Source organism: Pseudomonas sp. GW821-FHT09C09, from assembly GCF_059418105.1.
Genome location: NZ_JBWKPF010000005.1, coordinates 476,851 through 533,482, shown reverse-complemented (window position 1 = coordinate 533,482; position 56,632 = coordinate 476,851). Strand labels below are relative to the sequence as shown.

Genomic DNA, 56,632 nt, shown 5'->3' with positions numbered 1-56,632 from the left:
TGCGCCGGTTGGCGACACCGGTCAGGGCATCGGTGGCGGCCAGTTGCGCCAGTTCATGTTCGGCGCGCTGGCGCAGACGCAGTTCCCGGGCCAGCAGCCAGGTCAGCCACAGAAGACCGAGGCAGAGCACGCCGGTGGCGCCGCTGATCAGAATCGCCGTGCGCTTCCACGCGCCGAACACCTCTTCACTTGATAGCGCGACGATCACTGTCAGTGGCAGGTTGCCGACTTGGGAGTAGGTATAAAGCCGCTGCTGGTGATCCATGCTCGAAATGCTGTTGAAACTGCCATTGCCGCTGCGGTCGCGCAGAATCCGCACCACATTGGGACGGGCGGCGAAGCTCTTGCCAATCGAATCGCTCTGCAGATAGGGCTTCTGGGCCAACAGGATGCCGTCGTTATTGATGATGTTCAGGGTGCTGTCGACGCCGATGTCGAGGCTGTTGAACAACTGATCGAAGTAATCGAGCTTCATTGACGCCACCGCTACGCCCAGGAATTCACCGGTGTCCGAAGAAATGCGTCGGCTGAAACTGATGCGCCACTGGTTGGCGTCGTCGCAGTCGCAACGGGGTTTGAACGGGCGGCTGATGAACATGCCGGCGTCGCGGTTGAAGGCGTGGGCGAGGAAGTAGTCGCGGTCGGCGAAATTGCCCGGCAGCGGTTCGACCCGCGAGGAGTCCGCGATGACCTCGCCATGCTTGTCGAGCAGCAGAATGTCACCCTTGAAACGGGCGGTGGTGGAGCGGTCGAACAGCGCCAGGTGACGGATCTGCGGCGACACGTTTTTCAGGTCGTCACGCTGGGAGGCGGCGATCAGGCCTTGCAGGGTCAGGTCGTACAGTTCGACGGTACGCAGCACGTCGGCGTCGATCAGTTGGGCGATCGTCGTAGCGCTGCGGGTGGCCGACTCCTGAGCATTGGCATGCTCACGAATCAGCAGAAAAGTGACAATGCACACAATCGCGATGACGCTCAGCAGACTGCCGAAGATCAGCAGCAGCTCGGGACGTCCGGTCTTGCCCGCAGCGGGTGGGGTACGGCTCGCGATCATGGTTGGGGTATCGGTTGAGAGTCTTATAAGCGTAGTTGTACAAACGTCGCTGCCGCACACGCAAGAAAAAGGCCAGCGCATAAGGCTGGCCTTTCAACTGTAGCGCCGATCTTAGAAGACGTTGATCGGGTAGTCGATGATCACGCGGTATTCATCGGTATCCGTGTCCAGTGCGCCGTAACCGTTGCCGCCACGGTTGGTCGCCCACTGCAAACGTACCGCCAGGTCTTTGGCCTGGCCGCTCTGCATCACGTACTTGAGGTCGATGTCGCGTTCCCAGTGCTTGGCGTTGCGGCCTTCGGCGCTGTACCACGAGGCGTAGCCCTTGCTGTCCGGGTCGACTTTGGTCAGGTCCAGCGTGCCGCGGGAGTAGGACACTGCCGAGGTCAGGCCGGGCAGACCGACGCCTGCGAAGTCATAGGCGTACTTGAGTTTCCACGAGCGCTCGTTCGGGCCGTTGAAGTCCGAGTATTGCTGGGAGTTGTCGAGGTAGATGCTGTCGCCCTGGCTGATGTAGTCGAACGGCGTGTTGCCGTTGACCCGCTGGTACGCGGCGGTGACGCTGTGGCTGCCGATGCCGACGGTGAAATGCAGGCTGTAGGTGTTGTTGTCGATGTTGCCCAGCAGCGCGTCGCCGGTGTCCTGGGTGTGATAGAAGTGCAGGCCCGGGTTGAGGGTCACCAGATCGTTCAGCGCCCAGGTGTAGTCGAGGTCGTAGTAGTACTGGTTCCAGATGTCCTTCAGTTCGGCGGCGTATAGATTGCTGGTCAGGCCTTCGATGCCGCTCCAGGACACGCCGGCCCAGTTCAGGTGCTGACTCTTGTCGCCGTCTGCGAGGGTGCCGTACGAGGTGCCGATACGTTTGTGGCCGCTCTGGTTGTACGGCTTGGTGAAGCTGGCCTGGCCGCCTTCGATCATCCAGCCGTCGAAGCTGTGGTTGGTCAGGCTGACGCCACGGAAGGTCTGCGGCAGCATGCGGCTTTCACCGCCAGCGATCACCGGATTGGTGAGGAACAGGTCACCGGCCTTCAGCTCGGTATCGAACGCGCGCATTTTCAGCGTACCGCCCGCCGTGGAGAACGAGCCCGGCGCTTTGCCGTTGCCATCGCTGACCGGCAGGATACTGGAGTTGTCCGTACCGCCACCGCCGTCGAGTTTCAGCCCGAGCATGGCGTGGGCATCGATGCCGAAACCGACCGTGCCTTCGGTGTAGCCCGACTGGAATTTGCCGAGGAAACCCTGGCCCCACTCGATGTTGTCGTCCGCTTTCTGCAAGCGGTTGCGATTCATGTAGTAGTTGCGGGCGTTGAGGTTGAGGCTCGAACCTTCGACGAAACCTTCTTTCTCGGGTTCGGCGGCGTGGGCGGTGGGGGCAATCGTTGCGGCGATTGCAATGAACAGCGGGGTAAAGCGGACTGGGTAACGCACTTGCGGTAAAGCTCCTTGGGTCTACTGACACTTCAATGTCTTGAGGTGCGGGATGTTTCTAATTGTAAGAGACGAACCGGACCGCTTTCACACCACAACGAAAAAAGGCCACTGAAAATCAGTGGCCTGGAAGGACGACGGTTGAACGGGAAGAGCCAAACAACCGCGTCGAGGGAAACGTTGCGTGGTGCGAGACTCAGCTGTCTTTCTCGGCTGCCTGAGCCTGGGAAGTTGCGGCCTGAGGGGCTTGCGTGGCGTCTTGAGCCTTGGCCATCACTTCTGCCTGATGCTGTTCGAATGCGTGAGCGCGAGCGGCATTCTGCGCTACGAACGACTGCGATTCTTCAGCCATCGCCATCGGCGACAGGATCAATGAGGACAAAACGAAAGCGCTGGCAATACCCATACTGTTGGACATCTTGAAAACCTTCTTGCTTGGCAAGTGCTGTTTGGTGCGGGCAAAGATAAGGTCGCCGGGCACCGGGAAACAGCGTGATTTTCATAAATGACTGTTGCGGGAATGGCAACGATCTCTGACTTCAGACCGGAAGGTGAATACCAAAAGTGTTCATCCCCCGGTCACTGCGCACGAACACATCGCCGCCATGCATCAGTGCAATCGCCTTGACGATCGCCAGCCCCAGGCCGTGGTTGTTGCCACTGTTACTGCGCGATGCATCGACCCTGTAGAAGCGCTCGAACAGCCGAGGCAAATGCTCGCCGGCAATCGGCGCACCGGGGTTGGCCACGCCGATGCTGACCTGATGCTCCTCGACCGTGATCTGCACTTCGATCACCTGTCCCGGCGCGGTGTGCTGCACCGCGTTGCTCAACAGATTGATCAATGCCCGGCGCAGATGGGCGATCTCGATCTGCACCTGGGCGTCGCCACTCACGTGGACCTGAACCTGTGCATCTTCGAGGATGAAATCGAGGTATTCGAGGGTGGTCGCTACTTCGTCGGCCAGCGACGTGGAGGTCAGTTTGGTGGCCTTGCTGCCCTGATCGGCGCTGGCCAGAAACAGCATGTCATTGATGATCGAGCGCAGGCGTTCCAGTTCTTCAAGGTTGGATTGCAGCACTTCGAAATAATGCTCGGCGGAGCGCCCGCGAGTGAGGGCGACCTGGGTCTGGCCGATCAGATTGGTCAGTGGCGAGCGCAGCTCATGAGCCACGTCGGCGTTGAACGATTCCAGCCGTGAATACGCCTGTTCGACCCGTTCCAGCGTCGAGTTGAACGAGTCGACAAACTGTTCCAGCTCCGGCGGCAGCGGCGACAGACGCAAGCGCCCGGCCCGCAGCGGCGGCGCCAGGCGTTGGGCTTCGTGGGACAGTTTGATCAGCGGCTTGAGGCCGATTCGCGCCACCCAGTAACCCAGCGCCGAGGCCAGCAGCACGCCGACAATTGCCAGGCCGATCAAGGCGATCAGTAGATTGTGTTGAGTCTGGTGAAAGGTCTCGGTATCGATGCCGATCATGAAGCGCAGAGGCGGGCGTTGATCCTTGGCCGGGAACTGGCTGACCAGCACTTTCAACGGGTAGGGCTGACCCGGCAATTGCAGGTCGCGCATGCCCAGCGGGCCATTGGCGAATGCGCGAATCTGCGGGGTGAAATCGCCGTACTCGTACTGCGGATCGCCGCTGCTGATCCAGAAACTGATGCGCTTGTCTTCTTCGCCGAGCAGCTTGAGTTTGCTGTTGATCTTGACCCAATGCTCGGGCGTGCCGTAACGGCCGACGGTGGATTCGAGCACGCTGTAGCGCGCATCCAGCTCGGCCTCCGGCAGCAGCCCCAGGCCCTTGTCCACTTGTTGATAAAGCGCGCCGCCAATCAACAAAAACACCAGTAACGCTACCAGCGTGAACATGCCGCTCAAGCGCAAAGCGATGGAGTTACTGGACACCACGGCTCTCCAGCACATAACCCATGCCACGGATGGTGTGCAGCAGTTTCTCGTCGAACGGCCCGTCGAGCTTGGCCCGCAGCCGCTTGATCGCGACTTCGACGACGTTGGCGTCGCTGTCGAAATTGATGTCCCAGACCATTTCCGCAATCGCGGTTTTCGACAGGATCTCGCCCTGACGCCGGGCCAGTACGCTGAGCAGCGAAAACTCTTTCGCCGTCAGATCCAGACGGGTGCCGGCGCGGGTGGCCTTGCGGCTGATCAGATCGATCCACAGGTCGGCGATGCTCACTTGCACCGGTTCATGGCCGCCACTGCGGCGGGTCAGCGCTTGCAGGCGCGCCACCAGTTCGAGAAAGGAAAACGGCTTGCCGAGGTAATCGTCGGCGCCGTCACGCAAACCCCGGATCCGGTCTTCGACCCGTTCGCGGGCGGTGAGCATGATCACCGGCGTCTGCTTGCGCGCACGCAAGGCGCGCAGTACGCCAAAGCCATCGAGGCCCGGCAGCATGACGTCGAGGACGATCACCGCGTAGTCGCTTTCCAGCGCCAGATGCAGGCCCTCGACGCCGTCGCGGGCCAGATCCACGGTGTAACCCTGTTCCGTCAGGCCGCGGTGCAGATAGTCCGCGGTTTTCTCTTCGTCTTCGATAATCAGGACGCGCATGACCCGCCTCAGTCTGTCGTTGCCAGCGCCGCAACGGGCGCCGGTTTGGGCTTGTGGAACAGCCGCTCAAGCCACAAGTATATGACCGGCGTGGTGAACAGCGTCAGCATCTGGCTTACCAGCAAGCCACCCACCACGGCGATCCCCAGCGGCTGGCGCAGTTCGGCGCCGGTACCGTAGCCGAGCATCAGCGGCAGGGCGCCGAGCAGGGCGGCGAGGGTGGTCATGATGATCGGCCGGAATCGCGTCAGGCAGGCTTCGAAAATCGCATCCTGGGGTGCCAGTCCACGATGACGCTGGGCTTCGAGGGCGAAGTCGATCATCAGGATGCCGTTCTTTTTCACGATACCGATCAACAACACCAGTCCGATCAACGCCATGATCGAAAAGTCCTGGCCGCAGATCCACAGCATGATCACCGCACCGAGACCCGCCGCCGGCAAGGTCGAGATGATCGTCAGCGGATGGACGAAGCTTTCATAAAGCACACCCAGAATGATGTACACCGCCACCAGCGCCGCGAGAATCAGCCACGGCTGGCTGGCCAGAGAGCTCTGGAATGCCTGGGCCGCACCCTGGAAGTTACCGCTGATCGCGGTCGGCATGCCGATCTCGGCCTTGGCCTGGTTGAGCAGGATGACCGCATCGCCCAACGCCACGCCGGGCGCCAGGTTGAACGACAGGTTGGCGGCCGGGAACATGCCGTCGTGGGCAATCGACAGCGGGCCGATGGTTGGTGCGTCGAATCGGGCCAGCGCCGACAGCGGCACCATTTCCCCGCTGAGCGGCGAGCGCAGGTAAAAGTAGTTGAGGCTTTCGGCCTTGCCGCGCTGTGCGGTGTCCAGTTCCAGAATCACGTTGTACTGGTTGACCTGGGTCTGGAACTCATTGATCTGCCGCTGACCAAAGGCGTCGTACAGCGCCTCGTCGACATCACTCGCCGTCAGGCCGAAACGTGCGGCGGCGCTGCGGTCGATGCTGATGTGGGTGATGCTGCCGCCCAGTTGCAGGTCGTTGGAAATGTCACGGAACGCCGGAATGCTGCGCAGTTTTTCCGTGAGCTTCTGGGTCCAGGTGGCGAGCGTCGGCCCGTCGTTGCTCTTGAGTACATATTGATACTGCGCACGGCTCGGGCCGGAGCTGAGGTTGATGTCCTGGCCGGCGCGCAGGTAAAGCACGATGCCGGGGACTTTCATCAGTTGCGGACGGATGCGGTCGATGAACTGGCTGGCCGAAACATCGCGATCACCGCGTTTTTTCAGGGCGATCCAGAAGCGGCCGTTGGCGATGGTCTGGTTGCTGCCGGACACGCCCACCGAATGGGAAAACGCCTGCACGGCGGGATCGGCGGCGACGATTTCCGCCATCGCCAGGTGCTTTTTCACCATGTCGCTGTAGGAGATGTCCGCAGCGGCTTCCGTCGTACCCAGGACGAAACCGGTGTCCTGCACCGGGAAGAAACCTTTGGGGATAAAGATGTAGCCGCCGATGGCCAGAGCAACCGAGACGCCGAACACGCCGATCATCAGTTTCTGATGGGCGAGGGCGCGACGCAGGCCTTTTTCGTACCAGCCGAGCAGGCGTTCACTGAAGCCCGGTTTGTCATGGGCGTGATGCACCGGTTTGCGCATGAACAGCGCGGCCAGCGTCGGCGCGAGTGTCAGCGACACCACCACGGAAATCATGATGGTCGAGGTGGCCGTCAGGGCGAACTCCTTGAACAAGCGCCCGACCACACCGCCCATGAACAGCAACGGAATGAACGCCGCAACCAGCGAGAAACTGATCGAGACCACGGTGAAACCGATCTCGCCGGCACCCTTGACCGCCGCTTCGCGCATGCTGTCGCCGGCTTCCAGATGGCGGTGAATGTTTTCCACCACCACGATCGCATCGTCGACCACGAAACCTACCGCCACGACGATGGCCACCAGTGTCAGGTTGTTCAGGCTGAAACCGAGCAGGTACATCAAGGCGAAACTGGCGGTCAGCGACACACCGAGCACCGCCGACACAATCATCGTCGCCGACAACTGACGCAGGAACAGCGCCATCACCGCCACCACCAGCAGGATCGCGATCAGCAGGGTGATTTCCACTTCATGCAGGGAGGCGCGAATGGTCTGGGTACGGTCGATCAGCACCTTGACCTGCACCGAGGCCGGTAACATGGCCTCGAGGCCGGGCAGGGCGGCCTGGATGCGGTCCACGGTCTCGACGATGTTGGCCCCCGGCTGGCGGGAGATCACCAGGTTCACCCCCGGTTGATCGCCGGCCCACGCTTGCACGTAGGCATCTTCCGAACCGTTGACGACTTTGGCGACATCCCTGAGATGAACCGGGGCGCCATCCTTGTAGGAAACGATGAGCTGGCTGTATTCCTCGGGGTGGAACAGCTGGTCGTTGGTCGACAGCGTGGAAATGCTCGACTCGCCGTATAACGCACCTTTGGCGAGGTTGAGGCTGGTCTGCTGGATCGCCAGACGAATGTCCGCAAGCGTCAGGCCGATGGCCGCCAGTTTGTCCGCCGAGGCCTGCACGCGAATGGCCGGACGTTGCTGACCGGTGATGTTGATCTGGCCTACACCGTCGATCTGACTGATCTGACGGGCCAGCAGGGTTTCCACCAGGTCACTGAGTTCGGTGCCGGGCATCTGCGTGGAACTGACGCTGAGGATCAGCACCGGGCTGTCGGCCGGGTTGACCTTCTTCCAGGTCGGCAGGGTCGGCATGTCTTTCGGCAGTTTGCCGGCGGCAGTGTTGATCGCGGCCTGCACTTCCTGGGCGGCGGTGTCGATGCTCTTGTCGAGGGTGAATTGCAGGGTCAGCAGGCTGGAGCCCAGTGCACTGCTGGAGGTCATCTGGGTCATGCCGGGAATGGCGCTGAATTGCACCTCCAGCGGCGTGGCCACGGAGGACGCCATGGTGTCCGGGCTGGCGCCGGGCAACTGCGCGGAGACTTGGATCGTAGGAAATTCCGCTTCCGGCAACGGCGCAATCGGCAGGCGCGGAAAGGCAATCACCCCGACCAGCACCAGCGCGATGGTCAGCAGAATCGTTGCCACCGGGTGATCGATGCACCAGGTCGAAACGCCTTTGTGCTGCTTCATGGCTTGGGCTCCGCTTGCACCACCTGCGGCGGCTCGCTCATGACCTGCACGGTGGAACCGGGCTTGAGCCGCGACTGGCCATCACTGACCAATACGTCGCCAGGGTTCACACCCTTGATGATGTCCTGACCGCTGCCCTGATAAACCATTTGCACTTGCACCGCTTCAACCTTGTCGCCGTTGACCCGGTACACGAAGTGTTGATCCAGCCCACGCTGTACGACAGTGGGCGGAACCACTAGCGCATCTTTATCCAGTGCCGTCTGAATCTTTACCGTCACCAGCAGGCCGGGCCAGAGCTTCTGGTTGGGGTTGTCGAATTCGGCCTTGGCGCGGATGGTGCCGGTGTTGGCGTTGATCTGGTTGTCGATCAGGGTCAGGTGACCTTCGCCGAGCAGGTTGCCGGTTTCGCCGTCGGTGTCGGCGCCGATGTAGGCCTTGACCTGGGCGCGCTGCGGATCGCTGATCAGCCCCTGCAGGGTCGGCAGCATTTGCTGGGGCAGGGAGAACTCGACGGCGATGGGGTCGATCTGGGTCACGGTGAACAGACCCTGGGTGTCGGTCATGCGCAGGAAGTTGCCTTCGTCGACCGTGCGAATGCCGACGCGACCGGTGACCGGGGAGCGAATCTGGGTGTAGGAAAGTTGTACCTGCGCCGCGTCAATCGAGGCCTGATTGCCCTGGGCGGTGGCCTTGAGCTGGTTGACCAGTGCCTGTTGCTGGTCGTAGGTCTGCTTGGAGACACCGTCGTCGACGCTGAGCAGTTTGTAGCGCTTGAGGTTGACCAGGGCGACTTGCAGTTGCGCCTGGCTTTCGCCCAGTTGCGCCCGGGCCTGATCGAGGCTGGCGCGGATCGAGCGGTCGTCGATGGTGGCGAGCAGGTCGCCCTGTTTCACCAATTGACCTTCTTTGACCAGCAGCTTGGTGAGGATGCCGTCGATCTGTGGACGTACCACCACGCTGTGCAACGAGAGCACCGAGCCGATGCCGCTGGTGTATCGCGGGACGTCTTTTTCGCTGACGGCGACGACCCTGACCGGGATCGCGGTCGGGGCGGCGAGTTTGGCCGGTGCGGGTTTTATCGCATACCACAGGCCGGCGGCTGCGAGGGCGATCAGCAGGGTGGCGAGCAGGGCCTTTTTCTTCTGGATTTGCATGCTTGTGGGGCGCCAGGGGGACGGGGTTTGGGCAGGTTGGTTCTTTATAAACTTGTTTGGGGGTCAGGAGGGTGACGGCTAACTGACGGCGCTGTCAGTTTCGGCTTTGGCTTGGCGGCCTTTGGGCCGACCATGCTCTTGGGGTTATGGGTGAATATCCGTTTCTTCGGGTGTTGCGGCTGGCGGTTCCGCTCTTACAGCGGGTCACTTTTTCAAACGCCAAAAAGTAACCAAAAGGCTTGGCCCCGGCGTTCGGCACCTCGCTTTGGCTCGGTGTTCCTTCGTTCCGGGATTCATCCGGGGGCATCGCCTACGGTTTGCTTCGCTGCACCTCCTCTCGATGCATGCGGCTGCGCCGCACGGTCGCTGCGCTCCCACCCCCGGATAAATCCCTCCACTCAGCCTGCCGAAAGGGCCACAAGATCAAAAGCTTTACTCGAGCTAACGCTCATCGTTTTGAGTGGTGAAGAGCGTAGTGCGGTGCTGCTCAAAACCGGAGTTTGATCGTTCCCACGCTCCGCGTTCCATTTTCGGATGTTTGGAAATGTGTTGGGTGTACCGTTTGTTTCTGCAGTGTTTTTGGGTTGATCGGGAGAAGTGATCCGTTAGTCGAGCAGTCCCAAAAAGGGACCGGTCGTACCCTTTTTGGGACTCTTTAAACTCCGCGCACGCAGGTATACTGCGCGCCTTCGCGGCTCATCCATCGGGCCGGACTTTTTGCTTTCCGGAGCTTTCATGACTTCCCCAATCGACAACGCTGTGAGCGATGTCCCGGCAGAGCTGGCCGAGGCCGGCGAATCCAAGCCGACCATTCCTGCATTCAAGTTTCCGTTCAAGCCAGGTGAACTGGCAGCCGCCAAAGCCGCCAAGCAGCCGCAGTTCAAGGGCAAGGATGGTGACCGTCACGCCAAGATCCCGGGCGCGGCGCCCTCGGGCACTCGTCGTTCGATGGGCAAGCGCTGATTCACTTCCCTCCTGCAGCCATCGTCTGTGATTTTCGGTCACAGTGATGGCTAAATGCTCAGTTCCTGAGCCAGATCAACGTTTAACCGATTAGTGCGCTTAGAGTCAGCAGCCCTGCCGACTCTTTCCAATAAAACGAGCGCGCTTTCCATGAAGATCAATCTCCCGGTGACCGGGCGCAATGTCGATGTTGCGCCGGATGCGAACATTCTCTCGACCACCGATCTGACCAGCGCGATCACCTACGCCAACGACGACTTCATCAGGATCAGCGGTTACAGCCGTGACGAGCTGCTGGGCACGCCGCATAACCTGTTGCGTCATCCGGACATGCCGGCGCAGGCGTTTGCCCATATGTGGCAGACGCTCAAGCGCGGGCGCTCGTGGATGGGGCTGGTGAAGAATCGTTGCAAGAACGGTGATCACTACTGGGTCAGTGCTTATGTCACGCCGGTCACGCAGAACGGTGCGGCGGTGGAGTTTCAGTCGGTGCGCACGCGGCCGGATGCGCGGCAGATTGCTGCGGCGGAACGGGCTTACGCGCAGTTGCGTGGCGAGCGGGTGTCGCGTTGGCAGCGGCTGCCGGTGTTGGACTTGCGGGCGCGGATTGTGGCGTTGACCAGTTCGGTGCTGGCAGCGGTGCTGGGGATTGAAGCCTGGCTGCGGCCGGAGTCCATGGGCATCGAGGCCGCTGCGCTGGTGGCCGGTTGTGGTGCGTCTGCCCTGGGCGTGAGCTGGTTGTTGCGACCGCTGGAGCGACTGACTGAGCGCGCGAAACAGATTGCCGACAACCCGTTGAGCCAAGGCATTTATACCGGGCGGCGGGATCAGTTCGGGCAGATCGAGTTCGCCTTGCAGATGCTCGAGGCCCAGGTCGGCGCGGTGGTCGGGCGGATCGGCGATGCGTCGCAACGGCTGGCCGGGCATGCGGCGCAGCTGGTGGATCATCTGCACAGCAGTCATACCAGCACATTGGCGCAGCAGGCGGAAACCGATCAGGTGGCGGCGGCGATTCATCAGATGGCGGCCAGTGTGGCCGAGGTGGCCAGCCATGCGCAGCAGGCGTCGGTGGCGGCGGATATGGCGGGGACGGAAACCCGTGAAGGTCATCTGCTGGTTGGCGAGAGTCGCAGTGCGGTGTTGCGGCTGGCTGAGGAGTTGGGCCGGGCGACCGAGGTGATTCATCAGCTCGAAGGTCACAGCAGCGAGATTTCCGGGGTGCTGGAAGTGATTCGCAGCATCGCCGAACAGACCAATCTGCTGGCGCTCAACGCCGCGATCGAAGCGGCCCGGGCCGGGGATGCCGGGCGTGGGTTTGCGGTGGTGGCCGATGAGGTGCGGGGTCTGGCCCAGCGCACCCAGCAGTCGACCAACGAGATTCAACGGATGATCAGCACCCTGCAGAACGGCGCGCGGGATGCGGTGCTGGTGATGCAGCAAAGCAGCGAGCATGTGGATAACAGCGTCGAACAGGCGCAACGCGCGGCCCGGGCACTGGATGGCATCAGTGGGCGAGTCGAGCAGATCACCGAGATGAGCCTGCAGATTGCCGCAGCGGTCGAGGAGCAGAGCGCGGTGAGCGAGGACATCAATCGCAACATTGTCAGTATTCGCACGGCGTGCGAGCTGACGGTGGATGAGGGGCGCCAGAGCCAGCTCAACTCACAGGACGTGGCGGGGCTGGCGGGGGATTTGCGTTCGCTGGCGCGGGAGTTCTGGGGGCGGCGGCAGGGATCCTAGGCCGCGCGCAGGGAAATGAACGCGTAGGTCTGCGGCGGTTCGGTGACCACTTGAGCGCCTGCCGCCCTTATTTGCCCGGCGATGTCATCGCCGGATACATGGAACAGCCATTCGCTGTCTCCGGCAGCCAGTGGTTGCGCCGTGACCTGATCGATCACCGAAGCAAACACGCCCATATCCGGCAGATACGCGGTAAACCCGTCGCCCTTGAGTGCCGTGGTACGGATCCCCAGTTGCCCGCAGATCGCATCCTTGATCCGGATGTCATCGCGATCAGCCTGACGCGAGCGCTGGATCAGCGTCACCAGTTCCTGATCCACCAGTTCGCCACCGACGATCAGCTCCGGCCCCTGTTCCCACGATTCCGGCGGGCAGTCCTTGGCGGCAGGGTTAAGCGCGATGTGCGGATTGATTTCGGCGGGATAGATGCGGCACACCAGCGGCCGGCGCTCGTAGATGCGGCACAGCTTGTCTTCGTCAAGATTCCGGCAGGGACCGACGTTGTAGGCGGCGAAGGTGATCGCCACGTGGGCGTCGGACGTGCCGCTGCGCACTACCGCCGAACGACGTTGCGCGTGCTCACGCTGTTGCGCCGGCAAACCCAGGCCGTTGGCGAGAAACGCCTCCACCAGCACGATCACCTGACCGCCGTCGGCCGCCCACATGCGGGCTTCGGCCAGGGTCAGGGGCACATGGTGATCGGTGCAGCATTTGCCGCAACCTACGCAGGAAAAGGTCGTATTCATTGAGCGGGCAATCTTCAATCAAGGTGTGAATCGGCGACATAAAGCCGCCGTACAGGCCCGGAGTGAAGCAAGTTGTGCGCCATTCGCTCAGGGTTTGGCGGTCGGGCGGATCGAGTCCCATTCGGTGACGAACGCGGTTTTCGACTTTTTGTTGTACAGGCACAGCTCGGTGCCTTGCTGGCCCTTCATGTGTTTTTGCGGGTACTGGCCTTGCAGCAACAGCGCGGTGTAGCCCACGCGGTCATCGAATTGCGCCGGGGTGCCAACCGGTTTGGCGTCTTTCAGGCCACTGGCCTTGGTGCAACTGGCGAGTACGGCTTTGTCGTACGCCGCCCAGGCGTCGGGGCTGGAGGCGTGGGCAAGCGGGGCGATGAAACAAAGTACGGAGAGGACGAGGCGTTTCATGGTTCGGGCATCCTTGGAGGTTGATCGCCAGGGTTTGAGTATGCCGCAGGATTTTAGTTTGTCAGTCCGGCACCAATTCTCGGCGGACCACATACATTCCAGACTTTTCATACAGCTGTCGCGCCCGCAGGTTGTCTTCCAGCACCTTCAGATCGACAAAGCCCTCGCGCCGATCCTGAAACGCCTTGAACGCATGCAGCAGCAACGCCCGACCCAATCCTCGTCCCTGGGCGCGAGGGTGCACCACCAGATTCTTGATGTAGGAACTGGTCCAGCATTGCGCCACACCGATGACGCCGTCGGCATCGCTGGCGATGAAACACAGCGCCGGATCGTATTCGGCGTCCGTTTCATATTGTTGCTGCCAGACGTCCAGCGCGGGCACACGACCACCGCCTTCGCGGTAACCGATCTGCATCAGTTCATGCACGGCGGCCGCTCGTTCAACGCTGTAGGCGGTGAGTTCGATGCCGTTCGGCCACTCGATGGCCGGCACGTCCTGGCCCAGGTCGCGCCGCATCAGAAAGCAGAAGGTCTCGCTCAAGGTTCAGTAACCCTGGGCGGCGACGTGTTTGGCCGCTTCGATCAGGCAGTGGGTCAGCTCCGGCGAGGAGAACTTGGTCAGCACGCCGTTGGCGCCGGCGAGCCGTGCCTTTTCGCTGTTCATCGCGCTGTCCAGCGAGGTGTGCAGCAGCACGTAGAGGTGGGCGAAGTCCGGGGTTTCGCGCAGGGTCCGGGTAAAGGCGTAGCCGTCCATCTCGGACATTTCGATGTCGGAGACGATCAAATTGATCTGCTGCGCCGTGCCCTGCAGGTCCAGCAGGCAGTCGATGGCTTCCTTGGCGCTGCGGGCGGTGTGGCATTGCAGGCCGAGGTTGCGCAGGGTGTGCACCGATTGCTGCAGCGCCACCTGACTGTCGTCGACCACCAGGATCCGCGCGTTGCCCAGCACTTCGGCGTCTTCCATGCTCAGCTCGGTCGGGGCCATGTCGATCTGCGCCGGGGCGATGCCGTGGATGACCTTTTCGATGTCCAGCACTTGTACCAGCGTGCCGTCCACCGAGGTCACGCCGGTGATGTAGGCGCGGGAGCCGCCGGAGCCGAACGGCGGCGGTTTGATGTCGGTGGTCAGGCAATGCACGATTTTGCTCACTGCCTGCACGTGCAGACCCTGTTTCGAACGGCTGACGTCGGTGACGATCAGGCAGCCGCCGTTCGGGTCTTCCAGCGGACGCTCGCCGATGGCGCGGCTCAGGTCGATCACCGACAACGAAGCGCCGCGCAGGGTGGCGATGCCTTTGACGTGGGGGTGCGACTCCGGCAGCTTGGTCAGCGGCGGGCAGGGGATGATTTCACTGACTTTCAGCAGGTTGATCGCCATCAGCTTGCCGCTGCGCAAGGTAAACAGCAGAAGCGAAAGTGAATCTGCGCGGGCTTTGTTGGAAGACATAAAAACCTTCTGTGGAAAAAGGTGGTGGGCGAGGGTGGAAATCGCCAGAAACTATTGATGCCGGGTTATCGGCGTCAAAAGGTTGGGCTTTAGGTTAGTTGTCGGGTGGTGTTCCGATGCCGGATCTTTCAGCTTTTCAGGCCAAGCCGCTTGGCCAGTCGCCCCAGGTTCGCCCGGTCCAGCCCCAGTTCGCGGGCGGCGCTGGCCCAGTTGTCCTGATTGCGCCCGAGTGCGGCACTGATCAACTGCCGCTGATATTGCTCGGTGGCGGTGCGCAGATCCCCGGAAATCAAAGGCAGTGAAGCGACGGCACTGGCCGGCTCCGGCGAGTTATCCACAACCTCGCGCGGCAGATCGAGATCCATTGCGCTCAGGCTGAGAATCTTCGGCCGCACCTTGCAGTTACCCAGCGCCTTCAGTGCGCTGCGCCCGATCAGGTGTTCCAGTTCCCGCACATTGCCCGGCCAGGTGTAGGCCAGCAGCGCTTCCTGGGCATCGCTGTTCAGACGCAGGCTGTTGAGGCCCATGCGAGAGCGGTTCTGTTCCAGGAAAAAACCGCTGAGCAGCAACACATCGCGACCTCGTTCACGCAGTGCCGGTACTCGCAACGGGTAGACGCTGAGGCGATGGTAGAAGTCGGCGCGGTAGCGGCCGCTGCGCACTTCTTCGGCCAGGTCGCGGTTGGTCGCAGCGATCAGGCGCACATCGACCTGATGCTCCTTGTCCGACCCCAGACGCTGCAACTGGCCGCTCTGCAACACGCGTAAAAGTTTGGCCTGAACCGTCAGCGACAACTCGCCGACTTCATCCAGAAACAGCGTGCCGCCATTGGCCAGTTCGAACTTGCCGCGCCGGTCGCTGGTGGCGCCGGTGAAAGCGCCGCGTACGTGGCCGAACAGTTCGCTTTCCACCAGCGTGTCCGGCAGGGCTGCGCAGTTGAGGCTGATGATCGGTTTGTCGGCGCGCTGGGAGGCGGCGTGGATCGCCTGGGCCACCAGTTCCTTGCCGACCCCGGTTTCCCCGGTGATCAGCACGGTCAGGTCGCTGCCGCCGACCAGATTGATTTCCTCCACCAGCCGTTTGTGGGCCTTGCTCTGGCCGATCATTTCGCGGTTCTGCTGGCCGCTGGCCTGGCGATAGACCTCGGCGCGCTGGTGTTCGTCTTCCGCGCGAGTCGCCAGACGCTCGATGCGTTCAGCGGCGTTGACAGTGGCCGAGGCGAGGCTGGCGAAGGCTTGCAGCGCGTCGAGTTCGATGGGTTCGAAACGCTCGGGATCGAGGGCGTCCAGGGTAATCAGGCCCCAGAGTTTTTCATCGACGAACAGCGGGCAGCCGAGGCAGTCGTGGACTTCGAGGTGATCGTCGAGGCCATCGACCAGTCCGTCATACGGATCGGGCAAATCACTGTCGGCAGCGAAACGGGTCGGCCCTTCGCCGGCCAGCAGCACTTCAAAGCGCGGGTGTTCGCTGACCTTGAAGCGCCGACCCAGGGTGTCGGTGCTCAGCCCATCCACCGCCAGCGGCACCAGCCATTCACCGTCGAGACGCAACAGTGCCGCAGCGTCGCACGGCAGCAAGGCGCGCATGGCTTCGAGCAGCCGCCGGTAGCGCTCGCCTTCGGGCAATTCACGGGACAGGTCGGAAACCAGCGGGAGCAGGGCGGTAAGCAGTGATTTGGCGGACATAGGCTTGTAGTCAAAGAGACGCGTTGTAGTCGAAGCGACTATAAAGGTGCTTGTGTCGATCTGACTACATAAATTTCAAATCATTGATTTATATAGAAAAAATAGTTGGCACGATTACTGGAATACATAAGGCACTTTTAGAGAAAGCTCAGGAGTCACCCTTATGCTTAGCGTCCAGGATCGTGCCATCGTCAAATCCACTGTGCCTCTGCTGGAAAGCGGTGGTGAAGCGCTGATCACCCACTTCTACCGCATGATGCTCTCCGAGTACCCGGAAGTCCGCCCGTTGTTCAACCAGGCACACCAGGCCAGCGGTGACCAACCTCGCGCCCTGGCCAACGGTGTGTTGATGTACGCTCGCCACATCGATCAACTCGACCAGTTGGGCGATCTGGTGGCGAAGATCATCAACAAGCACGTGGCGTTGCAGATTCTGCCGGAGCACTACCCGATCGTCGGCACCTGCCTGCTGCGCGCCATCTCCGAAGTGCTGGGCGATGAAATTGCCACGCCTGAAGTGATGAGTGCGTGGGGCGCGGCCTACGGTCAGTTGGCCGAAATCCTGATCGGTGCCGAAACCGCCATCTATGACCAGAAAGAACAGGCTGTCGGCGGCTGGCGCGGAGCGCGGGAGTTCATCGTCGCGGCCAAGGTCGAGGAGAGCGCGGAAATCATTTCGTTCTACTTTGAGCCGGCGGACAAAGGCCCGATTCTCGCAGCCGAGCCAGGCCAGTACATCGGCATGAAGCTGATCCTCGACGGCGAAGAAATCCGCCGCAATTACTCGCTGTCGGCCTTGGCTAACAAAGGCCAGTACCGCATCAGCGTCAAGCGTGAACCGGGAGGCCGCGCCTCCAATCACCTGCACGATCAACTGCATGTCGGTGCGAGCATCCAGCTGTTCCCGCCATCGGGCGAGTTCACTCTGACTGCCAGCGACAAACCTCTGGTGCTGATCAGCGGCGGCGTTGGCATCACGCCAACCCTGGCGATGCTGGAAGCGGCGCTGGAAACCGAGCGTCCGGTGCACTTCATTCACTGTGCGCGCAATGGCAGCGTGCATGCGTTCCGTGACTGGATCGACGGTCTGGCCGAGCGCCATCCGCAGCTCAAGCGTTTCTATTGCTACGCCGAAGATGACGGCGTGAGCCCGGCGGCGGACAAGGTCGGGTTGCTGAGCCAGGAACAACTGGGCGAGTGGCTGCCGCAACAGCGTGATGTGGACGCCTACTTCCTCGGGCCGAAAGGCTTCATGGGGGCGATCAAGCGTCATCTGAAGGCGCTGGGTGTACCGGAGAAGCAGAGCCGGTATGAGTTCTTCGGGCCGGCGGCGGCACTGGAATAACCCTTAAGACCGAGTCGTCTGTATCGTCGGATCGCCGCCCGGACCAAGCCCGCTCCCACAGAATTCATGTCGTACACAATATCTGTGAACGACGCCGAACCTGTGGGAGCGGGCTTGCCCGCGATGGGGGCGCCGCTAACTTGATTCTTAAATTCTGTTTAAAGGTTAATCGTTTCTTAACCGGTTTATCGTTTATTCCCCGATGCTGATGATAGGCGCTCGTTCGTTTACATGATCAGGATCGCCCCCATGTCGCACATCGCCTCTTCCCGTCGTTTCAGCCTGGCCACTTTGGGCCTGTCGGTTGCCTTGCTGGCCAGTCCGTTTGCCTTTGCCGAATCCGCGTTGATCCAGCCGCAGACCCTGATCGTCGATCAGAGCCTGCCCAAGGCCCAGCGTGATGCAATGGAACTGGCGGCGCGGCGTTACGGCAGTTTCTGGAACACGGGCGAAGAGGCGTTGGCCACTGCAGCCCTGTCGCCGCGGTTTGTCGACAAGACCCCGCCGGAAGGCCGGGTGCAAGGGCCGACCGGACCGCTGCTGGCGTCGAAGTTCTTTCGCACGGCGGTGCCGGACCTGAGCTGCGAGATCGAACAAATGATCGTCGCCGGTGATCGCGTGGTGGTGCATCTGCACTTTCGCGGGCATTTCACCGGTACGTTCAAGGCTCTCAAAGGGCAGGGCCAGCGTGTAGACTTCCGGGCAACCGATATCTATCAGATCGACAACGGTCGCATCGCGGCCAATTGGCATATCGAAGACAACATCAGCCTGATGGCGCAACTGCAAGCGCAGCCGCCGGCCAGCTGAACCATGGACATGAAAGGGAAACGCGATGAGCGAGGAAACGATTCGATTGGGACGTGAACGGCGCTATCTGGTGTTGCTGGGCGTCATCTGCCTGGCGCTGATCGGTGGCGCGCTGTACATGCAGATCGTGCTGGGCGAGGCGCCATGCCCGCTGTGCATCCTGCAGCGTTATGCATTGCTGCTGATCGCGCTGTTCGCGTTCATCGGCGCGGCCATGCGCACCCGCCGCAGCATTACCGTGTTCGAGGTGCTGGTGGTGATTTGCGCGATTGCCGGAGCCGGTGTCGCCGGCCATCACGTGTACACCCAGTTCTACCCGGCGGTGAGTTGCGGCATCGATGTGCTGCAACCGATCGTCGATGACCTGCCGCTGGCGAAGATCTTCCCGCTGGGCTTCCAGGTCGATGGTTTCTGCTCGACGCCGTACCCGCCGATCCTCGGTCTGTCGCTGGCGCAATGGGCCTTGGTGGCCTTCGTGCTGGTGGTGATCCTGGTGCCGCTGCTGACCTCGCGCAACCGAAAGGCATTGCGCTGAATCAACTTTTCGGCCCCTGCGCCGATAACACAAACGCCTCGATTTGCAGTGACGCAAATCGAGGCGTTTTGCATTTCAGGGTCTTTGTGAAAACGTCGTGACGAACGGCAAGGGACGGTGCGACAGGTGTGCGACATGTTGTCACACACACCGTGTCGCAGTGTCTTGCGCAGGCCCGGATTGGAGTGTTGTTACAAAAAAGGATTGGTCTGTTTCAGGGTTTTTCGGCTTTGGGACGCTGGTGCCGGAACAGGCAGTTTTAACAACCTGTGGCAATTGGCCAAAGCCCTTGGGTTATCGGGGTTTAAGCGCTTCACGGTGTCGGAAAAAGTCTTCGGAACTGTCTGATCCGAGCCAGGTACACCTACATTTTTTGGTGTTTTTGTTGAGAATCGATTTCGATAACATGCGGAACTTTTGCAAAAACGGTGATGGATTGTTGCTCTGAGCGATAAAAATTATTTCGGGATAAGACATGGTGTATAGGGCGCTACCTATCTACAATCGCCCGCACTGAATTCCCGGCACTGTTCAACCTTTATAAGGAACTGAGCAGGAAGTCGGGTGTCGAGGGGCCGAAAGGCTTGCGAGACACCCAGGTGTCGGTGCCTTCCAACTTTCCGCACCAAATGGAATTGGTCTGTAACAAGGCCTTTGACCACGAATTCGAATAAGAACTGACCGCTGTCCCAGGATTTGTCGAGCGTCTGACGCGCGACGGGCGGCCCTTATTCAATCCAAAGAAAATGCCAACCCTTGGCAGGGTGAAGTGTTGGCGATCAAAACCCAACTGCATTGCGCAAGCTGCTTTAGAGGTCGTGAGATGAGTAAAAACAGGTACCCCAGATTACTAGGCCTAGTGCCGCTGCTCGGCACGTTGTTGCTGGGAGGCTGCAACATGACCTTGCTCAATCCAACGGGCCAGGTCGGCCTGGAACAGCGCAACCTGATCATCACCGCTACGCTGCTGATGCTGTTGGTTGTTGTGCCGGTCATCGTCATGACCTTCCTGTTCGCCTGGAAGTACCGCGCCTCCAACAAGAACGCCGTCTACACCCCGAAATGGTCGCACTCGACCAAGATCGAAGTGGCAGTCTGGACCATTCCGGTCCTGATCATCATTGCCCTGGGTTACATCACCTACAAGTCGACCCACTCGCTGGATCCGTATCGTCCGATCGAATCCGACGTCAAGCCTGTGACCATCGAAGTGGTCGCGCTGGACTGGAAGTGGCTGTTCATCTACCCGGAACAAGGCATCGCCACGGTCAACAAGATCGTGTTCCCGGCGCACACGCCAGTCAACTTCCGGATCACTTCGGACGCGGTGATGAACTCGTTCTTCATCCCGGGCCTGGGCGGCCAGATCTACGCGATGGCGGGCATGACCACCAAGCTGCACCTGATCGCTGACCGCAACGCTGAAATGGACGGTATCTCCGCCAACTACAGCGGCGCTGGTTTCACCGGTATGAAATTCAAAGCGATCGCAACTTCTCAGGAAGATTTCGACGCCTGGGTAAGTGAAGTCAAAAAGGCACCTAAACAGCTTGAACAAGCTGAATACGCAGCCCTTGCCAAGCCAAGCCAGAACAATCCAGTCGAGCTCTACTCCTCGGTCACGCCGAACCTGTTCCAGACCATCGTCGACAAGTACGAAGGCATGAAACCGGGCAAGCCGCTGAAGCACGAGAAGAAAGAGAAAGAAGTGGCGGCAACGGATATGGACTCGAATTCGCATTCAGCTGCCGGGGCAGAGGAGTAAACGATGTTTGGTAAATTAAGTTGGGAAGCGATCCCTTTCCACGAGCCGATCGTGATGGTCACCATCTCGATGATCGCGCTCGGTGGTCTGGCGTTGTTCGCTGCAATCACCTACTTCAAGAAGTGGACTTACTTGTGGACCGAGTGGCTGACGTCGGTCGACCACAAGAAAATCGGCGTGATGTACATCATCGTTGCCATGGTCATGCTGCTGCGTGGCTTTGCCGACGCCATCATGATGCGTACCCAGCTGGCCATGGCCACCGAGGGTTCGCCTGGCTACCTGCCACCTGAACACTATGACCAGATCTTCACCGCTCACGGTGTGATCATGATCATCTTCATGGCGATGCCATTCTTCACCGGCCTGATGAACCTTGCAGTGCCGCTGCAGATCGGCGCCCGTGACGTTGCGTTCCCGTTCCTGAACTCCCTGAGCTTCTGGCTGCTGGTGTCCGGCGTCGTGCTGATCAACCTGTCCCTGGGCGTCGGCGAATTCGCCAAGACCGGCTGGGTTGCCTATCCACCGCTGTCGGGTCTGCAATACAGTCCTGGCGTGGGGATGGACTACTACATCTGGGCGCTACAGCTATCGGGTCTGGGTACAACGTTAACCGGGGTTAACTTCCTCGCGACCGTGCTGAAAATGCGTACCCCTGGCATGAAGCTGATGGACATGCCGATCTTCACCTGGACCTGCACCTGGGCAAACGTTCTGATCGTGGCTTCGTTCCCGATCCTGACCGCTACCCTGGCACTGCTGACCCTTGACCGTTACATGGATTTCCACATTTTCACCAATGAACTTGGTGGCAATCCAATGATGTACGTCAACCTGTTCTGGGCATGGGGCCACCCTGAGGTTTACATCCTGATCCTGCCGGCCTTCGGCATCTTCTCGGAAGTGATCTCGGCCTTCACCGGCAAGAAACTGTTCGGCCACCACTCGATGATCTACGCTTCGGGCGCGATCTCGGTACTGGGCTTCATGGTTTGGCTGCACCACTTCTTCACCATGGGTTCGGGTGCAAGCGTCAACGCCTTCTTCGGTCTGGCGACGATGCTGATTTCCATCCCGACGGGTGTGAAACTGTTCAACTGGCTGTTCACCATCTACCAGGGCCGTCTGCGCTTCACCAGCCAGGTTCTGTGGACCCTGGGCTTCATGGTGACCTTCGCCATCGGCGGCATGACCGGCGTACTGCTGGCCATCCCGGGTGCTGACTTCGTTCTGCACAACAGCCTGTTCGTGATCGCGCACTTCCACAACGTGATCATCGGCGGCGCGGTATTCGGCTACATCGCAGGTTTCGGCTTCTACTTCCCGAAAGCGTTCGGCTTCAAGCTGCACGAAGGCTGGGGTAAAGCAGCGTTCTGGTTCTGGATCTCGGGCTTCTTCGTCGCGTTCATGCCGCTCTACGCTCTGGGCTTCATGGGCATGACCCGTCGTCTGAACGCCACCACCAACCCTGAGTGGGTACCGTACCTGTACGTTGCCATGTTCGGTGCGGTGATGATCGCTGTCGGTATCGCTTGCCAGCTGATCCAGCTGTACGTATCGGTACGTGACCGCAACAAGCCGGAAAACATGTGCGAACACGGTGACCCGTGGAATGCCCATACCCTGGAATGGTCGACTTCGTCGCCACCTCCGTTCTACAACTTCGCTGTGCTGCCTAAGGCTGACTGCATCGACCCGTTCACCGAAGCCAAGGAAAACGGTACCGCGTACCAGACTCCGGCCAAGTACGAGCCGATCCACATGCCGAACAACACCGCCACTGGCGTGGTGATGGGCGCACTGCTGACCGTATTCGGTTTCGCGATGATCTGGCACATCTGGTGGTTGGCGATCGCCAGCCTGGCCGGCACTGTCATCTACTTCGTGATCCACGCTGCACGTGACGACCAGGGCTACATGGTTCCGGTTGAAACGATCGAGCGCATCGAAGCCGAGCAGCACAAGCGTCTGGTAGCGGCCGGGAAGATCCCTGCTTCCGCGACCCGTGTTGAAACCAAGTTGGAACAGGCTTAAACAATGTCGAACTTAGTGACCAATGCTGGACACGCCCATGGCCATGACCATGGGCACGATGACCATCACCACGACTCGGGCGAGATGACCGTATACGGTTTCTGGCTCTACCTGATGACCGACTGCATTCTGTTTGCGTCGATCTTCGCGGTATACGCGGTACTGGTAAACAACGTTGCCGGTGGCCCGTCGGGCCACGACATCTTCGAACTGCCATACGTGCTGGGCGAAACCGCTCTGCTGTTGTTCAGTTCGATCACCTACGGCTTCGCCATGCTGGCGTTGTACAAAGGTAAAAAGCAGCAGGTTCTGGGCTGGTTGTTCATGACCTTCCTGCTCGGCGCAGGCTTCATCGCCATGGAGATCAACGAGTTCCACCTGCTGATCTCCGAGGGCTTCGGTCCTAGCCGTTCGGGCTTCCTGTCGGCGTTCTTCACCCTGGTCGGTACCCACGGTCTGCACGTATCCGCGGGTCTGATCTGGATGGGCATCATGATGTACCAGGTCAACAAGCACGGCCTGACGGCGACCAACAAGACCCGTCTGAGCTGCCTGAGCCTGTTCTGGCACTTCCTGGACGTGGTGTGGATCTGCGTATTCACCGTTGTTTACCTGATGGGGACCCTGTAATGGCTAATGCACACTCCCATGACAGCCATGATGCTGGCCACGGCAGCGTAAAGTCGTACGCCATCGGCTTCATCCTGTCGGTGATCCTGACCGTCATCCCGTTCGGCCTGGTGATGTTCCCGACCCTGCCGAAATCCACCACGCTGGCAATCGTCCTGCTGTTCGCGGTAATCCAGGTGATCGTTCACCTGTATTACTTCCTGCACCTGGACCGCTCCGTTGCCCAACGTAACAACGTGATTGCGTTCGTCTTTACGGCCATCGTGATCCTGCTGCTGGTCGGCCTGTCGCTGTGGATCATGTTCAGCATCCACACGTTCATGATGGCGAAGTGAGGTAGACCCGATGTCGCTCAAGCACTTTATCCAAATCACCAAACCGGGGATCATTTTCGGTAACGTGCTTTCTGTGGCAGGCGGGTTCTTCCTGGCCTCGAAAGGGCATGTAGATCTGGCGGTGTTCCTGGCCGCCATGATCGGCACTTCCCTGGTCGTGGCCTCCGGTTGCGTGTTCAACAACTGCATCGACCGCGACATCGACCTGAAGATGGAACGCACCAAGAACCGGGTGCTGGTCCAGGGCCTTATCTCCCTGAAACTGGCCCTGGTCTATGCGACCGTCCTGGGTGTCGCCGGCGTTGCGTTGCTGTACAAGGTGGCCAACCCGTTGGCTGCCCTGTTCGCCGTGATCGGCTTCATCATCTACGTCGGCTTCTACAGCCTGTACCTCAAGCGCAAGTCGGTTCACGGCACGCTGGTGGGCAGTCTGTCGGGCGCCATGCCACCGGTGATCGGTTACGTGGCCGTGACCAACAGCTTCGACATGGCCGCGTTGACCCTGCTGGTGATGTTCAGCTTGTGGCAGATGCCGCATTCCTACGCCATCGCGATCTTCCGCTTCAACGATTACCTGGCCGCATCGATTCCGGTGCTGCCAGTGAAGCGAGGGATCCAGGTGGCCAAGAAGCACATCCTGTTCTACATCCTGGCGTTCCTCGTGGCGACCCTGATGCTGACCTTCAGCGGCTACGCCGGCATGAGCTACCTCGCCGTCGCCGCGGCCATGGGCATGTACTGGTTGTACATGGCCTGGACCGGCTACAAGGCGGTGGATGACACGGTCTGGGCACGCAAGCTGTTCGTGTTCTCGATCTTCACCATCACCGCGTTGAGCGTCATGATGTCCCTGGACTTCAAGGTGCCGACCGAGCTGCTGCTGACGTACGCGCCGTAAGGTTCGAACGTTGTACGAGAAACCCCGTTCATCGAGAGATGAGCGGGGTTTTTTGTTGGATCGAATTCAAGGGCGCCTAAATTATCGGAGTATCGTTAAAGGCACTTTAATTAACACGGTTTGAGGGTAGGTGTTTTGCAACCTGCGCCCTTCAATCCGTCACTCAGTAGATTTTTGGGGTTGCAATGTATTCCTGGCTTGTAATTGCTTTGAATGTAGTTGAGGAAGCGTTCAGCCCTATCAGGTTGCGTCCGATATCCGTGATTTGCTTGGCCTTTAGGTACCTTGGGCCGACACGAGGACGGAATGGTCAACGGAGAAGCGCCGAAGTAAAAAAAGATATCTGCGACTAACACGAACTGCCCAGAAATGTCTTCTCTCAGATGATCCAGATCGGGACCACATACTCCCCAATGACTAATATTTTTTAGTTGTTCAAAGTGGAAGGACTCTGTTGCGCCGGGTACGAGTGGGCGATAAATATTATCTCCAGCTTTCAAAACGGGGTCGCTCAGGTGAGGTAATGGAATCTTGTTTTGAAAGCGCGGATCGCTGAAGTAATCACGTAAATGACATTTCTCTCCAATGCGCATCAAAAACACCAACCGTTCTTCACCAACAGGATCATGGTTCAGCGTGTATGACGTGAATCCTGCTACCCAATCGCCTACCTTCTTTTTTTCACGAATGGCTGGTTTACACGTAGCGAGGGTGAGCGTGTGTCCAAAGGGGTTAGGAGCAAAACCTGTGTCATGAGTCATCTTGTAGCTGAATAAAGTCATCAGTGCCTCCTGCCCGATTCGAATATTCAGGTTATTACTTCATCTGGGAAAGAGCTGTCTAGAAATAGAGATGGCTCCTACTGCGCGCATGCTTTTTCGTCTTTATGCTCGGTTCAATTGTTGTAAAACCGTTCAGGATTGCTGAGGTAGCTGGATGAACAAGCGCAATCTGTTCGAGGAGTTGATGCAAGGCATAGATGAGATGGCTGTTAGTCGCGGCACGGCTGCTCAGGCGCCCGTGGAGGCTGGTTGCTATCAGTTGGCAAAAGACCTAGATTTGGATCCACTCAGATCGACGGTGCTACTTAATACCATTGTCAGCGAACCTCGGTCTCAATCTGCGTTTCTTCATGCACTGATCAAAAGGCTGGGCGAAATGACTGAGAGGATGACCTGCGACGAACGCTTCATTGCCCTGGCAAAAGAGCTGAATTACGACATCAATGGCGAGAACACGGTGGGCGGCAATTACGCGCCGCTGGTGCGTCATCACGATGAGCTGTACATCAGTGGCATGGTGCCGCGCACCGAGGGCAAGATTCAGTATCCGGGCCGGGTCGGGCTGGAGCTGACGCTCAAGGACGCGCAAGCCGCCGCGAGCATCAGCGCCATGCGTTGCCTGGCGTTCATCGTCGATGCGGTCGGTTCGCTGGACAAGGTCAGGGCGTTGTTGCGGGTCACGGTCTATGTGAAGTCGACCCCGGACTTCGTCGACCTCAGCGAAGTGGCCAACGGCGCATCCGACGTTTTCAGTTATGTGCTGGGCGATGCGGGTCGGCATACACGCACCACCGTCGGCGTCTATCAGTTGCCGAAAAACGCGGCCATCGAAGTCGACATGATCGCAGCGGTACATCCGTCGGCGTAATCGCTGAAAGCCGCGCAACAAAAAGCCCCGCCTGAGATTCAGAGCGGGGCTTTTTCGTCAGCGCTGCGCTTACTGGGCGGCGATGCTGTAACCGTCGAATGCGGTCTGCTGTTGCAGGGCAGTGATGATGTTCTTGCGGTTGATCGCGTGTTCGGTGCCAGTGTTGTCGACGAAGGTCTCGCCTTCGATTTCTGCTTCTTCGCCTTCACCGACGAAGGTGAAACCGAGGAATTCCAGCGCCTCACGATCCACACTCAGGCGCGAACGCGGCGTGCGCATTGGCAGGGTCACGCTGATGCCGTCCTTGCTGATGCTGAACACTTCGACGTCTTTCTTGGCGCGTGCGGCTTTGCTCTTGCCGCCGCTCGGGTTGCTGATTGCCTGATGGGTCTGGTTCAGCACCTTGAGGGCCAGGCCGTAGACGATTTCCTGGAATGCCGGATCGTCCTTGAAGCTGGACAGGATGCGGCTTATCGGGAACTTGCTGCTCAGGTCTTCGAGGGCTGCGATGTCGGCCGCCTCGGCGTCCTTCAGGCGCTTGAGCTGGCCCATCAGCTCGTAGGCCTGATCGTCATCGAAGCGATCGTGAGCCTGGCGGATCGCGGTGCGCAGTTCACGGATCTGCTCGCTCTCGCGGGTCGACTGGAACGCGTCGAGCACCATCTCGCTGATGATCTTCGCTTGTGGAATGTGTTGTGAAAGATTGATGGAGTTTTCGTATTCCGCTTTGGACGACAGGGTGACTACGGATTCAGCGGTGTTGAAATCGGACATTGAAATTTCACTACTTTTTTAACTTGGGATAAGACGAGAAAGCATGGGGGGCTTTTTCAGGCCGACTAATTTAGGGGAGCGGGGCGGTGTTGTCACGGAGCAACGGCTCGATGGAGTTGATTATTTGCCCGGCGTATTCAGGTTCATCGAACGTACGATCCACTGTTCGGCATTCTGTTGATCCACCGGCAGGGAGAAGCGAAAGGTCGCGCCCCGTCCTGCGACATCGAGCAACTGGATTTCGCGCCCGTGCAGTTGCAGGATCCGGTGCACGATCCGCAGGCCCAGTCCGCCGTCGCGTCGCGCGCCGCCGATATTGAACGGACGCAGGAACAAACCTTCACGCAGCTCGGCGGCGATGCCGGGGCCAGTGTCGCTGACGGTGATTTCAACCAGTGCACCCTGGGGTTTCAGGCCGAGTTCGATTTCGCCCCCCGGTGGCGTATGGCGCAAGGCGTTATCGAACAGGTTGGTCAGCACCCGTTCGATCAGCCCGAGGTCAGCGCAGACGGTCGGCAGGTTGGCGCTGAAACTGGCCTTGAGTTCGACATTCCGGGCTTCGGCGCCCAGTTCGAATTTCTGGAAGATGTCCTGCACCAGATCGGTCAGGGAAAACTGCTCCAGTACCGGCTGCACAAAACCATGTTCAAGGCGCACCAGTTCCAGCAGCGATTGCGCGAGTCCGCCGACCTTGCGGCTCTGATCCAGGGCGATCCCCAGATAGCGGCGGCGTTCTTCCGGAGACAGGGTGGCGTCCTTGAGCGACAGCGTTTCCAGGTAACCATGCAGCGAAGCCAATGGCGTGCGCAAATCATGGGAAATATTCGCCACCAGTTCCCGGCGCTCCTGATCCTGACGGGTCAAAGAGCGCCACTGTTCGCCGAGGCGGTTTTGCATTTGCCGGAACGCCACGTCGAGCACGGCGATTTCGTCCGGGTCGGCAGACTTGTCCACAGGCGTCGGCGCGATTGGCAGCGATTGCGGTGCGCCGTCGATGTCGAACTGGCTCACGGTTTCGGTCAACCGACGCAATGGCCGGGTGATCAGGTTGAATGCCGTCAGACCGGCAATCAGACACAGGAACGCCACGAGACCGATGGACAGCAGCGCCGTATTCAACGCCGCACTGGTGGCGCCGCGCTCGGCGAAACGGTCGTGCGCTTCGCTGAGCAGGACCACGTAAAGGTAACCGGCTGCCTTGCCGTTGACCTGAAGCGGCGCGGCGCTGAAGACCTTGCGCCCGTCGACGCTGCGCGGGTCGTCGCCGAGGATCGGCAGCGGTTGATCATTGAGCAGTCGTCGGATCGGTTGCAGGTCGACAGTCTGCCGACGCAGGCGTCCTTCCGGCGCCGCGTTGCCGACGATCCGGCCGTCGGTGTCGAGCAGGTACACCTCGACACTCGGGTTGACCAGCATCAACTGGCTGAACAGTTCGCGCACCGCGCCGGGCATCAGGCCGTTGCTGTCCATCAGTACTGTGTCATGGGCGATGTGTTGCGCCAGATCCCGGGACAGACCCTGCACCACCTCCAGCTCATGCATCTGGCTGGAGCGCACCTGCAACCACGCCGACGTGCCGCAGCACGCCAGCAGCAAAACGGCGAATACCAGGGACAGGCGCTGCGTCAGGGTCAGTTTCATGGTTGTTCTGTACTCGTGCCGAATTTGTAGCCACGGCCCCACACCGTGAGGATGCGCACCGGTTGTGCCGGATCGGCCTCGATCTTCGCCCGCAGGCGATTGATGTGGGTGTTGACCGTGTGTTCGTAGCCTTCGTGGCTGTAGCCCCACACCGCGTTGAGCAGGTCCATGCGCGAGAACACCTTGCCCGGTTGGCGGGCGAAGAAGTACAGCAAGTCGAATTCCCGCGGGGTGAGGTCCAGGCGCTGGCCGTTGAGGGCGACGTCACGGGTGATCGGGTCGATGGTCAGGCCGTCGAGGCTCAGGCTGCCGGCGTCCATCTTCAGGTTGCGGGCCATGGCGTCTACCCGGCGCAGCAGGGCTTTGACCCGGGCCACCAGCTCCAGCATCGAGAATGGTTTGGCGAGATAGTCGTCGGCACCCAGTTCCAGGCCAAGGATGCGGTGCAGTTCGCTGGAGCGGGCGCTGGTGATGATGATCGGTGTGTAGCGCGCCATGGCCCGGGCGCGGCGGCAGATTTCCAGGCCGTCGACACCCGGCAACATGAGGTCGAGGATCAGTGCATCCCAGTGACCTTGCTGCAGCAGGCGCATGCCTTCGTCGCCGTCGGCGCTGTGGACCACCTCGAATTGTTCGTCCCGCAGATGCAGGCAAATGAGGTCGGCGATGTGCAGGTCGTCCTCGACCACCAGGACGCGTTTGGTCTGTTCCATGAAGCTCAATCCTTCGGCGCGATGTGCGCATTGTGCGGGTTTTCCTCCGGGCGAGTTATCACGAATTGTTTAACTTCCCGTGAGGATTTGGCGATCAACCCAAGCCTAGGCTGTGTTCCACGACAGGCATCTGGAATTTTGGGAGACGGCCATGTTTTCACGGCGACAGATTCTGGCAACGGGCGGCGGGCTGGGGCTTGCAGCGTTACTGGCAGGTGTATTGCCAAAGTTATCCGGGGGCTCGGCGCTGGTCGGTGAGGCACTCGCCGACGAGGCTTTCGAAGTGACCCACAGCGATAGCGAATGGCATGCGCTGCTCACCGACGAGCAATTCGACGTGCTGCGCAAGGAAGGCACGGAGCGGGCCTACAGCAGTCCCCTGAACAACGAGCATCGGGCCGGCACCTTTGCCTGTGCCGGCTGCGATCTGGCGCTGTTTTCGTCGGACACCAAGTTCGACAGCCGCACCGGCTGGCCGAGTTTCTGGGCGCCGCTGGAACACGCCGTGGCTACTCGCCAGGACCGCTCCTTCGGCATGACCCGGGAGGAAGTTCACTGCCGGCGTTGCGGCGGTCACCTCGGCCATGTGTTCGACGACGGGCCCAAACCCACCGGTCTGCGCTACTGCATGAATGGCCTGGCCATGACCTTCAAACCCGTGGCGGCTTGAGTCGTGGCCCGCCTGCAACCTTCACTCACTACAGGACGACACCATGTGGCTCTTGGTTCTCGCTTATCTCGGCGGTGTGCTGACGATCGTCAGCCCGTGCATCCTGCCGGTTCTGCCTTTTGTCTTCGCTCGCACCGGGCAGCCGTTTATCAAGAGTGGCTTGCCGCTGTTGGCCGGGATGGCACTGACCTTCGCCCTCGTCGCGACACTGGCGGCAGTGGGCGGCGGTTGGGTGGTGCAAGTCAATCAGTACGGTCGCTGGCTCGCGTTGCTGTTCGTTGCACTGTTCGGGCTGACGCTGCTGCTGCCGCATCTGGCCGAACGGCTGACCCGGCCGCTGGTGTCCGCCGGCAGTCGCCTGTCGGAGGCCGCCGGCCAAGACAATCGTCCGCGTCCCGGCGCGTCGTTTCTGATCGGTGTCGCCACCGGGCTGCTCTGGGCACCGTGCGCCGGGCCAATCCTCGGCTTGATTCTGACCGGTGCCGCGCTGCAAGGGGCAAGCATCGCCACCACGCTGTTGTTGCTCGCTTATGCGGCAGGCGCGGCTACGTCGCTGGCTGCGGCGCTGCTGCTGGGCGGTAAGGTTTTCGCGCTGATGAAGCGCTCGATCGGCACCGGCGAGTGGATCCGCCGCGGACTCGGCGCTGCGATGCTGGCCGGTGTGGCCGCCATCGCGCTGGGCCTCGACACCGGGATTCTGGCGCGGGTGTCGACGGCTTCCACCGGAGGTCTGGAGCAGGCACTGGTCGGCAAACTGTCGGGCAAATCCCCTCAGGGCAACGGCACGATGATGGCGCAGATTCCTGCAACGGATGACGCGGCGAACGGCAGCATGATGGCGGCCGGGGGCGCGATGAAAATGGCCGCCAAGGCACCGGTTTCGCTGCCGGTCGAAGGTCAGTTGCCGCCGCTCGATGGCGCGGTGCAATGGCTCAACTCCGCGCCGCTTGATGCACAGGCATTGAAGGGCAAAGTGGTGCTGGTGGATTTTTGGACTTACTCCTGCATCAACTGCCTGCGCACCTTGCCTTACGTCAAAGCCTGGGCCGAGAAGTACAAGGATCAGGGCCTGGTGGTGATCGGCGTGCATGCCCCGGAATTCGCTTTCGAGCGTGATGTAGGCAACGTCACCAAAGCCATGAAGGAACTGGGCATCAACTACCCGGTGGCCATCGATAACGACTACAAGATCTGGCGCGCTTTCAACAATGAATACTGGCCGGCGCATTACTTTGCCGACGCCCAGGGGCGCATTCGTTACCACCATTTTGGCGAAGGGGGCTACGCCGAATCGGAACGGGTCATCCAGCAATTGCTGCATGAGGCCGGTGCGAAAACTGTCGCCGACGGTCTGATCAATGCCGATGCCCAAGGCGTGCAGCTGGCGCCGGACATGAATCAGGTGCTGTCGCCGGAAACCTACGTCGGCTACCAGCGTGCGGAACATTTCGTACCGGAAACCAGCCTCGTGCCTGACAAGGTGGCGGCTTACACGACGCCGATCAACCTGGCTCTGAATGACTGGAGTCTGGGTGGCCAATGGGCAGTCGGTGCCGAGCGTGCCACCGCCAGCGCGCCGGCCAGCCGTATCGTTTACCGCTTCCATGCCCGCGATCTGCATCTTGTGCTGGGGCCGGGAACGGACGGTAAACCGGTGCGCTTCAAAGTGACCATCGACGGTCAGGCGCCGGGCGATGCCCACGGTGTCGACGTGGCGCCCGACGGCAGTGGTCGGGTCACCGAACAGCGTTTGTATCAATTGGTGCGGCAAACCGATGGGGTGAAGGACCGAACCTTCAGCATCGAGTTTCTCGATCCGGGCGTGTCGGCCTACGCCTTTACTTTCGGCTGATCAGGAGTGCGTGACATGAAAACTCGAATTATCTGGCGTCGTCTGTTGTTGGGCGTCGCAGCGGCCGGGGTGATCGGACAGTGCTCGGTGTTTTCCTTCGGTGCCGAGGAAGGCGTGGTCATTCCACCGCCAGCTCTTGATGAGAACACCCAGGCACACAGCGAGACGGCAGTGTTCGCTGGCGGTTGTTTCTGGGGTGTGCAGGGTGTTTTCCAGCATGTCAAAGGTGTGCAGAAAGCCGTCTCCGGATACGCCGGCGGCGCGGCCAATACAGCGGAATATGAACGGGTCAGCGAGGGCGATACGGGCCATGCCGAGTCGGTGCAGGTCACCTTCGATCCGACCCAGGTCAGCTACGGCAGCCTGTTGCAGATCTACTTCTCGGTGGCCCACAACCCGACCGAGCTTAACCGTCAAGGCCCGGACAGCGGCACCCAATATCGCTCGGCGCTGTTCCCGGTCAATGCCGATCAGCAACGCGTTGCACAGGCCTATATCGCCCAGCTCGATGCGGCGCATGCCTACAGCAAACCCATCGTGACCCGACTGGAAAAATACAACGGCTTCTATCCGGCGGAGGACTATCACCAGGACTTCCTCACCGAACACCCGACCTATCCGTACATCGTGATCAACGATCTGCCGAAAGTGGCGCAGTTGAAGCAGTTGTTCGCCGAGCGTTATCAGGAGAAACCGGTGCTGGTGAAAAGCGGGTCGTGATCACCGGTTATGCAATGGTTATTGTGCGGTCACTGGCGACTGTCGGGCGGCGAGGGTTCGCAGTGCCCAGTAGAGCTTCAGCGAGCGGGTACTGATCAGGCCGCACATGAAACCCGATACTGTGGACTTGAGCAGCAGCATGTCGGGGGAAGCGGCCAGCTGCGGATTTACCGCATCCTGATAGCCGAAGTAATAGTTCGCGAAAAAGAACATCAGGAACATGATCAGGATTTTCACGGTGCCCGGCATGATCAACCCCGTCGCGGTATCGTCGAGTGCCACGCCCTTGCGGGAAAAAACCAGCCAGGCCGAGAGGCTGCCCAGCAACAGCGCGCCGAACCAACTGCCAAGGAACAAGGCCGGGTCGATCGTCAAGTTCACGGAGTACAACGACCACGCCAGAAACGCCGGCGGTGTGATGAGCATCGAGAGACGGCTTTCACGGCGGGGAGAAAAAGCCTTGATGCCGAAATAAACCACCAGCAGAAAAAACACATAGGCCCGAATCGGGGTGTTTTGCAGAATCGTGAGCATCGCGCAGCATCCGTGCTGAAAAAGAGGAAGGTGGATAATAGTCGGCGTCGCTGTAACCGTCGGCTTTTTGTTGAACCCAGGCTGATCAGCTTTTCCCCCATGTCTTCATCGCAAACTCGACGAAGCGCCGAAGCTTCGGCAGCCGATAACGATCCTGTGCATAAAGCAGATGCAAAGGACGGCTCGGTGGCTGGTAGTCGGGCATCACCGCCACCAGTCTGCCGTCGCGCAAATCCTGCTCCACCAGTGCATCGGGCAGCATCACGATGCCCATGCCGGTACGCGCCGCCTGATGCAAACCGGCTGAGGTGTTCATCAGCATCGGCCCGCTGACATCGACCATGATTTCACCGTCCGGACCGCTCAGGCGCCAGCGCTTTTCCACCGATTGCCAGTCATCGCCGGCGGGGTAGGCGAACGACAGGCAATCGTGCTGTTGCAGGTCTTCAGGCGTCAGGGGCATCCCCCGCCGGGCCACGTAATCCGGAGACGCGCACACGGTCAGGGTGTAGTCGATCAGGGGGCGGGCGATCAGGTTCGATTGCTCGAAATGGCCGAGGCGGAACGCCACATCGAGACCACTCTCCAGCAGATCCGGACGGCTGTTGGTCAGTACGACATCCATTCTGACCTGCGGGTACTGCAGGGAAAACTCGCTGAGCGCCGGAGCCAGGCGTTCGACGCCAAAGGTCAGTGGCGCAGTGATGCGCAGCAAGCCGCGAGGCTCATCCAGGGTTTGCTCGGCGAGCCGTTCGGAGTCTTGCACCAGCCCCAGCACCTCCAGACAGCGCTGGTAATAGACCGTGCCGAATTCGGTCAGCCGCTGGCGGCGGGTGGTGCGTTGCAGCAGTTGTACGCCGAGGCGCTGCTCCAGTGCCCGCAGGTGATTGCCGACCATGGTCGTGGACATTTCGCACTGCAAGGCGGCGGCCGTCATGCTGCCGGTTTCCACGACCTTGACGTAGACGCTCATCGCCTGGAACAGATCCATTATCAAGCCCTGCTTATAAATGATTGAAGTTTTGCCGAGTTTATCCAGCTCTGGTGGCTAACCATACTGCAAACACACCGACCTTCACTGGAGTTTGAAGTCATGACCGCCGCCCTGATGAACACGTACCAACCGTTGGCCCTGAGTTTCACCAAAGGTCTGGGCACCCGTCTATGGGATCAGGCCGGTCGCGAGTACCTCGATGCCGTCGCGGGTGTGGCGGTGACCAATGTCGGCCACTCGCATCCGCGAATAGTTTCGGCTATCAGCGAGCAGGCGGGATTGCTGTTGCACACCTCCAACCTCTACAGCATCGACTGGCAGCAGCAGTTGGCGCTCAAACTGACGCAGTTGTCGGGAATGGAGCGGGCGTTCTTCAATAACTCGGGCGCCGAGGCCAATGAAACCGCACTGAAACTGGCGCGGCTGCGCGGGTGGCGCAGGGGGATTGAGCAACCGCTGGTGGTGGTCATGGCCAACGCGTTTCATGGCCGGACTCTGGGCACCTTGTCCGCCAGCGATGGCCCGGCGGTGCGCCTGGGATTCAACGAGTTGCCGGGGGATTTCGTCAAAGTGCCATTTGGTGATCTTGAAGTGCTTAATCAGATGCAACAAAAACACGGCGAGCGAATCGTGGCCATTCTGGTGGAGCCGATCCAGGGCGAAAGCGGCGTACAAATCGCGCCGCCGGGTTACCTGAAAGCCTTGCGCGAGCAGTGCAATCGCCACGGGTGGCTACTGATGCTCGACGAGATCCAGACTGGTATCGGCCGTACCGGGCAGTGGTTTGCGTTTCAGCACGAAGGCATCGTCCCCGACGTCATGACCCTCGCCAAAGGCCTGGGTAACGGCGTGCCGATTGGTGCCTGTCTGGCGCGGGGCAGGGCGGCGGAACTGTTTACGCCGGGCAGCCATGGCAGCACCTTCGGCGGCAATCCGCTGGCCTGTCGGGTGGGTTGCACCGTGCTGGACATCATCGAAGAACAGGGCTTGCTGGAAAATGCCCGGGTACAAGGCGAGCGTTTGCTCAGCCGCCTGCGGGCGGATCTGGCGGACAACCCGAATGTGCTGGCGGTTCGTGGGCTGGGGTTGATGATCGGTATCGAACTGAAACAGCCGATCCGCGACCTGACCCTGATTGCCGCGCGGGATCACGGGTTGCTGATCAACGTCACTCGCGGCAAGACGATACGGCTGCTGCCGCCGCTGACGATTGATGAGCGGGAGGTGGGGATGATTGTGAGGGGAGTGGGGTTGATGCTTGAGGCAAACTGACCATCTCGATATGGCTGCCGATTTTTTCGGCAGCCATTTTTTCATCCGGGTAAATCTACCGCTGGATATTGCCGCAATCCTAATCAGGATAATCCGTCAGATCCGGCGCCAGCATCCGGGTCTTCGGCGCGCCGTTCGAGTTGTGCTGAATGATGTCCCGGGGCTGCCCTTGCTCATTGAAAAAAACCTGGCCGATCCCCGCCGAATTCCATAGCCGTTCACCTGCTTCAGCATGCTCGGGAACGTACGGCACGATGCGCATGCGTCGGCGTTTGGTCAGCCAGTTCAGTGGCGAGCGGGGTGAATAGAGCCAGCGATTCAGGCGGTCGAACCATTCGAGCAGGGTGGGCGGGAATTCGTTCTTGATGCCGCTGCTGGTGATCTGCCAGATGCGTGGGCCGGCCTTGCGGTGTCGGATAAGCACTTCGTAGACGAAGGAATAATGCACATCCCCTGAAAGCACCACGTAGCTGCCTGGTGTACGGGTGTGTCGGAAAATATTCAGGATCACCTGGGCCGCGCCGCGATGAGCCATCCAGTTTTCCGCGTCCACCAACAGGGGATAACCGCACCAGCTGAAGACCTTCTGCACGGTTTCGATCAGCTTCACACCGAAGATCGGTGCCGGCGAGACGATGATCGCCGACGGATGATCGAGCAATTCCTGTTGCAGTTCGCAAAGGGCTTCCCAGTCCAGCAGGCCGGAAGGTTGCTTGAGCGCCATCTCGCTGCGCCAGCGCCGGGTGCGGGTGTCGAGGACCACCAAGGCCGGGCTGGTCGGCAGCACGAAATGCCAGTGCTGAAAGCGCAGCAACTCATCGATCAGTTCGTCCTGTACCGGGGAGTCGAGATAACGATCATTACCGCTGGCGCTCAGGTGTCGGGTTTTCTCCAATAAACCGCTGAATGCATCCGGGTTGTTGCCCCAGCCCTGGCACAACAGATAGGCGATCAGCGCATTGCCGATGATGCGTCTGGAGAACGGATGACCATAGGCGGTTTCTTCCCACTGTGCGGACAGGTTCCAGTCATCGGTGATGTCGTGATCGTCGAAGATCATCAGGCTCGGCAAGTGCGCCAGCGCCCGGGCGACATTGCCCAGACCTGCCTTGAAGCTATCGATCCGGGTCTGTTCCAGGGCATAGCGCTGGCGACGTTCGGATATAAGCGTCGGCATTTGCGGATCGATCAATGTCCATGGCGTCGGCGACCATACCAACAGGTACATGGCCATGACTTCGGCGAACGTCACCAGATGATTGTCGGCGCTGCTGCTGGTGAAAATCGGCTTGCGCGCACCGCCGAAAAATCGCTCGCGCAAAGTCTCGTTGCTCTCAAGTGCCGGTAACAAATCTGCACGGTGGTAATAACTGGCCGGGTGTTCGTAGAGTCGGGCGCTGTCGCTGACCACCGCGCCTTCGAGTTGCTCACCAAACAGGCCGAGTCGCTCGATCAAGGCATGAATCGCCCGCAACATCGGACCGGCAACGTCATCGGCGTAGATCTGATCGCCGCTCATCATCAGCAGGGCAGGGCGCTGTTGCGGCTCGGTTTCAGAGGCCAGCAATTGATCGACACAGAGCAAACCGTCAGCCGCCGGGTGATGCGGTTTGCGGCAGGAACCGTGGAGCAGTTGATCGATCCGTGATCGCACCACAAGGTTCGGGCACGTGACTTTGCCGTACAGCAGATGCGGCGCCCAGTCGGTGACGGAATGTTGGCCATCGATCAGCAAGTCGTAATCGACTTGTGTGTCTAAAGGCAGGGGGCTGTCGAGCGTGACGTCTATCAGGTGAATGAATGCATGAATGCCTACAGGAATGACCGTGCATTTCCCGGCATCCAGTGGAATGTCTCCTACACCTTGCAGGCGTAAGGTCAGCGCCAGCTCGCGACTGCCGACCAACCAAAGCACTACGCGTGTCGGTTCCAGCCGTCGCAATAGCGGGCCGGCCAATACAGGAGGCAGCGGAGGCAGGTCAGCAGACATTCGAGACATCGGAGGGCAAAACTCAGGTCGCACAGGCTGGCGATGATAGCTCAGCCCGTGCTTTCAACCCTTAAGTGAGGCTTAAGAGTCCGACTTTTGCAGCTTCAGCGCCAAGAGACGCCATTCGGCAGGCGTCGCGTCGACTCTTGGCTGTTCCTGCACGGAGCAGTCGAAACGGTAAGAGACGTCGTCGCCGTTCATGTTTCGCGCGGTGACGGTATTGCTGAAGGTGTAGACCTGATCCTTGAAGCGTTGCGGTGCGATGCTTTTGCTATCGGCAAACCGCGCGGAAGCGGGAAAGCGCAAGGTACTGGTCACGAACGGGCTGCACATGACATACGCGAGCATCGACTTGTCACCCTGCGCGTCGCTGCGCAGCTTTTTGCTCAGGGCTGTCAGGGCTTTGCGCCCCTGGTCGTCACTCTGGTCAATCACGGTTTGCACCGACAGGGTCTTCGGCGCCCGACTGGCGTAGTTCGGCAGCAAGGCTGAGTCCGGCGGCGAAGGTTTGTCGTCTGGCTCGATAGCGGCAAACACTGGCGCGGCTTGCAGCGCATCGGGGCTTGCAGCCGACTCGGCTTCCGGCAGCAACGAGGTTGGCTCTGCTTCCCGTGTCACAACGTTTTCTGTCTGCTCGGCTTCGTAGCGATGGGCTGACGGGAACAGTGAAAGCGTGATCGACAGCACCACCATCGCCACAATGAAACCGCCCGCCGCACCGACCAGATTGCCGTAAAACAGATGCCAGCTGCCGCGGTTTTTCACCACCCAGCGCCACATGAAACCCCAGGCCGCGACAAATGCCAGAAAACGCAGAAACTCCATTCGATCCTTTCCTTAAACCTGCAAAAACCGGAAATCAGCGTCGCCCCGACGATGAGCGCTGAAGATGGACGGCAAGATATCAAAATAGAAGCGTGATACCAGTGACGAAAACATTGTTCAGCGAAAGTTGAGGACGAAAAACATCAGCGTGGTGATACCGGCAGTCATTCCGCACAGGCCAGCGAGCAGGTGGCGGGCCAGCGGTTGTTCGGGTTGGGGGCGGCGGAGCATCCACATCCAGACCCCCGCGAGCACCCCGACGGTTGTCATCACCTCCAGCAGGTCGCGGAGTAGATTTGCAGAGGACGGCGGGACGGCTGAGGGGAAAAGGCCGGAACATACAATCGAGATGGCCAGCGCCACCAGGAAACCGCTGGCGGCGCCTGCCAGATTGGCCAAAAGCAGATTCCAGTTGCCGCGCGTCTTCACGACCCAAACCCACATGGCGGCCCAGGCGAAGAAGTAAAACAAGGCATACATGCGGTTCGTTCCTTGAATGCGATTTTTGGAGTGAGGTGCTGTTGATGCGCTTGTCAGCAGTGGACGGGAAGATATCAAAATAGTAGCGTCGCGCCACTTCTCTCCTGTAATGGATTACCTATGTTTGCCGCCTTCAATGCCTCGCGTCTGTTCGGCGCGATCACACTCGTTTTCGCGGTAATTCCGGCGTTCGCAGCCTGGACAGAAGCTCCGCAGGCCAGTTGGCAGTACTACAGCGCCAACTGTCAGCGGATGCAGGAAAAAATGGCTGACGTCCAGAGTGGTCGCACCACGGCCTTCGAGATTATGTTTGGCCTGGAGGATAACCTGCGAGTCCTCGATGAGCGCCGCCCGAACCTGACGCCCGAATATCTCTATTCCCGCGAGTACGCTCAGTGCGACAGCACCATCGCGCAAGCTGAATCGATGATCGCCCAAGGCAAGGCCGATTATGCAGCCAGCACTCAGCGTGCCGTTCAGGAAGGCCGGATCGCTCACGAGAACTCCCCCGAGTACCAGCGCGCCCGCTCCCTGGGATTCAGCGATGTGGGTGAGCTCTCATTCCTGAAACTGCATGAAGACATGGATGGCGAAGCTCGCCTCAAGACCATGATGATCACCGTCGATGCAGTCTGTGGCCGACATTTTCGCGCCACGCAGTATGTGAAACCGTATGTGATCTATACCGTCAGGCCATCGGATGGCGGGTGCGGTGAGGAAAAACGCGTGGCGGTGCTGGGAGGCCGATCCGTGGAGAAGAGCGATTACATCGATGAACGGGGGACGTTCCAGTACGTGGGATGGAAGAAGCTGGTTGGCGCGGATGGCTTTCCCATGGATATCCGTGTCGTGAAAGCGTTGCGCTGATGACGAATTACAGGATGTCCTTCAGGTAGCTTTTAAGGGCGAGGAGTGGTGCATCCATCTGCGCCACCGATCGTGCCTGGCCGAAGTCAACCGACAACCTGTTCAACTCACGCCCCAACGGTTTTTCGATACCGCCCAGGGCATCCATCGCCAGGCCCAGGCATTCGTTCATCTTGAACTGAATGGTTTCGACATCCTCCCGGCGTACCAGCAGCTCGAACACGTCTTTCTGATAGTCGCCCATGACCAGATCATCCCGCAAAATCGGGCTCAGGCCTTCTTCCTCGTAGGCGAGTTTCAGGGAGAAAAGGGCGACTGTTTCCAGTGACGATTCCATGCTGTGAACCTGTGTGATATCTCGCCGGACAGCCAGCGGCACTTTCCGGCAGACAAAAAAAAAGGCCTTGCAAAGCAAGACCTTTTCTAATTTTGGTGCCCGAGGGAGACCAGAAAGAACTAGGTTTTGCGTGGCTTGCAAGCGCTTTTTTGAGTCGGGGATACAAGTGGGGATACACATTTCTCCGCGTTGGCAGCATTTTACCAACACCGTTTGCCGAATCGAGAAAAATAGAGCTATTTCGCTTAACTCAGCCTTGTGACCTTCTTGGAAGCCACAAGGTTGAGCGCCTACAGGTAGCCTCAATGAATATCTGGCCACTCTCCAACAGCCCAGTCGGCAAACTTTTTTGCCCTCCGCTGAATTTGCCGTTTATCCCACGTCCTGGCTGACGCTGCTTCCTGAGTGATTTTCCAGTTTGACCCTTTAATCACGACCCTCTTTTCAGCCCAGCTGAGGTCCTTAATACGCCCATTTTGACCTTTTGTAAGAGGAACCAGATTTCCAATTGTATGAAGAAGTGCTTTGTGGTCTTCTCTGTTAAACCAATCAAGCCAGTCTCCCGTCAGACTCTGTGGTAAAACGTGTTCTACGGTAAAGTCATCTGTAGCGTTGTCATAGCCATGCGTACTGTTGTGTTGAAGTTCTCTCTGGATCAGAAGATATTTCGTGATCTTTCTAGAGTACATGTCTTCATTGCTTAAAGTTTCTCTAATGCTGTTGTCATTTGGGCATCTAATTGTACCCGTTATGATTCGCTCCTTAAGAGTTTTTGGATCGGCACCAGCCTTTCCCCACAGACCTTTGAATACAGCATGTAATCCTGTTGGTTCTAATCCAACTATTGCACGTCGCACTAAAAAAGACTCGACGATGGCAAGGCATTGTACAGTTTGCCTTTTGGAAGCCGTTCCTTCTCGGTGTGCGTTCAAAAGTTCCAAAATGTAGGGCCAGGTAACAGTTGTTTTTGGCATTAAGCTAAATCGATGCACTCGTTCACCCACCTGGTCGCTGATACCATCTATCGGGTTATAATCAACCAGTGCACAATACAAGTCCGCGTAAGTACTCATTTCCGCTACGATGGAGTCGGGAGTTGAACTAGTCCATTTTTTTTGTAGTTCTGGAAAGGCACGGGATTTTGAGATTAAGCCATTGAACTTGATAAAAGAGTAAATAGTGATGTATTGATCAAATGAGTTCCGAGGAAAAGATTTTTCAAACGGCTTCCAGGTCGAGTCATAGAATTTGTCGAGTGCATCTCTGCAGTTGTTCGGGACTCTAGAGATTACGTCGTTTCTGACTAGGTCGGATAGCGAAAGTTTTACACCTTCATAGTTTAGCTTAGAGAACACAGTGTTAGCGTCGTCGGTGGCCTCTAAGGTGATCTGGATAAATACAATCTTATTCAAGAGTCTTTCTTGGAAAGACTCGATTTTGTCTGTAAGAAACTTACCATCTTCATCAAAAAAGATTTCACTGAATTGCCATTTAATGTTTTCCCACTGAGAGGATATACCATGGCGATTGGAGTGTTCGTCAATTGTTTCTTCTTTGAAGTTCCATTCAATGCAAGTGATGTCATAGCTCAATAAGTCGAAGAGTTGCCTACGGTCTTGCACTGTAGGTAGTAGCTTAGGCATGCCTTTGTACTTGCCTGCGGTAAAGGCTAAGTACATTTGTGCAAGAGTAAGTGCGTCTTCTTCTTTTCCGCCTTTTATATATGCCCAAGCCAGTCCACATATGAGCAAGTAAATAGTTGTAAGGCGTTGCTGGCCATCAATCATGAGGTATTCATTTGGTGATTGAGTGCCGCCCTTTTTACCGAAGTCTTGGACGACTGTGGCGCCTATGAATTGCTCGAGATCTTCTACGCCTGAGTTGTCAATATCCTCAAGAAGTGCCTGCAGAGGTTCGTCCCCCCAAACATAATATCGCTGATATACAGGTGCCGAGTACCTCACCGATCCGTCGAACGTTCCATCAACGTTGGTTTTTTCAGGGGTTTTCATGTCTCTTATTTTACTCCGAGTAATTGGGCTCTACATCGTGTCGGCGGATTTATGGCATACAGGTTTTAGGTAAGTTTTTTATTCGCACGTGGTCGACCGGCTAATGCGGGGTCGTGGTTTGTCGCGTGGGGAAAAGACAGGGGGACATTCAAGCTGCAGGTCCTTTTGCGTGCTTTATACGGAATCGTCCGAGCGTAGCGCGGTGTACGAAAGGAAGGCAACCTAGACCTATGCTTAACGTCGCCACTGGCAGTGATTCTTGCCTGTCACTCGGGTGTGGAGATAAGCACATCCAACGAAGCAGCGAACGGGTCGGGGACCCTGGAGAAATACCTGCTTCACGGGGTCGGAAACCCGCGGGATTTTGTTAGCGGCACGACTTCGAGCTTATTGAATTTCAATCATTGAAATCGAAAGGATTCCGTTGAAAAAAGGCCATCGTTACAGGGGAGGTAACGATGGCCTATTGTGTTGATGATTCCGCACGTCTTCGGTCGTCAACCGTTTCAACCTGTCAACCAATGTAAAAAAATCAGCCGGTCTCAAGATCAAGCGGGTTTTGTGCCCCGTGCCATTCAGAAATACTCAGGGTCCCCGGCGACCTCTCAACACCTTGTGCAATCGCACTGGTGAACTGTGTGTTCACCCGGTTCACCCGGTTCACTAAGCTGCGCACCTGTCCGCTAACAAAGTCCGGCGGGTTTCCGACCCCGTGTCTTGAAGAAAACCTCAGGGGCCCCGGCACACTGCGGCAGATACACCTGACGTTCGCTGGTGGGAATGATGCTTACGGGGTGTGGGGGTATGTCCCCCTCAAAAATGCGGTGTAACTCGTGTAACTGGTGTAACGATGGTTAGTAAGTAACTGTATTTATTGAATATTTATGATGTTACATCGGCTGCGTACACAAACATTTAGGCGTATAACTCTGGCATCTGGTGTAACACTCCGATGCTTGAAAGAGGGACGGAGGAGGTCATGTCCATGCGCAGGAGACCAGGTACTTCCCCACTCCCAGTCCGCCCAATAGACGCGATTAACGGGCTGTAATCATCAGTTTGGCCGCTCTGCCAGCGATCAGTCAGAAGTAGTAACGGGCCGCTTTCGGCCAAAAGCAGCCCTTCGGAGGCTCAAGTCGCACTTACTTCGAAAGCCCGTTTGCGCCGTCGTCGATCTCACACAAAATCCGCTCGAGCTCAGGTCGCGACCATTTCTCCCAAGGAAATACATCCCGGTCATCACCGGTGTGCCAATACTCGCCTGCATCAAATGCCTGATAGATAGAGAATGCCGGTTGGGGCATATCCGCGTGCATGGACAAGTCGATGATATCGCTGATGACAGTATTCATCACCTCATCACAGTAATGAAAATCGCGAGTGCCTGTAATAAACAATCTTGCAACTGAGATCGCCAACTGATTCAAAAGATCGCTACTGTCGATCTGTAGGTGCTCACACATCACACTCAATTCCGTATTTGGGGCCTTTTCAATGACCGTAAGTACGTAATCAAGGTTGTAATCACTTAGACCTTTGTTCATGGGGTAACAGCACTCGTCAATTCAGTTTTGCCATGGATTCAGGACAGGCTTGTCAGAAAGGCATATTGCCAGATTTGCTGCCGAAGGTCCGCTTAGGGTCGAAAGCTGCTGCAGGCTCCGATGATGCGTATCCAAACCATTCTCCTGCCGACGCATGAGCTAGGCTTTGCAAACCCCTCATTTCCAGGATGAACAGCATGCCAAGTAACTCGGCTTCCAATATCGCCACTGCGGACGCCCTGACATTGCTCCTGCACAACCAGCATGCACTGGCGGCGGCAATCGAGGAGGTCGCCGTTTGGCTTGCAGCCAATGGAGTGGCAGTGGTTGCAGATAACGCTGTGATGGCTATGGAGACCTTAGATACAAATGCAAAAGCGATCACAGATGCGATTATGCGACTACGGCAGTCGTAAGGAGTCGCTCCATTAGGCACCAAGAAGGGTTGGCAGAACATGGAAGGCTATATTCGGTTCGATCGTTTTATTGATCTGGAAACATCGCTCGAGCAACTTCTTGCTCAAATTCAAGGGGCGCCAATGACTGCGACCTGTTGGAAGTGGTCGCTCATCGCCGCTCATTCTGCCCTGCAGGGAGCTGTATGCATTGCGCTTCGAGGTAGCGCAGGTTTTGATACATGGAAGCCAAGTCACCTCAAGAAGTGGTTAGCGGCGTATGAAAATAATGAGGATTTACCTGATCCTCAACTCGACTTCTTTATGGAGCTATTCGACAAGCTATTCGGTAAAGAGTCCGGAATAAACCGAGACTTGATAAGCTGGCTGAATGGGTCCAGAAACACATTTATTCACTTCAACACAGATCACCTCTCCATAGACCGCAAGTCTATTGTTAGTGCAATTGAAGAGTCAGTAACCGCGATCATTGAGGCACCGACACGTAGCCAGGGAAATTTTTTCTATGAGGAGCAGCAACTCCAGCGCTTCGAAGTGCTCTGTCAGAGCATACGGGCGAGACTTAAGATATTAGCGGTTACCTAGCGCTGGGGCTCAGCCGACGGCATCTACTCCGACCATAGTTCTTGAGGCGAATAAGATCGGCTTTTGGTCGATAGCCGTCCTCGGCGTCAGATGCGTCGAATTCCGGCCTATGTTCAATTGGCTCCCACACCTGGGCCGGTGTGGGGGCCTTTTCTTGCGCGCTTGGCAATCACGGCGGCCGGTGCGTTTACCATCTACCTGCCCTCTGGAGTCACGGCAGCCATCCATTACCCCAAGAGCGACCGCATTCGGCCAGAAGCGGACATTGGCAAACGACCGCCTTCGGCCATCCATAAAAAGACATTAATTTTGCGTCGGGATGCCCCTAGTCGAAGCGATCAGTTGTTTGATCGATTTGAGCTGCCACCCAAACTGGCAAAAATATTAAATCAAACATCTCTAATGATGTATGCCCCATGTAGTTCTTTTATTTCATCTCCATGCTCTAAATACAGACTCCCCACGGCGCTGAATCTTTCCGGCGCGACTCCAAAGGCATCGATAATTTTATTGCTCGCCCGAGAACGATCTTTAATCCATGCCTCGTACATCGCCTTGTATTCTTCAGAGTATGTTAGCTCACCGCTCAAACTTTGAGTAAAACAAGCATTGATAATGGGACCGTCACCGGATGCGAATTTCACAAAAAGCTCTTGCGAAACGGGAATAAATTGTGCTGAGTTGGTTATGCGCTCTAAATGGATTTTGTCTAGCTGAGGATTAAAACGAAGGTAATTATGAGTGCGCATCAAAGCGATGGAGAATTCAGAAGGTGAAAATCCGAGATCGACATGTGCCCAATAGGTCATCAACAGTGCGATCTTCTCAACAATAAAATGAATTTCTTGGTACGAGGTATCAGCTAAGTCTGGCGTGTCCCCATGCGCAACTTTATCTCTAATCCTTTTTATTAATGAAAAGTCGTCATCTGTCAAATTTATAACTTTTAGAATATCCTTGTCTGTTAATCCTATCGTGTAGTCGTATTTCTCTCTGAATGACAAACCACGCGACGTCAAAAAAACTGTTCCGACGAGAGATTCTACATCTTTAAATTGCGCATCATTTAAAGGGTGCTTTATTAACTTTAACTGCTCTGCAAATTTAGTTACCCGCTTGCTTTCAGCTTTGGTAGCTTTCTGATTAGCCATTGCTGTATAGGAGCTAACGTACTCGTCAAGCAAACTTACATAGCCAAGAATTTTGAACTCCCAGAACCCCTCATAACGTTGCATGCCGGCAAGCCGAACCCACGACGTCTTCCTGTAATTGGATGCGTAGTATCGTTCAAACACTGACTGCCATTTATCATCTAACGAGTGTCTTTGAGCTAAGCAGCTTAGCCAAAACTCGCCTCTTGAAGATTCTCGATCTACTTTTCTAAATGCCGAAAAGTAAATAGGCATAGCGTAGCTCGCACCACATCCAACCCATACATTTGCAATAGAAATAGCATTGGCAGTTAATACAGACAATAAAGTAGATAACTCAAACGTTTTGTCTTTTACCTCCTTTACTGAAAATCCACCATCCGTTCGCTCAAAAATAAAGCGTGTATGTTCATGTATTATATGGTCTTCGCCACGCTTGGTTAGACTGCCAACTGTATCGGTCTTTAAAGAGAAGTTCTCATCCGTCGTATTGACGCTTACCGATAGCTGAGGTACCTGGTTTTTCCAGCTAATATTTTCGCCAATTTGGCCGGTAACATATTGTCCACGCAAAAACCAATCAGATACATCTCCATATTTTATATGAAAATAGGTGATTTCAGATATGATGTCGCCAAGTACGACGAAGTCCGCGTATAGCGAATACCTTTCAAGCTCGCAATTGAGTAGTGTGAGCTTCTGGCCATTTTTTGCTTTTGCCCTAAGAATCGAGAACTCACGTCGCGGAGCTTCATAGTGTTTCGTCAAATCAAACTGTATGCGAATCAACGTTCCGTCGCCAAACGAAAGCTGTCCCTGACCTATGACGCCTTGGTCGTCATCATAAACTTCTACGTCGTACTCAAATTTGCTAGAGAAATCAAAATCATTTTTCATTGATAATCCATTATTAAAAAACTGTCTGACTTATTTATATACGAAATTTCGCGTCAAAAATATGCTTGGGAGACAGTATTTAGGAGATGTTTTGTTAATGCCTGCCGAGAGCTTTTGGCCGGATTTTGCCAGTCTCCATTGGCAGCTATGGGACGATAGCTGCCTCCCGAGGATGACCGCTTTTGGCCGAAAGCAGACGTCCGTGAGCGTCGGCTAGTGGGTAGACGCGGTCGTTAAGAAAAAATCGTGGAGGACAGCTAGGAGCAGCTCTTTTCTATCAGGTTGGGCGGGCCGAGCGATACTTCGCGGAAGGCTTCATCACCTACCCGAGCGTAAAGCGACGATCGAGAAGGCTGCCGCGAGCTATAGGGAAGCAGTCGAGGGCGTAGGCAAGGTTCCTATTGTTAGTCCAGATTTGTAGACCGGAGAGAGATGATCATCTCTTCGAGGATCTAGTGGAGCAGGCGATTAATTCCCGCTTCGCCATGGTGCCTGGAGCGATCAATGTTGGCATTCGTGAATTGTCATTGGTCGGGGCCGATCACTTCGATTTACAGGCTACGGGTGGCATTTATCGAGCAGGTGATGGTGCATTGTGGAAGGCGCGAGATAACAGGCCATCAATTTCACGTCTGCTCATTGTGTCCACAACGTTGACTCCTTTTGCTGATGGTAGCGATTCTTAGATGGTGAGGTCGCAGGCGCGAAGGATGTGATCAACAAAAGAAAAGGCCTCTGAGAGGCCTTTTATTCAGCTGCGTTATTTCTTCACCCAGCTTTCAACTTCGTCGGCACCGTGCTTGGTTTTCCACTCCTTCAGCGTCTTGTGATTGCCGCCTTTGGTTTCGACCACTTCGCCGGTGTGCGGGTTCTTGTAGACCTTCAGAGCGCGAGGCTTACGCTTGCCAGGTGCCGCCGCTGGTGTTGAAGCGCGCTTCGTGCTTTGCGGATCCAGCAGGTTGATGATGTGCTTGAGGCTGAAGCCGTATTGGTTGAGCAACTCGCGCAGCTTGGTTTCGAACTCGATCTCTTTTTTCAACGCGCCATCGCTCTTCAGTGCTTCCAAAGCCTGAAGCTGTTCGGCGAGGTGCTTTTCGAGCTGGCGGTATTCGGCAAGTTTGGACATGTTTGATTCCTACATTTGTTTGATGAAAGTTTGAATGTTCGTGCGGCTCACAAGTTCAGCGCTATTCTGACAGTTTAAGCATCCTCTCGGATGCTGATGATCTCGGCTTTTATCAATTTCACGGTGAGAATCTCGACTTTCGTTTTTATGCGAGGTTTGTCCACGAATTCCAGCATTTCCTTCAAGGAGACTATTCGTGCTCTCAGTAGCTCTTTCCAGTTTGGGGTGTTTCTAAGGTCAAATTGAATGATCATTTTGTAGCCTGTGGAGGTATAAACAGCCTACCTACGTAGGCTGTTTCGGTGGCTCAGCGAGTTACAGTGAAAGGATGTCTTGCACGCTGTACTGGCGGGATCGCTCCAACAGTTCGTGCCAGTTCCAGCTGTGGAAGTCTTCGCCTTCTTGTGGAAGTACCAGCTTCATCAGGCTGAGGTGTTCGCCTCCAAGCATCCCTTCGGTAGCCCACAGCTTGCCGCCCAGCTCCATCAGCGCTTGCGCTTGTTCGTTCCACTGTTCTTCAAGCACGATGCGGGCAAGGTACATCGCGGTTTCTTGGGTCGAACTGTATTCTCTTTGCGCTTCGGCAATGTGCTGGTCAACGATGGACAGCTCCTGTTCCAATGCAGTGATGATCAGGTGTTGGCGACGGTTGTGTTCGGTTGCCGTCGCGAGGTTTTTCGCGGCCTTCTGCGCATCGGCATTGGCGTTCTTTTCGCCCTCGGTATCGCCCCAGGCCACTGCCTGCGCATAAGCGGTGGCGGCATCGGTTTCGGCTTGCCGGGCCTTGGCCATGTCCTCTTCCGCCTGCTGCTGAATCTGCGCCAAGCGGGTGCTGAGGCTGTCGCGTTTTTCGTTGAGTTCTTGCTCGTCGGCTTTCCAGTTCGCCATCGACTCGGTGTAACCCGCCATCAGGGTTTCATGATTGAGCAGTTTCTCGCGGCGAGTGATCTTCGCATCGAGCAGCCAGGCACGGTGCTTACTGGCGTCGTAAGGAACTTTCAGGCTGCTGTGCTCCTTGCGGATTGCGGTCAGCCGTTCCTCCTCGATGACTTCGTCGCCTTCCAATAGCGCCTCCAACGGCGCCATCTTGGTGTGGTGCTGTTCAGCGTCGCTCAAGTGTTTATCGCGTTGGGCGGTCAGATGGTTAATCTCGTCGATCAACCGTTGTTTCTTGTCACAATGACCGGTCGCGGCAGTGTTGTCCGAAACCGGCCGTGCCAGCCCGGTGGACTCGCGGCCGAGCAGTTCGTGTTGTTCGGTAGAAGCGTGGAATTCGTTCATCTGTCTTGTTCCTTCAAAAATGGGTTTGGGTTGAATGAGCGGCTGGCGAGGCCGGGAATAAGCCGGCGCTACCTCGATCAGCGGACGTGCCTTCAGGCAGCCCGAGCCTCGCTCTCATCCGTTCCCGGAATCCTCTTCACGATGTAGCAGCGTTGCTGGCCGAGGCCGGGCAGGCGGACCAAGCTCGACGCCTTACCGTCGCTGCTCGGTTCCAGAACGCCGCGCTGCAACAGTTCCTTGTTCACCGCGTTGATGTTCATGCCGCGGAAGATCTCGGAGCGCCACGCCTCGGTCAGCACGTAATAAGTGTTGGTGGTGTGCATGGTGTCGCCCATGCCGTGCTCCAGCGTCTTGCGAAAGCCCAGGCGGTCAATGGTGCGTGGGCCGTGTTCGTCGATCTTCGCTGCCGCCGATTCCCAGCGGGTGAAACGGCTTTCGCCGAAGCGCTCGATGACCTGGCGCAGCCGCGCCAAGATCGCATCGCCCTCGAAGTTACCGGCACCACCGCGCTCGTGGAGCCAGGCGTTCAAGCACACCCGAGCGGCGGTGGTGGCGGTGCCGTCCGGCCAGCCGGTAATGCCCATCGCGGTGGCCAGCTCGCCGGCGGCAGCTGCAAGGCCGAAGCGAGCGGCGGCACGGTGTGCTTGACCGCTGGCGGACGCCGGGAGCGCTTGGGCAATAAAGCCTTCCAGCGTGCGGCGCAGGATTGCCGCCCAGCCGTGACGCTTGCCGGGTTCGCACAGCGCCGTCAGGAACGCGGTAAGCGGTGTGCCGTAATAGTTCGCTACGCGAGCCTTGAGTGCGTCGGAAAGGGCGGCGGCATCTTCGAAACCGTTGAGCGTGTCGAACATGCCAAGGCCTTTGCTGGCGTCGGCCGGAACGGCGAGCATCCGCACCTCCATGCCGGCCTTCAGTTCCTTGTTGGCTTCGGCCATGTGCTGGGCCAAGGTCTTCTCGCCGGTGGAGAGGAACAGCAAGCGCCACTCTTGCACCTGCCGGCCTGCTTGGCCTCGATCATTGGCGCGGGCCTTGCCGGTGCCGTTGCCGAGCATGTACACCGTCTCGCCGATGATGCGGGCATCACACATGCCGATTTCATCGAGCACCAGAAGCCCGTCGGAATGCGCGGCAGCGATCGACTCCAGCGCGTTGTCGGTCGAGCGCCACGAGCGCACCAGACGCGGCCCGCCGTAGATCGAGGCGGCGACTTGCAGGTGCGTTGTCTTGCCGCCGGAGCTGTCGCCGTACAAGTGAAAACCGCCCGATTCGTGGCCGAGCAGGTGCAGCAGGGGACCGGCGAACGCCACACCGACGACAAACGCCAAACGGTGGTTGCCGATGCACAGCGCACCGATTTGCTGTTGCCATTGTTCCAACGTGCCCGCTTCGCTGATCGGCGGAAGCTGCGCGCCGGCCTCGTAGAAGTGCAGGTGTTCTGCGTGCTTGCCGACCTGCTGCTCGGGTAACAGAAAGGCGTTGTCATGCCAGCCTAAACGGGTGACCAGACGGGCACGTTGTGCGCTGTCGAAGCCGCCCAGGTAACTCTGCAAATCGTTGCGGGCGTTGCGCCCCGAACGACTGCCGGCCAGACGCAAGCCCATGTCCACCAACGGGCCGAGTACGTCCTTACCGAAGTCGCCGGTCATGGTGCGCGCTGGGATGTTCCAGCGTTTCTTGGTGCCGTCGGGGTCGTCGAATTCGACCAGCAAGCCCCAGTTGTGGCCCTTCTCGTCACGAGTACGCGCAAGGATTGCCAGCGGCGAACACACCGGGCGTGCTTCGCCGTCTTCGCCGGCATAAAACACACCTTCGGGCGTCAGGCGAAAGCCTCCCGGCATCAGGTCGTTTTTCGATTTTGCCGGTCGCTTGGCCGCTGCTTTGGGTTTCACTTCCGGCTCTGTTTCCGGCTTGGGTTCCACCTGGGCAACTACCGGTTTTTCTTCGATCACACCGAACAGCTCACCGCTGCTTTCCAGCGTGGTGAAGTGGCCGGCGGTCCAGCCTTTTTCGAGCGCATCGGCGGCATCGTCGCCGTCATCCCATTGACCACCCTTTGCGAACGCGGCGCGGTCGTTCTTCAGCGTCGGCTTGCCTTTGAACACCTCCAGCGCGATAACCCGGACCGAAGCGGCGCCGATTTCGCGCAGCTTTTCGGCAACGGTGGCCATGCAGGCTTTACCGCTGTCATCGTTGTCCGGCCACAACAAAACTTCGCGTCCCTTGAGCGGCGTCAGGTCGGCTTTATGCCAGGAGTTGGAGCCGTTCGGCCAGCAGGTGGCCACGTAGTCCGGCAGTAACTCGGCGGCGGCATCCACAGCTTTCTCGCCTTCGCACAGAACCACTGGTGCGTCAGCGCGCTGGGCCAGTTCATCAAGGTTCATTAGCGGACGCGGATCCGGCAGCCCCTGCCAGCGCCATTGTTTGGTTTGGCTATCGGCGCGCTGACACCATGTTAGTGGCGCAAAGACCTTCTTCGGCTTGCCGTCTTCATCCGGGCCGAGGTCGAAGCGATACAGCGCCATGAGCGGCTGACCCTGCGCATCGCGATAGATCCAGACCTTGGACGGCACACCATGATCACGGTGCTTGGCCGGGCACTTGTTCATGGCCTCGGTCGGGATCGGTTGGATAGCGTTCCATGTTGCTGCCTTGGGCTTGCTCGAGGCTGCTTCTATCTTGGCGGCGCCGGGCGCAACGTTCAGCCAATCCGCCAGTTTGTGGCAGGCTTCGACGTCGCTGCCGCCGTCCAGATAGCGCACCAGATCAATCAGGTCGCCGCCTTTGTCGCCGGTGGCGAAGTCTGCCCAGGTGCCCTTGTTCAAATTGACCTTGAGCGAACCGGCGCGCTTGTCGCTGCGAGTCGAATTCGGGGCTGTGTATTCCTTGCCGCCGTCCACACGCTTGCCGTTGGGCAGCCAATGCGACAGGACACGATCAATGTCTTTCAGCGCGGCGGCTTTCACGTCGGCAAAGCTTGGACGTTTCGTGGTGCTGTTCGGGCGTTGGCTCATGTGTCAGCCCTCGGCAAAAACAGCGCATCGTTGATGTCGTCGATCAATGCTTTGGCCATCTCGCCCAAGTAAAGGGCGGGCCAGCTGAAACGCTCGCCGTGGTCACTCATGGCCGCGTCGAAACTGAGCTGGTTCGCGTGATGTTGCAGCAACGACACCATCTCCAGTGCGTCTTCGACGGGTACTCCGGCATTGACGCGAAATAGCTTCAGGTCGGTGGCATTAACGCGAGAAAAGGTAGCGTGGCCCGGTGTGGTGGAAATGCTCATAGCGCACCGCCTTTCTGCACCGCAGGCGTCGAAGTGTTGTCACCGTGCATGGCCAGCGTTTTGATCAGGCCGAGGGTGCCGCGCACGTCCCAGAGGACGGCGGCAATAACATGATTGGCAAGGCGCGAGGATTCGTTTTCGAAGTGATCCTCAAGCAGCGTCAGTACCGAGTCAGCGCGATCAATCGCGCAGGTGATAGCATCGATAGGTACGCCGGCCTCTGCGCTCGGATTCACGCAGAGCAGATCTTCGGGCAGGGCAAAACTCAGGGCGCTGTTCATTGGGCACCGCCTGCGGTTTCGAGTGCGCGGGCTTTGGCCATGTGAGCGTTGTAGCGGGAGAGGCGTGTAGCGAGGCTGGAGTTGGCGTGTAAAGCGGCGAGAGCCATTGCACGGTGTGCAGCGGCGCGAATTTTGGACGGATTGAGGGCAGGCATAGGTGACACTCCAAGTTTGAAGATGGAGCTGCCACTGATCGTCGCCAAACGATTTAGGGTGGCAGCTGTGCGCAGGTTGGCGAACCGGGAACTTGGAACCCGGCAGACCCGAAGGTCTCCCACGCACAGCTGCCATAACACGAAACGGCGGGCACAAAAAAAGCGCCTGCTGTCGGATGGGGCGCCTGTGCGCCAAGTAACTCGGGTCGCCAAACCCGGTCGCTGAATTTGCAGCGACGGCCAGAGAGTAACGTCCGTGTTTCGAAAGTGCAACAGCGCTGATGGCTTGCGGATTTTTCAGGTGCGGCATAAATTGTTTGTGCATGTAGATTGACCTCAACGCCTCCGGATCGCCCCCGGAGGCGTTTTCGTTTCAGGCGTGGGCTTCCCAGCGCAGGGATAGAAGAGGCAGGAAGCCGCCGCTGAGCATGGAGCGGGCGTCTTCGTAAGCGTCGACCTGCTGGCCTTCGTCGACGACAACAGCCCCGGTCTTTTCGCAATGGAGGGATAGGGCGCACCAAGTGCCGTCGGCCCAGCTGAGCACGCTGACTACGCGACCTAATTTGTCCTGCTTGCTGCGATAGCGCTCGAGGCGCTGCATAAGGCGAGGTGAAAACCCGATTTGACGCAGCACTGAAAACGGATGCATCAAAGCTTTCTCTGCGATTTTGCGATTCATGCGGCCACCTGATCACGCGCCTCAATGCGGCTGCGTGCCCATGCTTGGATTTCGGAAAGAACCCACGCCACTGGCGCTCCGCGTGCGGTGCTTGTGCTCAGTTTTACCGGGCGTGGAAAGCCGCTCTTTGGGCACTGCATTAGCTTGTAAATAGTGGGGCGTGCCAGGCCAACGATAGCCATGACTTCGGATATTCTGATCAAGGTTGTCGCGGGGTCGCGATAAGGAATTTGGTTGATTGTTGACGCGCGGGAGTTAGACATAGTCGTGCCTGTAAGGTGAGAGACAGGCGCAGACTAAAAGACGAAAAAAAAGCAAACATGGTTTGCTTTTCGTCGGTACAGCGAAATTTTATCTAGGGAGAAATTTACCTTTTCTCAGGTATTTTCTAACGGTCGGGGCTGATGCCTTGCCCAGGTCGACTAGCGCTTTGACTAATTCAGTTTCCGTTATGTTGGGGTTGGACGAGATTTGGCTTTTTGCCGCTTTGCTTATGTCCTCAAAAAGCTTCTTGGTGTTCTCTTGTTTGATTGTGCCTGGCTTGGCGTTAGCCTTTCCGGCCGCTTTGCCCTTTTCCGACGCTTTTGCGGCAAAAGCCTTTTCCAGCGCTCTTCGCAGAAAACCTGATGCGCTAAAGTCATTGCGCGAAATGTCCGCCCAGTCCGCTTGTTGATAAAGTGAAGCAAGCATCAAAATCTTGGAGGCCTCGCCATTGAAATCAGCAAACTCCTCTCGTGCCTCGATTTCGAAGTCGCTCTTTCGCTTTCGTTCTCTCTGAATGAGGAGGAGGTATTGTTTGGGGTCTGTCTGTCTGATCTGCTCCACCAGATCTAGATCCAGATCGTAGAGGGAGCGTTCTAGGTCGAAGAGCCAGTTCGCAAGGACTTCAACCGCCTGCACAGCTTGAATAAGCGCATAAGTCGCTACGAGTTGCGTGTCGCTTGCGGGATGATCAATGCCAAGGAAGCGGCGAACGACTCTGGGCAGTGAGGTCGGTTCGGAAAAGTAGAAATGCTCTTCAATAGGGTCGCGAAGTCGAAACATTGTCTTTGTCGCTGATTCAGCACAGTCAGCGTATTGGCCGTCCTCGAGCCAGAAAGATGTTGCATTGTGGATGCAGGTAAACGCGTCACGGAAGTGCTCGGAGAATTGGCTGTATAGCGCCAACTCACGGACAGCGAGTTCGACCTCATCAAGATCCCAAAGCAGGCAGCCAACGTCTACCCCGGCAATCTCAAGCTCTAAAGCTTCGGTGCCAAGATTCCTGTTCATTAAGATACCCCTCGCCCCATACCGTGCGTACTGCCCCAGCGAGGTGTATCTGGCAAAACAGCTGCCAGCAGGGGGCTTGTGGTTCGATGACGGTTACACATGTCAGCAGCGTTACACGCGGAGTTTGTCGAGCTCGGATCCGGTGTAACTTTAAGAAAGTCTAATGTTTTCAACATGTTGGGTTGGGTCGTTACACGAGTAACATCCGTTACACCGGTTTTAGAGATAGGCTGGGTAAGTGATCTCATACCGCCTTTCCAAACTGGGCTTGCACTACATTGCCAGCTGCGAGTCCATCAAGATGATCGGCATACCACTGCATCATCGTTACGCGTTGCTCAAGGTATTGGGCCTTGTTGTATACCCCTGAGATGCCTTCCTCTTTGTGAGCCAGCTGCGCTTCAACATGCTCCTTCGGCCAGCCATGTTCTCGAAGCAACGTGCTTGCGGTGTGCCGAGTACCGTGTCCAACAAGGCGACCCTTGTAGCCGATGGTTGCAAAGACTTTGTTGATTGTGTTTTCACTAATAGTTGGGTTCTTGGCTCCTACGCCGGGGAAAAGCCAGCGACTCCGTCCTGTTAAGCAGTGCAGATCCTTCAGAGCGGTAACAGCTTGATGGGGAAGGGGGCATACAAAATCCCGACGCATCTTCATCTTGGCAGCGGGTGTCGTCCAAATAGCTTTCTCAAGGTCGAACTCTTTCCACTCAGCCAAGCGGACCATGCCAGGGCGCGATGCTGTCCAGACACAAAGCCAAGCGGCGGTGCGGGCTGTCAGTCTGCTTGGTGTGTTTTTGAGTGCGTGGAGGAATTCAGCCAGCTCAGGTTCCAGCAGGTGTGGATGCTGCTGAGTCTTGGGGGCTTGGGCTGCAATGTCACGGAGGCGACTACCCGGATCGTTTTCGGTGAGCCCTAAACCGATGGCTCGGCCGAAGATCTGATTGATCCAGGTGCGACACTTTTCCGCCACGTTGTGTGCGTTTCGTGCTTCGAGGGACGCTTGGAGGTCTGCGCAGTCGGTACGGGTGATTTCGTCGAGGGGCTTATCTCCCAATGCCGGGAGGATGTCCTTATCGAGGTAAGTGCGGATTTTGTTAAGAGTGGAGGGAGCGAGGCCCTTTTCTTCTTTGGCCTTAAGCCAAGCTTCCGCAGCAGCTCGGAAGGTCTTAGTCCTGGCAGCGTCAATGGCAGCTTTGGCAGAGCGTTTCTGTTCGAGAGGATCGGCCCCGCTGCTAACTACCTTGCGTAGTTCGGCAGCTTTGTCCCGCGCCAACGCACCACTCACTTCCGGGTAACCCCCTAGCCCCATCCAAGCCCAATTGCCCGCCGGACGTTTGTAGCGGAGCTGCCAGGATTTACCACCATCAGGTTTAACCCTGAAGTAGAGGCCGTTTCCGTCCCGCTCCCGGTATTCCTTTGATTCCGGCTCCAATCCCGCAAGTGTCGTGTCAGCGAGAGGGCGGCGCTTGATGTCTGCGCGCTTCATCCTTGTATCCCAAAGTTAGGTATTTTTCTCAGGATACAAGCAGGGATACAGGGATACAACGGATAAGGGGAGACAGGGGTAGTCAGGCATGCACAAAAAAACCGGCCAAGTGGCCGGTTTCTTTGGGTCTGAGAGGCTGGTAGAGACTCTCAGATACTGCTATGTGGTGCCCCGAGGGGGCAACGGTCTGAATGCGACGGTAACGTACCATAAGCGGCAAACCCCTGCGAAGCCCGTCTATGCTGGTTATGGGCCGTGTTGCGCGAAGACAGTGAGCGGCAGTTTCGTGCAAGTGCGTGGTAGCCTTTACGCCATTTTTACGCCAGGAGGGTGGAATGGCTTCGTACCGGAAACGAAGTGGTGGTTGGCGCGCTGAGGTCGCGAAGCTGGGTGTGCGTGACTCTCAAACCTTCGACACCAAGGCCGCGGCTATTGCTTGGGCAACTGCTCGTGAGGCTGAAATCATTGCGCAGAGTGGTAAGTCTCG

The 56,632-nt window shown here is 58.0% G+C and carries 53 protein-coding genes and 1 pseudogene (2 of these 54 running past the window's edge); 20 read left to right on the top strand and 34 right to left on the bottom strand.

The features are described from left to right. The 7 genes from AC07NR_RS19020 to AC07NR_RS18990 form a co-directional block, all read right to left on the bottom strand. On the bottom strand, positions 1-1,054 hold the 5' portion of the coding sequence (locus tag AC07NR_RS19020) for a sensor domain-containing diguanylate cyclase (protein WP_495079167.1). The gene continues 455 nt to the left of window position 1, outside the view; only the first 1,054 of its 1,509 coding nucleotides appear in the window; the start codon lies at positions 1,052-1,054; the stop codon falls past the left edge of the window. 111 nt (positions 1,055-1,165) lie between these two features. Then, entirely contained in the window at positions 1,166-2,482 is a 1,317-nt protein-coding gene (locus tag AC07NR_RS19015; protein ID WP_495079166.1) for an OprD family porin, read from the bottom strand. Positions 2,483-2,678: 196 nt separating this feature from the next. Further along, positions 2,679-2,900 carry a hypothetical protein gene (locus AC07NR_RS19010; protein WP_085709734.1) on the bottom strand — a complete coding sequence of 74 codons (222 nt, stop codon included), beginning with the start codon at positions 2,898-2,900 and terminating at the stop codon, positions 2,679-2,681. A gap of 121 nt (positions 2,901-3,021) precedes the next feature. Next, positions 3,022-4,386, bottom strand: coding sequence for a heavy metal sensor histidine kinase (locus tag AC07NR_RS19005; RefSeq protein WP_495079165.1), 1,365 nt, complete (start codon positions 4,384-4,386; stop codon positions 3,022-3,024). Further along, positions 4,376-5,053 carry a heavy metal response regulator transcription factor gene (locus AC07NR_RS19000; protein WP_003228008.1) on the bottom strand — a complete coding sequence of 226 codons (678 nt, stop codon included), beginning with the start codon at positions 5,051-5,053 and terminating at the stop codon, positions 4,376-4,378. The genes AC07NR_RS19005 and AC07NR_RS19000 overlap by 11 nt, the downstream gene beginning before the upstream one ends. Positions 5,054-5,061: 8 nt before the next feature. Beyond that, positions 5,062-8,163 (bottom strand): multidrug efflux RND transporter permease subunit, encoded by a 3,102-nt coding sequence (locus AC07NR_RS18995; RefSeq protein WP_305833586.1) that lies wholly within the window; start codon positions 8,161-8,163, stop codon positions 5,062-5,064. Beyond that, entirely contained in the window at positions 8,160-9,320 is a 1,161-nt protein-coding gene (locus AC07NR_RS18990) for an efflux RND transporter periplasmic adaptor subunit (protein ID WP_114885414.1), read from the bottom strand. The genes AC07NR_RS18995 and AC07NR_RS18990 overlap by 4 nt, the downstream gene beginning before the upstream one ends. Positions 9,321-10,055: 735 nt before the next feature. On the opposite strand from AC07NR_RS18990, the gene AC07NR_RS18985 reads away from it, so the two are divergent. The 3 genes and pseudogenes from AC07NR_RS18985 (at position 10,056) to AC07NR_RS18975 (ending at position 12,023) form a co-directional block, all read left to right on the top strand. Continuing rightward, positions 10,056-10,283, top strand: a complete 228-nt coding sequence (locus AC07NR_RS18985; protein WP_495079164.1) for a hypothetical protein — start codon at positions 10,056-10,058, stop codon at positions 10,281-10,283. 150 nt (positions 10,284-10,433) lie between these two features. Next, positions 10,434-10,715: pseudogene (locus AC07NR_RS18980) on the top strand (PAS domain-containing protein); the annotation flags it as partial. A gap of 243 nt (positions 10,716-10,958) precedes the next feature. Beyond that, on the top strand, positions 10,959-12,023 hold the full coding sequence (locus AC07NR_RS18975) for a methyl-accepting chemotaxis protein (protein ID WP_495079213.1): 1,065 nt from the start codon (positions 10,959-10,961) through the stop codon (positions 12,021-12,023). Here the strand turns inward: AC07NR_RS18975 and AC07NR_RS18970 are convergent. The 5 genes from AC07NR_RS18970 to norR all read right to left on the bottom strand — a co-directional run bounded on the left by AC07NR_RS18970 (position 12,020) and on the right by norR (position 16,309). Beyond that, positions 12,020-12,769, bottom strand: a complete 750-nt coding sequence (locus tag AC07NR_RS18970; protein WP_495079163.1) for a YkgJ family cysteine cluster protein — start codon at positions 12,767-12,769, stop codon at positions 12,020-12,022. The two genes, AC07NR_RS18975 and AC07NR_RS18970, sit on opposite strands and share 4 nt — an antisense overlap. Before the next feature lie 87 nt (positions 12,770-12,856). Further along, a complete protein-coding gene (locus AC07NR_RS18965; RefSeq protein ID WP_495079162.1) occupies positions 12,857-13,174 on the bottom strand; it encodes a hypothetical protein in 318 nt (105 codons plus the stop codon). A gap of 61 nt (positions 13,175-13,235) precedes the next feature. Next, on the bottom strand, positions 13,236-13,694 hold the full coding sequence (locus AC07NR_RS18960; RefSeq protein ID WP_495079212.1) for a GNAT family N-acetyltransferase: 459 nt from the start codon (positions 13,692-13,694) through the stop codon (positions 13,236-13,238). Between the two features lie 27 nt (positions 13,695-13,721). Further along, positions 13,722-14,624, bottom strand: a complete 903-nt coding sequence (locus tag AC07NR_RS18955) for a chemotaxis protein CheV (protein WP_085709366.1) — start codon at positions 14,622-14,624, stop codon at positions 13,722-13,724. Positions 14,625-14,752: 128 nt separating this feature from the next. Beyond that, a complete protein-coding gene (gene norR / locus AC07NR_RS18950; RefSeq protein WP_495079161.1) occupies positions 14,753-16,309 on the bottom strand; it encodes a nitric oxide reductase transcriptional regulator NorR in 1,557 nt (518 codons plus the stop codon). 163 nt (positions 16,310-16,472) lie between these two features. On the opposite strand from norR, the gene hmpA reads away from it, so the two are divergent. The 8 genes from hmpA to cyoE all read left to right on the top strand — a co-directional run bounded on the left by hmpA (position 16,473) and on the right by cyoE (position 24,661). After that, the gene (gene hmpA / locus AC07NR_RS18945) at positions 16,473-17,654 is read left to right on the top strand and encodes an NO-inducible flavohemoprotein (protein WP_495079160.1); all 1,182 of its coding nucleotides are present in this window, start codon (positions 16,473-16,475) and stop codon (positions 17,652-17,654) included. Between the two features lie 249 nt (positions 17,655-17,903). Next, a complete protein-coding gene (locus AC07NR_RS18940) occupies positions 17,904-18,464 on the top strand; it encodes an ester cyclase (protein WP_495079159.1) in 561 nt (186 codons plus the stop codon). Between the two features lie 25 nt (positions 18,465-18,489). Continuing rightward, positions 18,490-18,999: a disulfide bond formation protein B gene (locus AC07NR_RS18935; protein WP_085709370.1), complete on the top strand. Its 510-nt coding sequence runs from the start codon at positions 18,490-18,492 to the stop codon at positions 18,997-18,999. Between the two features lie 823 nt (positions 19,000-19,822). Further along, positions 19,823-20,764, top strand: a complete 942-nt coding sequence (gene cyoA, locus AC07NR_RS18930) for a ubiquinol oxidase subunit II (RefSeq protein WP_065261342.1) — start codon at positions 19,823-19,825, stop codon at positions 20,762-20,764. Between the two features lie 3 nt (positions 20,765-20,767). Further along, the gene (gene cyoB / locus AC07NR_RS18925; RefSeq protein ID WP_114885397.1) at positions 20,768-22,798 is read left to right on the top strand and encodes a cytochrome o ubiquinol oxidase subunit I; all 2,031 of its coding nucleotides are present in this window, start codon (positions 20,768-20,770) and stop codon (positions 22,796-22,798) included. A gap of 3 nt (positions 22,799-22,801) precedes the next feature. Next, complete coding sequence (locus AC07NR_RS18920; RefSeq protein ID WP_007956720.1) at positions 22,802-23,428, top strand: cytochrome o ubiquinol oxidase subunit III; 627 nt, start codon at positions 22,802-22,804, stop codon at positions 23,426-23,428. After that, positions 23,428-23,763, top strand: a complete 336-nt coding sequence (cyoD, locus tag AC07NR_RS18915) for a cytochrome o ubiquinol oxidase subunit IV (RefSeq protein WP_065261339.1) — start codon at positions 23,428-23,430, stop codon at positions 23,761-23,763. Before AC07NR_RS18920 ends, cyoD begins: the two co-directional genes overlap by 1 nt. A gap of 10 nt (positions 23,764-23,773) precedes the next feature. Continuing rightward, positions 23,774-24,661, top strand: coding sequence for a heme o synthase (cyoE, locus tag AC07NR_RS18910; RefSeq protein WP_039765651.1), 888 nt, complete (start codon positions 23,774-23,776; stop codon positions 24,659-24,661). 110 nt (positions 24,662-24,771) lie between these two features. Here the strand turns inward: cyoE and AC07NR_RS18905 are convergent, their stop codons facing one another. After that, on the bottom strand, positions 24,772-25,443 hold the full coding sequence (locus AC07NR_RS18905; protein ID WP_495079158.1) for an Nmad2 family putative nucleotide modification protein: 672 nt from the start codon (positions 25,441-25,443) through the stop codon (positions 24,772-24,774). 376 nt (positions 25,444-25,819) lie between these two features. Between AC07NR_RS18905 and AC07NR_RS18900 the strand changes: the two genes are divergently transcribed. Next, entirely contained in the window at positions 25,820-26,311 is a 492-nt protein-coding gene (locus AC07NR_RS18900; RefSeq protein ID WP_085709372.1) for a RidA family protein, read from the top strand. Between the two features lie 69 nt (positions 26,312-26,380). Here the strand turns inward: AC07NR_RS18900 and AC07NR_RS18895 are convergent, their stop codons facing one another. The 3 genes from AC07NR_RS18895 to AC07NR_RS18885 form a co-directional block, all read right to left on the bottom strand. Next, complete coding sequence (locus tag AC07NR_RS18895; RefSeq protein ID WP_423204258.1) at positions 26,381-27,085, bottom strand: hypothetical protein; 705 nt, start codon at positions 27,083-27,085, stop codon at positions 26,381-26,383. Positions 27,086-27,205: 120 nt separating this feature from the next. Then, positions 27,206-28,726 (bottom strand): sensor histidine kinase, encoded by a 1,521-nt coding sequence (locus AC07NR_RS18890; protein ID WP_495079157.1) that lies wholly within the window; start codon positions 28,724-28,726, stop codon positions 27,206-27,208. Beyond that, the gene (locus tag AC07NR_RS18885) at positions 28,723-29,439 is read right to left on the bottom strand and encodes a response regulator transcription factor (RefSeq protein ID WP_114885393.1); all 717 of its coding nucleotides are present in this window, start codon (positions 29,437-29,439) and stop codon (positions 28,723-28,725) included. The genes AC07NR_RS18890 and AC07NR_RS18885 overlap by 4 nt, the downstream gene beginning before the upstream one ends. Positions 29,440-29,590: 151 nt before the next feature. Between AC07NR_RS18885 and msrB the strand changes: the two genes are divergently transcribed. From msrB to msrA, 3 genes are read left to right on the top strand one after another with little or no spacing between them, the layout of a single operon-like run. After that, entirely contained in the window at positions 29,591-30,109 is a 519-nt protein-coding gene (msrB, locus tag AC07NR_RS18880) for a peptide-methionine (R)-S-oxide reductase MsrB (RefSeq protein WP_119427697.1), read from the top strand. A gap of 43 nt (positions 30,110-30,152) precedes the next feature. Then, positions 30,153-31,961, top strand: coding sequence for a cytochrome c biogenesis protein DipZ (locus tag AC07NR_RS18875; protein ID WP_495079156.1), 1,809 nt, complete (start codon positions 30,153-30,155; stop codon positions 31,959-31,961). 15 nt (positions 31,962-31,976) lie between these two features. Beyond that, positions 31,977-32,681 (top strand): peptide-methionine (S)-S-oxide reductase MsrA, encoded by a 705-nt coding sequence (gene msrA, locus AC07NR_RS18870; protein ID WP_495079155.1) that lies wholly within the window; start codon positions 31,977-31,979, stop codon positions 32,679-32,681. A gap of 18 nt (positions 32,682-32,699) precedes the next feature. On the opposite strand, the gene AC07NR_RS18865 is transcribed toward msrA, so the two are convergent. Beyond that, a complete protein-coding gene (locus AC07NR_RS18865; protein ID WP_495079154.1) occupies positions 32,700-33,215 on the bottom strand; it encodes a DUF6622 family protein in 516 nt (171 codons plus the stop codon). Between the two features lie 85 nt (positions 33,216-33,300). Continuing rightward, complete coding sequence (locus tag AC07NR_RS18860) at positions 33,301-34,206, bottom strand: LysR family transcriptional regulator (RefSeq protein WP_495079153.1); 906 nt, start codon at positions 34,204-34,206, stop codon at positions 33,301-33,303. 102 nt (positions 34,207-34,308) lie between these two features. On the opposite strand from AC07NR_RS18860, the gene AC07NR_RS18855 reads away from it, so the two are divergent. Beyond that, positions 34,309-35,481 carry an aspartate aminotransferase family protein gene (locus tag AC07NR_RS18855; protein ID WP_495079152.1) on the top strand — a complete coding sequence of 391 codons (1,173 nt, stop codon included), beginning with the start codon at positions 34,309-34,311 and terminating at the stop codon, positions 35,479-35,481. 79 nt (positions 35,482-35,560) lie between these two features. Here the strand turns inward: AC07NR_RS18855 and AC07NR_RS18850 are convergent, their stop codons facing one another. The 3 genes from AC07NR_RS18850 to AC07NR_RS18840 form a co-directional block, all read right to left on the bottom strand. Further along, entirely contained in the window at positions 35,561-37,480 is a 1,920-nt protein-coding gene (locus AC07NR_RS18850) for an alkaline phosphatase D family protein (protein WP_495079151.1), read from the bottom strand. 72 nt (positions 37,481-37,552) lie between these two features. Continuing rightward, the gene (locus tag AC07NR_RS18845; protein ID WP_495079150.1) at positions 37,553-38,296 is read right to left on the bottom strand and encodes a hypothetical protein; all 744 of its coding nucleotides are present in this window, start codon (positions 38,294-38,296) and stop codon (positions 37,553-37,555) included. 117 nt (positions 38,297-38,413) lie between these two features. Next, a complete protein-coding gene (locus tag AC07NR_RS18840; protein WP_495079149.1) occupies positions 38,414-38,776 on the bottom strand; it encodes a hypothetical protein in 363 nt (120 codons plus the stop codon). Between the two features lie 120 nt (positions 38,777-38,896). On the opposite strand from AC07NR_RS18840, the gene AC07NR_RS18835 reads away from it, so the two are divergent. After that, complete coding sequence (locus AC07NR_RS18835; RefSeq protein ID WP_495079148.1) at positions 38,897-39,643, top strand: hypothetical protein; 747 nt, start codon at positions 38,897-38,899, stop codon at positions 39,641-39,643. Positions 39,644-39,650: 7 nt separating this feature from the next. Here AC07NR_RS18835 and AC07NR_RS18830 read toward each other — a convergent pair whose 3' ends face one another. The 3 genes from AC07NR_RS18830 to AC07NR_RS18820 form a co-directional block, all read right to left on the bottom strand. Further along, entirely contained in the window at positions 39,651-39,980 is a 330-nt protein-coding gene (locus tag AC07NR_RS18830) for a hypothetical protein (protein WP_495079147.1), read from the bottom strand. Positions 39,981-40,282: 302 nt separating this feature from the next. Then, entirely contained in the window at positions 40,283-41,992 is a 1,710-nt protein-coding gene (locus AC07NR_RS18825) for a DUF262 domain-containing protein (RefSeq protein ID WP_495079146.1), read from the bottom strand. Between the two features lie 1,142 nt (positions 41,993-43,134). Then, on the bottom strand, positions 43,135-43,536 hold the full coding sequence (locus tag AC07NR_RS18820; RefSeq protein WP_495079145.1) for a hypothetical protein: 402 nt from the start codon (positions 43,534-43,536) through the stop codon (positions 43,135-43,137). 197 nt (positions 43,537-43,733) lie between these two features. Here AC07NR_RS18820 and AC07NR_RS18815 point away from each other — a divergent pair, with 197 nt between their 5' ends. Together AC07NR_RS18815 and AC07NR_RS18810 are read left to right on the top strand one after the other, a co-directional pair. Beyond that, complete coding sequence (locus AC07NR_RS18815) at positions 43,734-43,952, top strand: hypothetical protein (protein ID WP_495079144.1); 219 nt, start codon at positions 43,734-43,736, stop codon at positions 43,950-43,952. A 39-nt stretch (positions 43,953-43,991) separates the two neighbouring features. Then, positions 43,992-44,537 (top strand): hypothetical protein, encoded by a 546-nt coding sequence (locus tag AC07NR_RS18810; protein ID WP_495079143.1) that lies wholly within the window; start codon positions 43,992-43,994, stop codon positions 44,535-44,537. Between the two features lie 389 nt (positions 44,538-44,926). On the opposite strand, the gene AC07NR_RS18805 is transcribed toward AC07NR_RS18810, so the two are convergent. The 10 genes from AC07NR_RS18805 to AC07NR_RS18760 all read right to left on the bottom strand — a co-directional run bounded on the left by AC07NR_RS18805 (position 44,927) and on the right by AC07NR_RS18760 (position 56,145). Then, positions 44,927-46,585: an ApeA N-terminal domain 1-containing protein gene (locus AC07NR_RS18805; RefSeq protein WP_495079142.1), complete on the bottom strand. Its 1,659-nt coding sequence runs from the start codon at positions 46,583-46,585 to the stop codon at positions 44,927-44,929. Between the two features lie 760 nt (positions 46,586-47,345). Continuing rightward, positions 47,346-47,711, bottom strand: a complete 366-nt coding sequence (locus tag AC07NR_RS18800) for a histone-like nucleoid-structuring protein, MvaT/MvaU family (protein ID WP_085606863.1) — start codon at positions 47,709-47,711, stop codon at positions 47,346-47,348. A 315-nt stretch (positions 47,712-48,026) separates the two neighbouring features. Then, positions 48,027-48,869: a chromosome segregation protein SMC gene (locus tag AC07NR_RS18795; protein ID WP_495079211.1), complete on the bottom strand. Its 843-nt coding sequence runs from the start codon at positions 48,867-48,869 to the stop codon at positions 48,027-48,029. Positions 48,870-49,084: 215 nt separating this feature from the next. After that, entirely contained in the window at positions 49,085-52,003 is a 2,919-nt protein-coding gene (locus tag AC07NR_RS18790; protein ID WP_495079141.1) for a DUF927 domain-containing protein, read from the bottom strand. Then, positions 52,000-52,272, bottom strand: a complete 273-nt coding sequence (locus AC07NR_RS18785; RefSeq protein ID WP_085641054.1) for a DUF3077 domain-containing protein — start codon at positions 52,270-52,272, stop codon at positions 52,000-52,002. The genes AC07NR_RS18790 and AC07NR_RS18785 overlap by 4 nt, the downstream gene beginning before the upstream one ends. Further along, positions 52,269-52,553 carry a hypothetical protein gene (locus AC07NR_RS18780; protein WP_495079140.1) on the bottom strand — a complete coding sequence of 95 codons (285 nt, stop codon included), beginning with the start codon at positions 52,551-52,553 and terminating at the stop codon, positions 52,269-52,271. Before AC07NR_RS18780 ends, AC07NR_RS18785 begins: the two co-directional genes overlap by 4 nt. Positions 52,554-53,081: 528 nt before the next feature. After that, entirely contained in the window at positions 53,082-53,387 is a 306-nt protein-coding gene (locus tag AC07NR_RS18775; protein WP_212805642.1) for a hypothetical protein, read from the bottom strand. Beyond that, complete coding sequence (locus AC07NR_RS18770) at positions 53,384-53,650, bottom strand: helix-turn-helix transcriptional regulator (protein ID WP_085655305.1); 267 nt, start codon at positions 53,648-53,650, stop codon at positions 53,384-53,386. Before AC07NR_RS18770 ends, AC07NR_RS18775 begins: the two co-directional genes overlap by 4 nt. An 88-nt stretch (positions 53,651-53,738) precedes the next feature. Beyond that, positions 53,739-54,659, bottom strand: coding sequence for a hypothetical protein (locus AC07NR_RS18765; RefSeq protein ID WP_495079139.1), 921 nt, complete (start codon positions 54,657-54,659; stop codon positions 53,739-53,741). Positions 54,660-54,903: 244 nt separating this feature from the next. Further along, positions 54,904-56,145, bottom strand: a complete 1,242-nt coding sequence (locus tag AC07NR_RS18760; protein ID WP_495079138.1) for a tyrosine-type recombinase/integrase — start codon at positions 56,143-56,145, stop codon at positions 54,904-54,906. Between the two features lie 335 nt (positions 56,146-56,480). Between AC07NR_RS18760 and AC07NR_RS18755 the strand changes: the two genes are divergently transcribed. Next, on the top strand, positions 56,481-56,632 hold the start of the coding sequence (locus tag AC07NR_RS18755; RefSeq protein ID WP_495079137.1) for a tyrosine-type recombinase/integrase. Its footprint extends 847 nt past the window's final position; the window shows 152 of its 999 coding nt (coding positions 1-152); it begins with the start codon at positions 56,481-56,483; the stop codon falls past the right edge of the window.

Bases quoted from the DNA above. Each gene is read 5' to 3' on its own strand.
- AC07NR_RS19010 (WP_085709734.1), bottom strand. From the start codon at position 2,900: ATGTCCAACAGTATGGGTATTGCCAGCGCTTTCGTTTTGTCCTCATTG.
- AC07NR_RS19000 (WP_003228008.1), bottom strand. From the start codon at position 5,053: ATGCGCGTCCTGATTATCGAAGACGAAGAGAAAACCGCGGACTATCTG.
- AC07NR_RS18995 (WP_305833586.1), bottom strand. From the start codon at position 8,163: ATGAAGCAGCACAAAGGCGTTTCGACCTGGTGCATCGATCACCCGGTG.
- AC07NR_RS18990 (WP_114885414.1), bottom strand. From the start codon at position 9,320: ATGCAAATCCAGAAGAAAAAGGCCCTGCTCGCCACCCTGCTGATCGCC.
- AC07NR_RS18985 (WP_495079164.1), top strand. From the start codon at position 10,056: ATGACTTCCCCAATCGACAACGCTGTGAGCGATGTCCCGGCAGAGCTG.
- AC07NR_RS18975 (WP_495079213.1), top strand. From the start codon at position 10,959: ATGGGCATCGAGGCCGCTGCGCTGGTGGCCGGTTGTGGTGCGTCTGCC.
- AC07NR_RS18970 (WP_495079163.1), bottom strand. From the start codon at position 12,769: ATGAATACGACCTTTTCCTGCGTAGGTTGCGGCAAATGCTGCACCGAT.
- AC07NR_RS18965 (WP_495079162.1), bottom strand. From the start codon at position 13,174: ATGAAACGCCTCGTCCTCTCCGTACTTTGTTTCATCGCCCCGCTTGCC.
- AC07NR_RS18960 (WP_495079212.1), bottom strand. From the start codon at position 13,694: ATGCGGCGCGACCTGGGCCAGGACGTGCCGGCCATCGAGTGGCCGAAC.
- AC07NR_RS18955 (WP_085709366.1), bottom strand. From the start codon at position 14,624: ATGTCTTCCAACAAAGCCCGCGCAGATTCACTTTCGCTTCTGCTGTTT.
- norR (WP_495079161.1), bottom strand. From the start codon at position 16,309: ATGTCCGCCAAATCACTGCTTACCGCCCTGCTCCCGCTGGTTTCCGAC.
- hmpA (WP_495079160.1), top strand. From the start codon at position 16,473: ATGCTTAGCGTCCAGGATCGTGCCATCGTCAAATCCACTGTGCCTCTG.
- AC07NR_RS18940 (WP_495079159.1), top strand. From the start codon at position 17,904: ATGTCGCACATCGCCTCTTCCCGTCGTTTCAGCCTGGCCACTTTGGGC.
- AC07NR_RS18935 (WP_085709370.1), top strand. From the start codon at position 18,490: ATGAGCGAGGAAACGATTCGATTGGGACGTGAACGGCGCTATCTGGTG.
- cyoA (WP_065261342.1), top strand. From the start codon at position 19,823: ATGAGTAAAAACAGGTACCCCAGATTACTAGGCCTAGTGCCGCTGCTC.
- cyoB (WP_114885397.1), top strand. From the start codon at position 20,768: ATGTTTGGTAAATTAAGTTGGGAAGCGATCCCTTTCCACGAGCCGATC.
- AC07NR_RS18920 (WP_007956720.1), top strand. From the start codon at position 22,802: ATGTCGAACTTAGTGACCAATGCTGGACACGCCCATGGCCATGACCAT.
- cyoD (WP_065261339.1), top strand. From the start codon at position 23,428: ATGGCTAATGCACACTCCCATGACAGCCATGATGCTGGCCACGGCAGC.
- cyoE (WP_039765651.1), top strand. From the start codon at position 23,774: ATGTCGCTCAAGCACTTTATCCAAATCACCAAACCGGGGATCATTTTC.
- AC07NR_RS18905 (WP_495079158.1), bottom strand. From the start codon at position 25,443: ATGACTTTATTCAGCTACAAGATGACTCATGACACAGGTTTTGCTCCT.
- AC07NR_RS18900 (WP_085709372.1), top strand. From the start codon at position 25,820: ATGACTGAGAGGATGACCTGCGACGAACGCTTCATTGCCCTGGCAAAA.
- AC07NR_RS18895 (WP_423204258.1), bottom strand. From the start codon at position 27,085: ATGTCCGATTTCAACACCGCTGAATCCGTAGTCACCCTGTCGTCCAAA.
- AC07NR_RS18890 (WP_495079157.1), bottom strand. From the start codon at position 28,726: ATGAAACTGACCCTGACGCAGCGCCTGTCCCTGGTATTCGCCGTTTTG.
- AC07NR_RS18885 (WP_114885393.1), bottom strand. From the start codon at position 29,439: ATGGAACAGACCAAACGCGTCCTGGTGGTCGAGGACGACCTGCACATC.
- msrB (WP_119427697.1), top strand. From the start codon at position 29,591: ATGTTTTCACGGCGACAGATTCTGGCAACGGGCGGCGGGCTGGGGCTT.
- AC07NR_RS18875 (WP_495079156.1), top strand. From the start codon at position 30,153: ATGTGGCTCTTGGTTCTCGCTTATCTCGGCGGTGTGCTGACGATCGTC.
- msrA (WP_495079155.1), top strand. From the start codon at position 31,977: ATGAAAACTCGAATTATCTGGCGTCGTCTGTTGTTGGGCGTCGCAGCG.
- AC07NR_RS18865 (WP_495079154.1), bottom strand. From the start codon at position 33,215: ATGCTCACGATTCTGCAAAACACCCCGATTCGGGCCTATGTGTTTTTT.
- AC07NR_RS18860 (WP_495079153.1), bottom strand. From the start codon at position 34,206: ATGGATCTGTTCCAGGCGATGAGCGTCTACGTCAAGGTCGTGGAAACC.
- AC07NR_RS18855 (WP_495079152.1), top strand. From the start codon at position 34,309: ATGACCGCCGCCCTGATGAACACGTACCAACCGTTGGCCCTGAGTTTC.
- AC07NR_RS18850 (WP_495079151.1), bottom strand. From the start codon at position 37,480: ATGTCTCGAATGTCTGCTGACCTGCCTCCGCTGCCTCCTGTATTGGCC.
- AC07NR_RS18845 (WP_495079150.1), bottom strand. From the start codon at position 38,296: ATGGAGTTTCTGCGTTTTCTGGCATTTGTCGCGGCCTGGGGTTTCATG.
- AC07NR_RS18840 (WP_495079149.1), bottom strand. From the start codon at position 38,776: ATGTATGCCTTGTTTTACTTCTTCGCCTGGGCCGCCATGTGGGTTTGG.
- AC07NR_RS18835 (WP_495079148.1), top strand. From the start codon at position 38,897: ATGTTTGCCGCCTTCAATGCCTCGCGTCTGTTCGGCGCGATCACACTC.
- AC07NR_RS18830 (WP_495079147.1), bottom strand. From the start codon at position 39,980: ATGGAATCGTCACTGGAAACAGTCGCCCTTTTCTCCCTGAAACTCGCC.
- AC07NR_RS18825 (WP_495079146.1), bottom strand. From the start codon at position 41,992: ATGAAAACCCCTGAAAAAACCAACGTTGATGGAACGTTCGACGGATCG.
- AC07NR_RS18820 (WP_495079145.1), bottom strand. From the start codon at position 43,536: ATGAACAAAGGTCTAAGTGATTACAACCTTGATTACGTACTTACGGTC.
- AC07NR_RS18815 (WP_495079144.1), top strand. From the start codon at position 43,734: ATGCCAAGTAACTCGGCTTCCAATATCGCCACTGCGGACGCCCTGACA.
- AC07NR_RS18810 (WP_495079143.1), top strand. From the start codon at position 43,992: ATGGAAGGCTATATTCGGTTCGATCGTTTTATTGATCTGGAAACATCG.
- AC07NR_RS18805 (WP_495079142.1), bottom strand. From the start codon at position 46,585: ATGAAAAATGATTTTGATTTCTCTAGCAAATTTGAGTACGACGTAGAA.
- AC07NR_RS18800 (WP_085606863.1), bottom strand. From the start codon at position 47,711: ATGTCCAAACTTGCCGAATACCGCCAGCTCGAAAAGCACCTCGCCGAA.
- AC07NR_RS18790 (WP_495079141.1), bottom strand. From the start codon at position 52,003: ATGAGCCAACGCCCGAACAGCACCACGAAACGTCCAAGCTTTGCCGAC.
- AC07NR_RS18785 (WP_085641054.1), bottom strand. From the start codon at position 52,272: ATGAGCATTTCCACCACACCGGGCCACGCTACCTTTTCTCGCGTTAAT.
- AC07NR_RS18780 (WP_495079140.1), bottom strand. From the start codon at position 52,553: ATGAACAGCGCCCTGAGTTTTGCCCTGCCCGAAGATCTGCTCTGCGTG.
- AC07NR_RS18775 (WP_212805642.1), bottom strand. From the start codon at position 53,387: ATGAATCGCAAAATCGCAGAGAAAGCTTTGATGCATCCGTTTTCAGTG.
- AC07NR_RS18770 (WP_085655305.1), bottom strand. From the start codon at position 53,650: ATGTCTAACTCCCGCGCGTCAACAATCAACCAAATTCCTTATCGCGAC.
- AC07NR_RS18765 (WP_495079139.1), bottom strand. From the start codon at position 54,659: ATGAACAGGAATCTTGGCACCGAAGCTTTAGAGCTTGAGATTGCCGGG.
- AC07NR_RS18760 (WP_495079138.1), bottom strand. From the start codon at position 56,145: ATGAAGCGCGCAGACATCAAGCGCCGCCCTCTCGCTGACACGACACTT.